Genomic DNA, 57,671 nt, shown 5'->3' on the forward strand with positions numbered 1-57,671 from the left:
CAGCGCGTTGTCGGGTACGTCGATGTCGCCCAGGTCAGGCCCAGTGTCCATCCCGCCCGCGTTCAGCGTGTACACCTGCCGAGCGGTGAGGTCGACGAACACCGCGTCCGACCCGACCGCGGTCAGCGCGCCCTTGTGTCCCTTGGGAGCCGTTGCGGGACAGGACATCCGGTCCGCGGTCATCGGCAGCCGGCACAGCTCGCCGTCGCCGACCTGATGCACCCACAGCGTCCCGTCCGACGTCACAACCGGATCGCCGAGCGGGCCGCCCGGGAACACGATCGTCTCCTTGTCGCCGAACCGCACCACCCGCCCGCTCTGCTGGTACACGGCGAACGCCGCACCGGCCGCCTCGAGCCCGATCGGCTGCTCGTTCGTCGCCGGCGGCTGCACCGGGTCCAGGACCGTCAGGTCGGACTTGCCGAACTGGTCGATCCGCGATCGGGACAGTACGTACCCCTGCTTGTCGGTCTGGACGACCTGCGCACCCGGCGTCGCGGTCTTCAGCTCGGTGTCCGCGTCCACCTTGCCGGTCGCGCCGTCCAGGTGGAAGATCCGTCCGACCACGCTGTTGTAGACCCAGTGACCGGACTGCGTGAACTTCACGCCGCTGTCCGGGGAGCCGGCGCCGGTCAGCACGACCACGCTCATCAACCCGACGCAACCGGCCACCACCGCTGCCAGCGTGGCCTCGGAGCGGCCACGCCTGCGGAGCAGTTCGGTGAGCCGCCTGGGGCGGAAGGGGATCGGCCTCACGCGCTCAGACTAGGCGATCGAGGTCCAGAACCGGTCCACAGTCCGTCCAGCGTCAACCGCTGCAGGTCGCACCGCGGATGGCCCTCGGCTCACTCTCGAACTTGTCCACGCCGTCGGTGCCCTGCACAAGGAAGCAGTACTTCAGTCCGCTGCTGACCTGCACGGTCAGCGTCGTCTGCTTGCCCCGGAGCGTTGTCTGCGGCTGTTTGGCACCCTGCTCCGCCACGATCACGGCGTACGTCAGCTCCCGCGGGTACGACCAGGTCAGGACGACCGAAGTGCCCTTGTCCACAGGCGGATTCAGCTTGATCGTGGCCTGTTTCGCGGGCGTCGGCGTCGGCGTACTGACAGCAGGCGGTGGCGCGGCCACCCGATCGGCCGGGTCGTCGCCGCCCGGCCGGAACACCACCGGTACGACGGCCACCAGCGCGACCGCCGCGCCCGCACCGATCAGCAGCGGTTTCCGGGATTTTCCGGGCGCACCAGATGTGGCCGGCTTCTGCTGTGCGGGCGCCTTCTTCTTCGGCGCCTCGACGACGGCCAGCGGAACGCTCCGACCCGCAGCCAGTTCGTCGCGGAAATCGTCGAAATCCAGCTCGTCCTCCGGCTCCGCTCCCGCCCCGGCCAGCAACGCCTCGAACTCGCCGACCACGGTCGCCGCCTCCGGACGGGCGTCCGGATCCTTCGCCATCATCCGCTGCAGCAGCGCCGATAACGCCGGCGGCACATCCCGGCCGGTCACCTCCGCGGGCGGTTCCCGCAGAACACGCAGTACGACGCCGTCCGGGGACTCACCCGGCCGCGCCGGAAACGGTGGCCGTCCGGTCAGAGCCAGATACAGTACGGCGCCCAGCCCGTAGACGTCGGCCGCCTCGGACAGCTCGCCTTCCCGCAGTACCTCGGGAGCCGTGTACGCCGCATCGCCCATCAGGTCACGCGGAAACCGCAGCCGCAGCGCCAGCCCGAAGTCCGAGAGCGCCGGCTGCCCGCTGGATCGCTCGAGCACGTTCGCCGGCGTCACCCCGCCGTGGACCAGTCCGGCATCGTGCGCCTCGGCCAACACGGAGCTGAGGATCTGCCCGAGGACGATGACGTCCCCGATCGGCAGGGCACCGTTCGCGACGAGGTCCGGCAAGACCTGCGGGCAGAACTCCATCCGCAGCCCGGTCCGTCCGTCGGGCAGGTCGTCCAGCGACTCCACCCGGACGATCGACGGCGCCGACCGCAACCCGGCCAGCTTCGCCTGCTCGACCTCGATCGCGTTGTAGGTCCGCCGATCGAGCGGCTGTGGGTACACCTTCAACGCGACCGTCCGCCCGCCGGGAGGCGCCAGCAGGTACACCGTGGCCACCGGCCCGGTGGCACGCGGCACCAGCGCATCGGGTGAGATCTCAGCCATCAGGGTCATCTTGTCATCCCGCAACGTCCAGGTACGCGCATCCGCGTGCCACCAGGAACCTCAGGTCGCCGAGGATCTCGGCGAGGGCGGCGTCCGGATCGGGCCGGCCGGACGGCTCCGCGGTGACCGTCGCGCGGACCTCGCAGCTGTGCCACAACGTCGGCGCCACCGAACCCCATTGCCACAACTCGTAGCAGTCCGGGTCCAGGATCGCGGCGGTCCCGAGACCGGGAATCCCCACCGCATGCCCTTCCAGTCGGTCCGGTGCGTTGCCGAGGCCAACGAACATGATGTCCAGCCGGTGCCGTTGCGCGAACAGCCGTCCTTCGTCAACAACCGCAATCAGTCCCGCGTCGGCCAGGCGCTCGACGTACGCCGCCGGCTCCGTGATCCCGGCCCGCTGCGCATGGACGACCACATCGTCGACGGTCCACGCGCCCTTGCCGACCTCCGGCACTCCGTGGGCCAGCACCCAGACCGCGAACGCGTCCGCATCGAGCCGGTGCTGACTCCATCCGACCCGGACGACCTGCTCCTGCTCGCGAACGCCGTTGTAATGCCCGATCGGGAAAACCGGCGCGGTCATCGGAGCCTCCGACGGTCGAAGTACGCCGCGCGCACGCAGAGCAGACCGTGGATCTGCCCGAGTACGCCGGTCAGCACGTTCCGCGGATCGGTCTCCTCCGGCGCCGTCACCCCTGCCTGCACAGCGACCTTGGCCGCATCGTGGCAGCCGCTCCACAGCTCCGGTGCGAGCTGCGCCCACATCAGAACGTCGTACACGGCGACCGAGACCTGCGCGACCGGCTGGTTCAGGAGCCCGACGGTCTGCATCCACGGCTGATCCGGATCCGCCCCGAGTCCCTGCAGCAACGGGAAAAGCTGATGGGCCGAGGCGAACTCGACCGCATCGTCCGCTTCCGGATCGACCGCCACCAGGAGCCCGTCGCGAAGGAACCGCTCGACCACCTGCTCTGCCTTCAGCCCGAGGTTGACGGCACGCTCGGTCAGCGAAGACCGCGTCGGCCGGTCCTGGTCGTCGACGCCGTGCGCCAGCAGCCAGACCGCGAACTCGTGGTCCGGCAACTCGGCGACCTCGACGCCCACCCGGACCTGCTGCCGTCGCTCGTCCGCCCCCGAATACACCACTCCCACGTCATGTCCCACCGGGATCAGCAGCTCTCGATCAGTCGTCACGGTGCCTCCACATCCGCCGGTACGAACAGCACGCTAAGGCGGCCCGACGTACGGCGGTTGTGGACGGCAGGAACCTGTCGCGCCCGCGCCCGACCGCCTGATCGCCAAGACAGTTGGGTACATGAACATCACAGGTCTGGTCCGGGTGACAGTCGTGGCTCCCCAGCGGCGCCTCGACCTGGCCTTACCCGAACAAGCAGCAATAGCCGAGGTCCTTCCCGGTCTCCTGACCAAGTCCGGTGAACACCTCGCCGACCAGGGCGCTCCGGACGGCGGGTGGGTCCTGCGTCGCAGCGACGGCATGGAGCTGAACCTCGGCCGGACGCTCGGTTCGCACCGGATCCGGGACGGCGAGATCCTGCATCTGGTGTCGCGCGGTCTCGACTGGCCGGAGCTGGAGTACGACGACCTGGTCGACGCGGTCGCGTCCGGCGCAGGCAAACTCGGCGTACCGTGGACCGCCCGTCACACCCGGATCGCCGGCCTGACCGGCGCCGCGCTCGCCCTGCTGGTGGTGATGGCCGTGGTGCTCCGGCGCGGCGCGCCCTGGGCCGACGCCGCCAGCTGGTTGCTTCTCACCTCGGCGTTGCTGGTCGCCGCCGGGGTCGCGCTGGCCCGCGTGGTCGGAGACTCCGGCGCAGGCGCGCTGCTCGGCGGTCTCGCACTCCCGTTCGCGGCGATCGGAGGCGGCCTGTTGTTCGCGGGTACGTCGACGTGGCCCGCGATCGGCGCACCCCAGATGCTGTCGGCCGGTACGGCGTTGATGCTCGCCGGAGTCGCCTGCTACCTGGGGATCGTGGACAGCGGCTCGTTGTTCGCGGCGGCCATGAGCACCGGCCTGCTCGGCCTCATCGCTGGCTGGATCGGTACGGCGGATTCACTCGACGGACCCGACGTCGCCGCAATCGTCGGCGCCGCGACGTTCGCGTTCTCGCCGCTGCTCGGTCCGCTCGCGCTCCGGCTCGGCCGGCTCCCGATGCCGATCCTGCCGCGCACGACCGCCGACCTGGTCCGCGACGATCCACAGCCACCACGACGGCACGTGTACGGCGCGGTCGTCCGCGCCGACGGGTTGCTCACCGGCATGCTGACCGGCGTCGCGATCGCGGTCTCGGTGTGCCTGGTGCTGCTGACCACGGACCGCAGTACGCCGGCCACCGTGCTGACCGGACTGCTCACGCTCGGATGCTTGCTGCGGGCAAGGATCTACCCGGTGGTGAAGCACCGCCTGATGCTGCTCACCACGGCGTTGACGGGGATCGCCTGCCTGGTACTCGGTCCGCTGAGCGCCTCGGCCGCAGACCCGGCCGCGCTGATCGTCCCGCTGATGGTCATGCTGGCCGCGATCACGATCTTCTGCGGCCTCCGGTACAGCGCCAAGCTCCCGAGCCCATACCTGAGCAGGTACGCCGAGATCCTCGAAGTACTCGTCACGCTGGCGCTGATCCCGCTCGCCTGCTCGGTGCTCGGTCTGTACGCCGTGGTCCGGGGCTGGGGAGGCTGAGATGGCGACGAGGAAGGACCAACTGCAGTCGCACCAGTTCTCGGTGCAGCGGATGGTGTCAGCGCTCGTCACCCGGGAGACCGACCCGGAGCAGCCGCCGTTCAAACGAGCCACGTCCGCGGCGTTCGGCGGAGTCGCGATCATGATCGTCGCGCTGGCCGCCGTCGGCGTGTACGGGATGGTCGTCCCGGGAGGCAACAAGGCCTGGAGCAAGGGCGACAGCGTCATCGTCGAGAAGGAGACCGGCACCCGGTACGTGTACATCGACGGACACCTGCACCCGGTCGCCAACTACGTCTCCGCACTGCTTGCACTAGGCAAGAAAGGCGAGACGCGGCGGGTGTCGCAACGGTCGCTGACCGGGATACCGCGGGGTCCTCGGATCGGGATTCCGGATGCGCCGGACGCGTTGCCGCCGGCAAACAAACTGCTGACCGGTGGGTGGACGTTGTGCTCGCAGCCGGCCCGCGACCAGGCCGGAACGCGGACCAATGAGTCGGTGCTGATGATCGGGCAGCGGCCGGACGCCGGTACGGCGATGACCGAGGACGCGATGCCCGTCCGGGTGATCGAGACCGGTGACGAGTACCTCCTCAGCGAGGGCTACCGGCATCGGATCGCCAAGAGTGACGTCGCCACAGTCGCGGTCGCGCTGCATTCGCAGCCGGTCACGCAGGTAGGTGCAGCGTTCGTGGCGGCGCTTCCCGACGGTCAGCCGATCGCCCCGCTGCGGCCGGCAGGTATCGGTACGCCGACGACCGTCGTACCGGGTCGGCCGAAGACGTTGGTGGGGCAGCTCTTCGTCGTGCAGACGTCGGCGGGCAGGCAGTACTACCTGGCAACGCAGAAGGCGTTGCTGCCGATCAGTGACGTGCAGTACGACATCCAGCGCGCGTACGCTCCGCTCAAGGCGGCGTACGGCGGTAAGTCGCCGACGGCGATCGAGCTCAACCTGATGGCAGTCAGCGAGGCCGAACTGCCCGCGGTCAGCACCGAGGAAGGTGCGGTGCCGCGCACTTGGCCGCGCTTCGTCGGTCCACGAGACGGCATCGGCACGGTCTGCGCCGCGTTCACCCCGGGCCAGTCGCTCCCCACGATCTTGATCGACCCGGCGATGCCGCTGCCGGATGCGATGACCGCGACCACCAAACGCACCCGGCGCGACACGGTTCTCGCCGACCGGATCCTGATCGCTCCCGGTACGGCGGCGGTTGTCGAGGCGCGCCCCTCGGAACAGGCTCCGGCCGGCACGATCTCCGTCGTCACGGACATGGGACGCGCCTACCCGCTGTCCGACCCGAAGCTCGTCGAGACCCTCGGCTACGGCGGCGCACAACCGGTCCCGATCCCAGCCTCCCTAGTGGCCCGCATTCCCCAGGGCCCCGGCCTCGATCCCACCGCAGCCATCCAACCCGTTCCCTGACCTACCTGCGATCTCCGGAAACTTTTCGTCACCAGGTGACGTTTTTGTTCCGGAAAGGCGCGGTGCGGCCCCGGGTACAGCTCGAAAGCCCGGCTCGAGATCGGATATCTCGGGCCGGGCTTTCGTTCGTGATCGGTGCTCAGTTGGACGGGCGGCGTTCCTGGTGCGGGGCCGCCTTGGCGTCGGTTGCCTCCACCTTCCAGAGGTCCTCGTCGAGGAACTGGAGTGTGTTGGCGGCCTCGGTCTTCTCCTTACGCCTTCGGGTGTTCACCGGTACGGCGGGAAACGCGCCAGGCAGATCCTTGCCCTCCCGGCCACGCAGCCCGGCCGGGACGCCTGGGGTGTCGCCCTGCTGCCGGTCCCGCCGGCGGTTCGCCCGCCCGGCGAGCACGCCGTTGCCGGGCTTCCCGGCCCGGTTGCTGCCGGCACCTGCCGCGCCGGCCATCGGCGGCATCATCGGCGGCATGCCGCCGCCACCCTGGCCGCTCGCAGCGCCGGTGCCACCGGCGAGCCCGGCGGGGGCGGCCGGCGCCCGCCCGCCGGACAGCGGACCCTGCGACGACGCGGTCTCGGCGACCGCACCCGGCCTGGAGCCAACACCCTTCTGGTGCCCGCCCCCGACACCGCCGGCACCCGGCAGACCGCCGCCACCGACCCCACCGCCGGGAACCTTGCCGACACCACCACCGGCACCGGCAGCGCCCCCGGTGAACCCGCCCGGCACCGCACCGACCGGCAGCGTGTTGATCGGGGATGTGACCGGAGCGTTGGCCACCGGCACGTTCGGCAGCATCGGCTCCCTCGGGAACAACGCCGTCGATCCCGCAGGCATCCCGGCCAACCCGGTACCACCGCCCGGCACCTCCGGAATCGATCCCGCACCGGTGCCACCCGCCTCACCGGCACCGTCCATCCCGCCCGCGCCCGCGCCGGCGTCCTGCGCCCCGCCGCCTTGGTCGGCCGGTCCCGCCTGTTGGCCGCCGGGATCGGCGGCTGCCGGGTCGGCACCCGTGGGTCCGCCCGGTGAGCCCGGCGCGGACGGGGTGTTGCCCGGGGTGTTCGCGCTGGGACTGCCGTTCCTGCTGCCGGGACCGTCCCACTTCAACCTCTGCGCGTTGGAAGTCAGGGTCGCGCCTGTGCTGCTGTACTGCCCCGCGAGCGCGGTCATCGCGTCGCCGGCCGCCTGCAACGGGATCCTCGCCTGGTTCGCCCAGGCCGCCTCGTTGAAGTCCCCGGGCGCCACCATGGTCTTCGCGGCGTTGTACTCGCGCACAACCTTGTTGAGTGCCTCCGTTTGCGTCGCAACGGTCGTCGCTGTCGTCCTGATCTGCCCCGCCAACTCGTTGAGCAGACCCTGCGCCGGAGTCATGGCGCCGTACGACGTCGAGAGCGATGCCTCGGTGGTTGCCCGGTTCTGCTTGAAGATCTCCGAGTCCTCACTGTGCCAGTCCTGCAGCAGGGTCTCGGTGACCGAGTGGAGCTCCAGATGCGCGGTGTTGACGGCATCCGCGGACGAGTTCCACATCATTCCCGCCGTCTCCAGCGGGCCGCTGAGTTCCGCGTCCGTCTGCATCATCACGGAGAGCGTGGTCATCAGGTCGACGCAGGCCTGGACCGTCTGCGCACCGCCGATCTTGCCGGTCACTTCGCTGATGGACGAAGCGCCGAGGGCATCCTTTGCCATCAGTGGCCTCCTGCCGGGGCGGGGTTGGGACGTGGATGGTCGAGCTGGTAGACGATCGCGTGCCCGGGGTCGAAGTCCTTGTTCGGCGTGACGTTGCCGTCCTGCGGCTTCAGCAGCTTGTTCAGACGCTGGGTGGTCACGTCGGCGTTCCGATCGAGGGCGCCGCCGATCTCGGTGATCGCGGACTGGTAGCCCTGCAGGCCGTCCGCGGTGTTCGACATGTACTGGACCAGCTTGTCGCGAGCAGCGCGCTCGACCTTCATGAAGGCCGTGCTCTCGGCCGTTCCACCGCCGGCGGCCGGGGATGCCGAGTTCTGTCCGGCCTCCCGCATCTTCGTCGAGAAGTCGTCGGTCACGTCGGCCAGGCCGCCGCTAGCCGTGTGGAACGCCTCGGTTCTGGCGTCTAGGTCCGCCATCAGTCCTCCTTGGTCGGTGGGTGGGTCAGTTGGATCAGTTGGTTGGTGCCTTGGCGGGTGACCAGCCAGCCGCGGCCGGGTGGCATCGGCTGGGCTCGGAGACCGCCGAGGAGGGGACCCTCCTCGCGGCTGCCGGACATCAGCAGGCCTGGTGAGCCCACGTCGCGCATCCGGGCCAGGACGGGCTCGAACAGCCCGCGCATGGCGCCGCCGGTCCGGCGGGCCACGTAGATCCGCAGACCGAGGTCAGCGGCTTGGGGGATGAACGGCACCAGCGGCATCAGCGGATGGTTCTCCGCGGAGGCCACCAGGTCGTAGTCGTCGATCAGGACGAACAGCTCGGGCCCTTCCCACCAGCTGCGGTCACGCAACTGCTGGGCGGTGACCTCGGGACCGGGCAGCCGTTCCTGCAGCACGTTGGCCAAGCCGTTGACGAGCTGGGCTGTGACCGCGTGATTCGTGCCGTACCCCAGCAGGTGGTCACTCTCGACGTCACCCAGCAGACTGCGCCGGTGGTCGACGACCAGAAGCCGTGCCTGCTCAGGGGTATAGGTCTCCCGGATCCGGTGCGCCATCGTGCGCAGGAAGCCCGACTTTCCGGAGCCGGTGTCGCCGAGGAGGATGAACGTCGGGTCGGCGTTCGGGTCGAGCAGCACCGCCTCCAGGCTGCGCTCCGCGACGCCGACAGCCAGTCCGTGTTCGCGGGAGCTGGCGCCGTCGTTGGTCGCGTACGGCACGTCACCGGGCAGCAGCTTGATCTCCGGCGCCGGCTTGCCCGGCCAAGCTTCCTTGACGGCGGCGACGAGTTCGCGCAGCCCGACGGCGAACCGATCCGCGCTGTCGGTGAGTCGTGGTGCCGCGGTCAGGAAGTGGTGCCGGCTCGTCGTGACACCGCGCCCGGGTGCATGCTCCGGGACCAGTGCTGCCGCTCGACGGTCGACCAGCGAGTCGATCGGGTCGCCCAGTCGCAGTTCGAGTTTCGTGCCGCACAGGTCACGGACGTTGGTTCGTACGTCGAACCAGCGCGCGGCGCTGATGATCAGGTGCACGCCGTACGCGAGACCGCGGGTGGCCAGGTCGCCGATCGCCTGCTCGAGATCCTCGAAGTCGTTGCGGATCGTCCCCCATCCGTCGATCACCAGGAAAACGTCGCCGTACGCATAGTCGGCGGCCTCGCCCCGCCGGCGCCGTTCGCGGTACGTCGCCATGCTGTCGATACCGTCCTGCGCGAAGCGTTTCTCTCGCTCGGCGACGATGCCGAGCAGTTCGATGACGGTCCGGCGTACGGCGTTGGTGTCCTGACGGCCCGCGGTGGTTCCGACGTGCGGCAGATCGCGCAGGCTGGACAGCATTCCGCCGCCGAAGTCGAGGCAGTAGAACTGCACTTCCTCGGGGGTGTGCGTCAGGGCGAGACCGGCGACGATGCCGGCCAGCGCGGTGCTCTTCCCGGTGTGCGGCGCACCCGCGACGGCGACGTGGCCGGCTCCGCCCGACAGGTCCAGCAGCAACGGGTCGCGGCGCTGGTCGAGCGGCCGGTCGACGACGCCGGCGACCGTCTGCAGCCGGCCCGGGACGAACGAGCTGCCGGGGATCGCGGTGAGCTGCGAAAGCAACTCGCCGAGCGCCGGCGGCTTGTCCAGCGGGGGCAGCCAGATCTGGCGAGCCGGGGTGCCGCGGCCTTCCAGGCGTTCGACGAGGATCTCGAGCAGCGTCTCGCCGCCGGACTCGTCGAAGACGCCGTCCGGGTCGTCGTCCTCCTCGACTTCCTCGGTCACCGCCGGGGCGACGTACCGGCTGGAGTAGTCGAGCAGTTCGACCGTGTTGTCCTGCAACGGCAGGCTGTCCGCGGTGGGCCGCCGGTGGATGCCGGACACGTACGCCGAGCGGAACCGGTCCATCTGTTCGGTGCCGACTTTCAGGAAGCCATGTCCCGGGGCACGCGGGAGCTTGAACGCGTCGCTGACGCCCAGCACTGTCCGGCTGTCGACCTCGGAGAAGGTCCGCAGACCGATCCGGAACGACAGATGTGTCTCCAGCCCCCGCAGTCGGCCTTCCTCCAGCCGCTGGCTCGCCAGCAGCAGGTGTACGCCGAGCGACCTGCCGACGCGCCCGATCTGCACGAACATGTCGATGAAGTCGGGACGGGCGGTCAGCAACTCGGAGAACTCGTCGCAGATCACCAGCAGGGTCGGAACCTCCTCGAGCGGTGCTCCGGCCGTGCGCGCCTTCTCGTAGTCGCGCAAGGACGCGAAGTTGCCGGCGGCCCGGAGCAGTTCCTGCCGGCGGAGCAGCTCACCGTTGATCGCGTCGGTCATCCGGTCGACCAGATGGAGTTCCTCGGCCAGGTTGGTGATCACCGCGCTGGTGTGCGGCAGCGCGTCGAGCCGGGTGAACGTCGCGCCGCCCTTGAAGTCGACGAGCGCGAAGTTCAGCGACCGCGGCGGGTGCGTGATGGCCAGCGCCAGTACCAGGGTCCGCAGCAGTTCGCTCTTGCCCGAACCGGTCGCACCGATCAGCAGCCCGTGTGGTCCCATACCCTCCTGGGCAGATTCCTTCAGGTCGAGTTCGATCGGCTGCCCATCGGCCCGCAGACCGAAGCGGACCCGGAGCCGCTCCCGCATCGGCCGGGGCAGCCAGGTGTCGTCGGGATCGAAGTCGAACGGATCACCCAGATCGAGCAGTTCGGCCAGACCGAGATCGGCGCTCAACGGCTGATCGCCCTGCGCGCCCGCGGTCAGCCGCAGCGGAGCCAGCTGCCGGGCAAGTCCTTCCACAGCAGCGATGTCGAGGCTGTCGGCCTGCCCGAGATGCTCCTCGCCTTCCATGGTCTCGGCCGTAATGGCGCCGTCGGTGGCGAGATCGAGGCTGATCGCGGTCGAGTCGATCGCTCGCGGTGGCGGCACGGTCAGGTCGAGTACCGTCACGCCTTCGAGTCCCGGGCCGACGAGCAGATGATCGGATCCGTCCACGTCGCCACCGGCTACGACAAGCACCAGGTGCGGGCCGTTGACCCGTCCGGCGACGTCCGGATCGAACCGCGGGCGATTGCTCACGACGTCGTCCAGCATCGCCTCGATCGCAGTGATCGATGCTGCGATCAGCCGGACCGGTCCGAGAGCGTCGCTGCGTTCCGGGTGCAGCGTGTGGGGAAGCCACTTGGCCCAGTCCCAGTTCTCGAGATCCTCCGGCGCGGCACAGATCGCGATCCGCAGGTTGTCCGGGGCCTGCAGCGTCACCAGTTGCGCGATCATCGCGCGGACCATCGCCCGGGACCGTTCCCGGTCACCCGGCAGGTAGATCCGGCTGAAACCCGTGATCGCGATGGCGAGCGGCAACCCCGGCACCGTGGAGTACGTCGCCACGAATCGTCGCAATGCCAGCGCCGACAGCGGTTCGAGGCGCTCGAGTGGCTGGGTGTCCGGTGGGACCACTGTGGTGGCGGGATTCTGCGAACCGACGCCGATCCGGGTCGCGCCGAAGTCGGCGTCGTCCTGACGGCGTTCCCACAGCCGGTAACTGCCGGCCAGCACCCAGAGCGACTCGGGGTGCGGATGCAGGTAGCCAAGGGCTTCCCGCTGCTGCTCGATCGACCTGCTGAGGCGCATCCGCTGCTGGGCCAGGTGCCGCAGATAGGTCCGCCGGGCCTGGCTCATCTCGGCCTTGCCGCCACCGGAACGGGCGAAGACCGCCATCACGACCATGCCCAGCATCGCCAGGCCGAAGAGTCCGAAGATCACGTAGCGCAGACTGCTGCTGATGCTCCCCGAGAACATCAGCATCATCGCGCCCATCATCGCGACCATTGGCAACACCATCAACATCTGCATCCATTGCCGGCCGCCCGGCTCCGGAACCTCAGGCGGTGCCTCGAGCAACAGTTCGCCGCTCGGGAGCTCCGGGGCGAGCCGCCGCATCGGACGCCGGACCAACATGGTCGCCATCGTCGAACCCCTTCCGTGAGGCCTGTCCCTGAGGATCCTCACGCGCCCGGACCGGTCCGTGGACGCCGATGGCAGGAACGTGCCGCCCGGACCGCCTGCTGCCGTCGGCTCCTTAGCTTGTGAGCGGAAGCACCAGACGAGAGAGGAGACAGTCATGGCCGGAGCCTTCATTCAGGGACTCACACCGGAGATGGCCCACCACGCCAACCAGACCGCGGCATTCGCCGAGGCGCTGGGGGACAACGTCCGCCGGTCGCAGGCGAACACCATGGATCTGGGCGGGTCGTTCCGCGGTGAGGCGTACCAGTCCAACGTGCAGGGGCACGAGAACTGGACCCAGGCCGCACAGCTCAAGGGCCAGAACCAGGCCGGCATCCAGTCCGACGGAACGATGCAGATCGCGAACATCTACGAACAGCTGAGCGCGAACGGCATGCAGTCGTTCGGCACGATCGGCATGCCCACGGCCTGATCGGACACCGACAGACAAGGAGTTACTGATGGCTGAGATCTTTCAGCAGTTCGGCGGCATGATGGACGCTGCACAGGTCTACCGGAACCTTGGTGAGGAGCGGATCACCGCCGCTCAGGACCAGCTGAGCTCTGTCAACGCACTCTCCTCGGGTGCGTGGTGCAGCGCGGATCACGACGACTACTTCGTCAACGCCCAGCTTCTCACCAACCAGGCGGACGCTCACGGTATGGACGCCAAGCATCGAGCCACCGTGATGGACTCGGTCGTGTCCGACGGTCAGTCCACGCTGGCTACCTGCCGCGGCATCGCGGCCAGCCTGTCGGTCTGACGGTCGCTGCGACAGTATCCAGCGGATGAGCCCCAGCCGGGTCCCCCCGGCTGGGGTTCACCTGTTTCGGCTCAGGCGTCGCGGTTGGGACGGGCGAACAGGAACTCCGGCGGCAGGTCCGCCTGCTCGCGCCGGGCGCTGTGGGCGATCGCCGATCGGCCGACAGCCCAACGACGACGGTGACCAGCGGTCATCAACCACGCCAGCAGCACAACGATCGCCATCGCGCCGCCGGCCAGTACGGCGGTGCTCCGCGCGACTACTCCGCGCGACTGCCACCAGGCCGCGAGCGCCAGTTCGTGCTCGTCGGGTGGCGGAACGTGTGCCGCCGGCAACTTCTTCGCCGCGCCGACGGCGAGCCCTTCGGTGACGGCTCGGTACGGGTCGACGATGCCGGCGCCGTACTCCAGGCTGCCTGTACCGCCGCGGGCCGGGTCGGCGGTAGCCAGCAATCGTTGGGCGACCTGCGCGGCGGTCAGCTTGGGCCACGCGGCCCGCACCAGAGCCGCCGTACCGGCGACGAACGGCGCGGCAAAACTCGTGCCGTCCTCGTAGGCGTGTCCGGCGACGCGGGTCGGTGCCAGAACCGAGCCGCCCGGCGCGACCAGGTCGACGTACGGACCGACCTGGGATGCGCTGACCCGTGCCCCGGAGTTGTCGATCGCGCCGACACCGATGACCCCCGGATAGGACGCCGGGTAGGACGGGAGCGGCCCGTCGTCCGAGCTTTGCCCGTTGCCGACCGCCGCGACCACGACGACATCGTGGGCGACCGCGTAAGCGATCGCCTTCCGGACCGGTGGCTGGTCGCGGAAACCGGCCACCGAAAGGTTGATCACCCGGGCCTTCGCGTCGACGGCGTACTTGATGCCGTTGGCAAGGATCTTCGGATCGATCTCCTCGGTGTTGCCGTTGGTGTCCGTCTCCCGCTCGCTGATCCGCACCGGCAGGATCCTGGCCCCCGGCGCAACGCCCTCGAACCCGATCCCGGGCCGGCCGTCGGCGGCGATGATGCCCGCGACCCCGGTCCCGTGCGAGATGCAGTCGTAGTTGCCGGGCAGCTTGCCCGGCACGTAGAAGTCGTGCCCGGGCAGAACCTTGCCAGGGCGGCGCAGTTGCGGATGGTCCGCGTCGACACCCGAGTCGATCACGGCGACCGTGACCCCGCTGCCTGTGCTGAACGGCCACGCACGCTGTGGCATCAGCAACTGTTGCGCCCACGGCAGTGCCTTCTGCACGGGATGGGCCGGCTCGGCATTGCGGCAGGCGCCCTTCGGAGGCACGGCGTACGCCGGTATTGCGGCTGCAGCCGGCCCGAGGGCCAGCGCACCGGCCACCGCGGCGGCCCCGAGTCGGATCTTCGCGTGGGATCTCACCCTCCGAGCCTCGGAGGTCTCCGGCGGGCGTAGTCCCGGATGGCCGGAAGAGGTCAACCGCCGAAGAGCGGCGCTTTCCGGCCACAGACTCTCGTTTCGTCCCCAGATCGAGGAGGCACCATGAGTTCCTTCGGCGCTGAGACCGGCAGCGCGCAGGGCAGGATCAGTCAGCTCGAGGAGCTGAACCGCGAGACCCGCCGGATCCGCACCACGATGGACGGCGCGACCGGCACCGCCGAGTCTCCCGACGGTCTGGTCGAGGCCACCGTCGGTGTGTACGGCGAGTTGGTCGGACTCGTCCTCGACGCCCGGGTCTACCGGACGCCGGACGCGGAGGTGCTGGCCGAGCAGATCCGGACAGTGATCAACGACGCGCACTCGAAGGCCCAGGACGCCGTCCGCGAGAAGCTGACGGACCTGTTCGCGGCGAACCTCGACGGCCCGGAGGACTTCGCGTTCGAGCCGTTCCTGCGGATGGCCGGCCGATCGACCGAGAACGGAGCCCGCTGATGGCCGGCGACCAGATCAGCCTGCACAGCGCCGGCGGAGATCTCAGCATGTTCCCGTCCGAGACGAATGCGGCGGCGCATGCCATCGGCGACGCCGGCCGCATCATCGGGGACACCTGGAAGGCGATCGGCCCCGCCCTGGCGGCCGACGAGGCCCTGGTCGGAACCGGGCTGGACGATCTCAGCGCCACGTTCCGGAACGACTACAACGCCAGGAAACCGCAATTGGAGAAGCTCGCGGCGGATGCCGAGGAGAACTTCACCAAGATGGGCACGAACGCGAACGAGATCGTGGCCAAGTACGTCGAGCTCCAGCGCGAGCAGGCCGACCGGTTGCGCAGGGTGTAAGTGATCCCCCCGCCCTCCGGTCCGCTGTGGGACTGGCTGCAGAAACTCGTCGACAGCACCCAGATCTTCCCCAACGTCGACGAGGACGCTGCCGACCGGATGGGCGCCAACTGGAAGACGGTCGAGAAGGCGATGGCCGACACCATCGCCGCGGCGCAGGCGGGGAACAACCGGATGCCGGCCGTCTGGGGAGACCAGAACGGACAGCTCTACCACGAGAACCTCCAGCAGGTGCTCGGCAACGAGGGGTACCAGGAGACGGTCCGCTCCTTCGACGAGATGTCGGTGCTGTGCACAACCTTCGCCACGAACGTGCGGCAGACCAAGGATCAGATCTACTCCGAGCTGATCATGAACGCGTTCTTCTTCGCCGCGACGTTCCTGCTACCGCCCGGGATCGGCGACCTGTTCCGCTGGCGACTGGCCGCTGTCCTGATCGAGCGCTTCTCCGGGCTGATCCGGGCGGCGGCGGATCTCACCCACACGGCCGCCGTCGGACTCAGCGCGCGGGCCCTGTCGCTGGTCGGCCACACCGCCTGGGAAGGCGTCGAGGAGGTCCTGACCGAACTCGTCGCACAGCAGCTCGACATCTGGAAGGGCGCGCGGAAAGGCATCGACTGGCAGCAGGTCGGCATCTCCGCTGTGGCGGGCGTCCTCGGTTCGCCGATGAGCATGGGTCTGAACGCGGCCGGGAAGGTCGGGCGGAGGATCGCCGGGCTTCCGGACGCGGGGCGGGTCGGGAGCCGGGTTCCGTATGTCTTGCAGGGCAGCGGCAATGCTTTTGTCACGAACGCGATCACATCGCCGCTTTCCAGCGAGCTGGCGAACTACTACGTCACGGGGAAAGCGCCGGACTTCGGCAAGGCGCTGTCCGACGGCTGGTTCCAGTCCGGGCTACTTGGGGCCAGCCGGGTGCACTCGGTCCACGCCGGCGACGCGCTGGGCCAGAACTTCTTCAACGGCGTACGCGACGCCCGCGGTATGGCGCCGTACGTCGACTCCACGCACGGCGGCGGGCCACCACATACCCCGACACCGGAGGCTGGGCCGAACCCGGGCAACAACACCACGCAGTCGCAGGCATCCGCGTCAAACACCCCCGGCGCAGCTCCGGCCGCCGGTGCCAGCTCGTCGGTTGCCGGCGGACATGCGGCGGCTTCGGGCGGTGCAACTGGTGGCTCCGGCTCGACAAGCAGCAGCGGACACCCCGCGTCGTCGCAGGACGTGCACGTCGACCGGCATACACAGTCCAACAAGACAGCAGCGCCGGACCAACAACACGACGAACAGCAACAGAACACCCAACAACAAGGCGGCGGGCAGCAGGACACCCAGCAGCAGGAGACCCAGCAACAGAACGCGCAGCAACAGGACGTCCAGCCTGGTGCGGGAGACTCAGGTCGTTTGTCGGGGGAGGGTCAGCACGCGCTGCATGGCGAGCAGCCTGGAGCGGCTCCTGCTGACGTGAACGGCGTGCAGGATGCGAGTGGATCGGCACTCCCGGTGGCGAGCGGACCGGTTGCGCCTGGGGCGACTCAGGTGACTGGTGCAGGATCGCAGCTCGCCAGTCAGGCGCCGACACATGCCATCGTCGGACAGCAGAGCAGCGTCCCGACCGCTCCACCCAACAACATCCAAGCAGGCCAGAAGGCGAATCCGGTCGAGACCGTCGACGAGCACGCGGAAACCGCCGTACCAGTTGCTCAGAGCAACAGTGCTGACATCACGCTGGCAGCCCAGCAGAACGACGTACCCGAGACTGCAGTTACCGCCACCGCGACCGGGGCAACCGCCGCGGCGACCGTGGATCTGGAGTCGAGCGTGGTGACGTCTGGGGGCGCGGCGCTGGCCGGGGAGGCGCAGGTTCAGGCGGCTGTGGTGACGGCGGAGGAGACCCAACAGTCGAACGACGCCCCGAAGCCGCTTCCGGCGCACACCACGTCGGAGGGACCGGGCCCTTCGGGGCAGTCGAACGACCCCGGCACGAACACCAGCGACACCGGGGACGCCGGCAACTCCGCCACCACCGAGACTGCTGAGGATCCCGGTGAGGTGCTTGCTCAGGTCGGTGACAACGTTGTGAGTCGAACGGCTGGGCCCGATGGGAAGCCTGCTGAGGTGCGGATCCAGTTCCGCGGGGCCAACCAGCACGGTACGCCGAGGGCGAAGCGGACCCACCCCTTCTCCTGGGTCGCCGGCAACGTACGGCACCGCGACATCGTGCCGCACGGAACGCAGTTCCAGATGTGGGCCTTCCACCTCATGCAGCAACAGCTCGCCGCGCTGGCCCGCGCCGGCCACAGTTTCGATCTGGTGTTCCGCGCCGTACAGAACCCCGAGACCGGAATCACCGAACTGCACGCCGAGATCACCCTGGTCGGTGCCGACGGCAACGTCGTACACGTTGCCCAGACGAACCTGGCCGAGGCAGCCGAGACCGTACGGCGCGGCGCCTTCGACCCCGGACATCCACCCGCGCCGCGGACCGCACCGGGAGACCTGGAGGTCGGCGAGTCCGCCACCTTCCGCCCGCGGGTGATCGACGTTCGTACGGCGACACCGCACGAGCAGCGGGTGGCCGAGGAGGTGGACCCGGCTGATCGTCCGCTCGTGCTGACGCGTGCTGTCAGTCCGCCGTTTGGTCCGCATGGCCCGGTTCGCATCAGTCCGACGGAGGGGCAGTCGGCGGAGCAGGCGGCGCTGGAGGCGTTCGTCGCGGCGCTCAATGAGCTTGGACCCGACGGCGCGTCGACACCTGCGGCGTTGGCGCTGCGGGCGCGCTACTACCAGACTCCCGACCGCGCGAAGGCGACCGGCGAGTTCACCGGAACGGTGAAACGGCGGTCCGAGCAGGACACCTTCGAGGCCACCACAGACGACGGGACCGTCGTGAAGGTCCAGGTTCCGGGGCTCAAGTATCTTGCTGAGAGCAACGAGTTCGGGGAGCTCGAGGTGGTGCCCGCGGTCCGGAAGGCCGGCCCGCCGACCGACGTACGGCTCGACGATCCGGTCCTCGGCCGGACCCCTGCACATCGCCGGGCGTACCAGGGCGAAGTCGACCTGTGGAACGCGAGCAAGGAGGCGCCGCCGCGGACCAAGCGGCCCAAGCAGCCGAGGAACGCGCCGGTCGACATCGACGAGACGCTGCAGGACGAGCTCCCGACACCACAGGACGCGGGTTGGAGGATGGGCGAGAGCTTCGCCGATCTGCTGCTCAGTTGGCTCGGTGCGCGGAACCCTGGCGTCGAAGAGGTGCACCGGGTGTTCGCCGACGAGTACGCCGGGTCGGGCCGGTTCGACAAGATCTTCGTCCGGCTCGAACGTGGTACCGGACGGATCCTCGGCTTCGCGGTCGGTGAGGCGAAGAGCGTCAACGGCGGGCTCGGGTTCCGGCGGGGCGCGAACGACCTGTCGTACCAGCAGGGACACCGGGAGTACATCCGCAGCATCCTCGTGGAGATGATTCGTCGCGGCGGGCCGACCGCGGTCCTCGACAACGAGCAGCGCGTCACGCCGGCGACGCCGCGGGAGCTCGGGCAGGGTCCGACCGCCGCGCCGGCCCAGCCGCGGACCGACGTACCGCTGGACAACGAGACCCAGTTGGCCGAGGAGATGCTGGCGGCGCTGGACGCCGGCGAAGTCGAGTTCTTCATGGTGAAACCGCTGCTGGAGAACGGGCGTACGGCGATCGGGATCACCATCACCGAGTTCGACCTCACGCCGGCGGGCGCCGCACCCGCAGCCGTCGACCACGAGGTGCACGACGACGATCATGTGCACCCGCCGCGGGGTGCGGCGCGGACCAATCAGGATGTGGCCGAGAACGGTGGTGGGCTGGAGCGTACGGCGGAGACGGTCGAGGAGGTCGCGGCGGCCGCCGGCGTGGACCTGACCGGGATCGACGTCGTGATCGTCACCGATCCGGCCGAGTACGCGGACCTCGATCGGGACAACGTGGGTGCGAGTGCGATGGAGCTGCCGGGCGGTGCGGTCCAGATCCGTCTGGGGCCGGCCAGCTTCGCCGATCGCGAGACCCTGGCCGCGACCCTCGCCCACGAGAAGACCCACGCCGACCAGTTCCGGGCGGGCCGGCCGGTCGACGAGAACAGCAGAGCCGAACTCGAACGCGAGGCGTACGCGAGCGAAGCGGCAGCAGTGGAAAGGATACGAGCAGATGATCGCGATCAGGTTCACGATCGAGGCGACGGTCGACCTGCCGAGCCGACCCGGCATCATGACGCCGGGCGAGCTCGGGAGCGGGGTGGTCCGGGCCGGCACGGTCCTCCGGATCGAGGGCACGGACCACAAGGTGACGGTACTGGGTGTGGAACTCCGCTGTACCGCCGCATCGGAGGCCAGCAGGATCCGGCTGATGATGGATCGCAAGGACGCCCAGATGCTCCGGCCGGGGACGGTTCTCGTCAGCCCGACCTGACTCCGACCCGGCCCGGCACGCCGAAGCCCGCACTCTCACAAACAACCCCGCGGGGGGAGCGGTTCCTGCCGGGGTGGTTGCTGGTGGGGAACGCGGCGGGGCAGGCGATCATGTCGCCCGTCGTACAGCAGGCCGCGAAGATCCAGGAGATCGTCCAACTGGCCGCCAACCGCTACCAGGTGACGACGAGCAACGGGCGGACCTTCGTCCTGCAGGTGCGGATCGGCCCGCTCGGGCCTACCACGGTGGCCCGGTACGTCGCCGTACCGAACACAACTGCCGCAGAGGTGACCCTGTCGGATCGGCTGGCCCTCGACGAGGTGCCGCAGGTACTGGCGCGCGTGCTCGCCGAGACCGCCGCCGCAACGACCGATCCGACTCCTGCCCAGCTGGCAGACGCCGAGGAGACCCCGGTACTCCGCCCCGACAGCGACCCGGCCCTCGACCCGCTGCTGAAGGCCGAGGACCACGGCGCGCTGGCCGAGGCCCGTGCGCTGGCCGCCGAGCACGAAGCGGTCGCCTCGGCGCCTCGAAGGCGCCGCATCAAGGGCCTGATGGCCGCCCTGATCGCGTCGATGAGCCTCGGCAACGAGCAGCCGAACGCGGAGCTCCGGCACACCCTCCTCGCCCGGGACGACAGCGCCATGGCCCAGCGGTTCGCGGACCGCCGATCGCCCAAGGACGACCGGGTGTCCGTGAGCGCGTACGTCGTGAAGTCGATCCGCGGATCGGTGCTCTCCGCCGTACTGATCGGGGCTTCGGGGTACGTCGCATCCGGCAGCATCATCACCGGCGTGGCGCTCTCGGTGCCGACGATCGTCAACTCGCTCGTCGGCGCGCTGACCGAACGCTGGCTCGACGGCCGCAAGGAGACCGGCAGACAACCGGCGTACGACGCCGACCGCGCCGTTCGGGATCGTCAGTATCCGGGGATGCAGGGCATGCTCGACGGCGGCCCGGAGCAAGCCCCGGACCCGAACCAGAGGTTGCCGCGAGCAACCAAGCGGCGAAACTACCTGGTGCGGCACGCCGTACCGCTGCTCGCCGCGACCGGGACCGCAGGCGCGCTGACCGCTGTCGGCATCCCCGCGATGTCCGCGGTCATGGTCATCGGGATGTCCGCCGTGGCGAAATCGATCGCCGAGCGGCTGGTCGACATCAAGAAGTTCGACTTCCGCCTCGGCCGCGTGGACGCGACCATCCGGACCCAGCTCGCCGACCCCGCGTCCCTGCAGAACCAGCTGGTCGCACTGCTCGAGGACTACCGCTCGCAGCTCGCGGGTACGATGCCGAACGCGCTCCAGCAGGGCGTACCTGATACCTATGCATCACCCGGTACGCCGGGATTCGGCGTCCAGGCTGCCGCCCAGGCGATCGAGAACGTGACGGCCGCAGCCCGGCGGCTGCTCAGCCATCTCGCCGCGACGCAGAACCAGACGAATCCTGTTCAGGACAACGATCCTACGGAGTTCGCCAGGCATTTCGACCTGTTCGCGGAAGGGCTGATCAACGCGATCGGCCCGGCCGTCACCGGCCTGTTGCTGGGCGCCGTCGGCGACAAGATCTTCGTCAACCTCGAGGAGCGGGCGAGCGACGCCCAGAAGTCTTGGGACCAGACCGAGCGCGACGCGGTCCGAGGCCAGGCTTTGATCGACGTACTCACGGATCAGCTTCAGCAGGTCGACACCGCGATCCGGGAGCTGCAGCAGCTCGTCGCCGAGCATCGGCCGGGCGTCGACCTCGCCGACCGTACGGCGGATCGGGCGAACTTCCCCGTGGCGCCGGCTCGTCCGGAGGGCGCGCGGCCGCCCGGGCAGTCGAAGTACTGGGTGTATTTCCAGCAGGTCGCGTTCGCGGCGATCGGGGCCGCGGGCGGTGTCCTCGCTCTCGACCAGATCTTCGACCTCGACAACGTGAGCGTGATCGTCACGCTGGCGGGTGCGGTCGGCGGCGTGACCGGTACGCCGGTTGCGCGCATGCTGTTCCGTCGCGCCGAGCTCGAGCGGAAGGACGCGAACGCGGCCGACCTCGCGAAGCAGGCCGTCGACCAGCGCGAACTCACTCGGCAGGCGGCGATCGGGAAGTACCTGTTGGCGCAGCTCCTCGACCAGATTCAGCAGCTGCGCGACCAGTTCGTCAAGGCCGGGCAGGCGGTCGCGGAGGTGCGACCGGGCGACCCTGAGTACACCGATCGGATCCGGGCGGCAGCGGAGCGCGCGTACCTGGACAACCTGACGCCAGGTCGGACGGCCGAGGAACAGGACGCCCAGGCGGAGCGGATCGCGGCCCTTGCCCGGATCGAGCGCCTGGCGGCGGCGCTGGACTGGGCCGAGTCGACAACCGGTGCCGCGGCTGTTGACCACGCCGGAGTGGAGGCTGCTCGGGCGCGGCTTGCGCACGCGATCACCTTGTACGAAGGGATTGCGGACGAGGACGGTTCGAGCAAGACGTTCCCCGACCTGCGGCGGATGTCGCCGGACCGTGGGCGCCGCGTCACCGGCGGTCCGACCGACCAGGTCCGCGCCGGCGCCGGGCGAGCGCTCGGGCGGATGCTGGGCGAGCCCGCCGGTAAACCGCTGCTCGAACAACGGCTGGTCGCGCTGGAGGAGATCGTCCGGGCCGCCGACGCGGTGGACGCGCACACTGCGGCTGGTACGCCGGAGTCGCTCGCGTACGTCCAGCAACAACTGACCGACCACATCGCGGCGTACGACGAACTCCTCCGCCAAGCCAACCTCCCCGGCAACTTCCCACGCCCCGCGATCAGCCCAACCGGACCACCCGACACAGGTCCGTCCACCCCGCCGACCGCTCCGCGGCATCCCCTGACAACTCCACCCGACGCCGGTCCTGCGGTCCCGCAGGATCCTCCGACGACCCCGCGCGGACCGGTGGTTCTCGAGCGGGTTGGCGACAGCGTTCAGATCCCGGTCACGGAGACCGGCCTGGCGCAGTCGTTGCCCGGCGACCTGATCTCCGACCCGCAGGCCTCGGCCGCGCTGGAGGCTCGCTGGGCCGAGCTTGTGCGAGCCGGGTACCAGGTCGAGGTCACCGTGACGAAGGTTGCAGGCCGCCATGCGGTGGTTGATGCGTTGGAGTTGACGGTGGAGGTGACGGACCCGCACAGCACCGTGCCGACCGAGGCGCGGGACGTGTACGGGCCGGCCGACGTACGCGCGCTCGTCGACCAGATGATCACCGACCAGCAGTCCGCCGGCGGCCGTCACCGCCAAGCCGAGGATGGGTATCTCACGCCGGCCGCGTTCGATCCGGCCGGCGGTCCGGTCGCGGGCGAGGTCAGGCCGAACGACTCGACGAACCGCGCCAGTTGGAGTTTCGGTACGCCGGGCCTCGCCGACGAGGTCGTACTGGAGCTGCACGAAATCCTCCTGCCGGAGCGCCTCCCGAACCCCGGAGGGAAGTCCGAGGCGCTACCGCGGATCCCGCTCGACTGGGCGTTCGCACGCGATCGGGCCCGCGGGCTGATTCCGCCTGGGGTACAGATCTCGCGGCTTGAGTTCGCTGCGGTGGAGCAACGCGTTCAGCAGCTCATCGCGGACGGGCATGTTGTGAGCGTTCGGCTGCGGGTCCTGAGCGGTCGGCTGGTGGTCGATACTCACGTGCGAGAGGCGACTTCCGGGCGCAGCGCCGTACACGAGGATCTGTCGCTAGCCGAGCTGGTCGTTGCCCTGGACAGCCAGGTGTTGGTGATGCCGGTCGGGGTGGCTGAGGTCGCCGTACACGCAGCCGTCGCGAACCTGGACGCCGTCCACCTGCAGGACGGCAGCGTCCGCGTCACCACGACCGACGCGCGTCAGGCGGTGATCCCCGTAGAGGTGCTCGAGCGCATCACCGCCGACCTCGCGCAATCGAGTGCGACCCAGTCCGTCCTCGACGCCGAAGCAGTACGCCGGGTCGCGGAGCACCTCGGCGTGCCTGCGACCGCGCCCGCTGCGAAATCCCCCGCCGACATCCTGCGCGCCGCGGCCCACCGCGTCGCCGCCGCCGAAATCACCCGCCGAGCCCAGGAACTCGCCGGCGGACAGGACGTCGAAACGCCACACCAGCAGGAAGCCGGCGCCCAAGCCGATGGAGCGCCGGGTGGTTGGGCGGAGGGTGCGCGGGGGCGGCGGGGGTTTGCGCCTCGGGTTCGGGGGACTGGGTTTGTTGCGGATGGGCGGGAGGCGCATGAGGGGGCGTTGACTGTTGACCGGGTTCTGGCGGCTGTTGGCGGTGTGCTTGGGTCTGATCTTGGTGGGTCGAGTGTTGGGGATCCTGCTGTGGTGGGGCAGCTGGTTGTGGTTGCGGGAACTGATGGGACGCGGCACTTCCGGGTGACGGTCGGGTCGGTGCGGCGAGGGAAGGTTGCGTCGACCGAGGTGCGTGCGGGGACCGCGCAGGATCCGCATGTTGTCACGTTTGCGGCGGGGGTCGCCGACAGCCAGCTGGCTCGGGTTTGGGTGCACGAGCTGAGCCATACGCTTCAGGAACTGCGAGCGCCCGAAGGTGGACCGCTGCGTCGACTGTGGTCCCGCCTCACCGGCGCCGGGCCGAATGCCTGTGTCGATGCGCAGTTCAATGAGTTCCGCTATCTCCAACGGCAGTGGGCAATGGGCGATCGGCCGGAGCTTCGTCAGGACATCGAAGGCCTCGTGAACGCAATCCGCAAACGCGGCCACGTCCCGCCGACCCTTCCCTGGAACACACCGCTCCCACTGGACCCGCGCGCCGAACTCAAGGCCGCGATCACCCGTCAGCTCACCGGTCTCGACGAGACGATCGCCTCGCTCAACGCCTTGATCGCCAGCAAGCAAGCGGCCGCGAAGGAAGCGATCGAAGCGGCTCGCCAGGCCGCCGAAGAGCGCGATCAAGTTGCCAAGGACAACGGCGCAGTCGCGCGCCGTCGTGCAGCCGAGGCCGAGGTACGCAAGCAGACCGAACTTGCCGACTGGCATGACAACATCGCGATCAACTACGAGCAGGCACTCGCGAAGCTGACAACCGCGCGCGCCGGCTACGCGCAACTCCTGCAGAACGTCGGAGCTGCCGCGCCCGATCGTCTCGTCGCCGAAGCGCACAAGTTCGCTGCCGAAGTCGCGGCGTACCAGACGGTTCTGGAGAACCTCGCTCCGCCGGCCGCCGCGTTGCCGAGCATGCAGCCGACCGGCCGGCTCCCGCACCTGGCCGCGCTCAAGGACCGCATCAACACGATCTTGGCTGCTAATAGCATCGATCAGACGTTCACGGCCGACAAGCTGCAGCAACTGCTCAGCGCGGAGTTCGGCCGCATCCTGACCGACGACGGCGTCGTAGTGCGGGTCGGCACCAAGCATTCCGCCGACCTGCGCATCAAACTTAGCGTCGACGAACTGGTCGAGGTCCGCGATCCGTTGGTCAAGGCCTCGGAGATCATCAACGGGGTCTTCCCGCAGGGCGGCCGACGGCTCGCCACGGCTGCGACCTCGCGCTTCGACTCGGCGTTCACAGTGCCGATGAAGGCGCTCCTGCAACTCCTCGGCACGGTCACGCACCAACCGTGGCTCGGTGACCTCACGCTGAAGGGCGAGGTCGGCACCGGGCGCACCCGCACCGTCACCGGGAACGCCGCGGAGTTCTCGCAGACCGGCGCGGTCGAGGATAACCGCGGTGAGTCCGTTCTCTACACAGGCAAGGCGTCCTGGCAACTGGACGTTCGCACCGGTCGGACCTGGTCCGCCGCGGTGACAGTTGCTGAGGGCAACGCGAAGGATGCGAGCGAGCTTCGTGCCTGGGTGTCGCACGCGTACACCCTCGAAGCTTCCCAGAACAGCTACCGCCGCCTCGACTTCGCAAACGGTCGGCTGCCTGCGCACCTGCTGACCTCGGTCACCGGTCTGGCGCAGCTCACCGACGACGTGATCGAAGCGAACGAGGACCGCCTCGCCAAACTCGGCATCGACCGTACGCAGGTCGAGGAACAGCTGCACGCCGTCCTGACCACCGACCTCCCGAGCCGGTTGGCGGAATCCACCGACCATCCCGTACTGCGGCCGCTGACGGTCGACGGAAAGCCGGTCGGGCACGTCGAAGTCACGACCCGGATCCGCTACGAGAAGGTCGAGCTGGTCGGCGCGCAGAGCACCACCCACTGGCAGGAGTCGGTCCGGATCGGATTCAGCACCACCAGTACGCAGCAGTCCTTCGGCGCCTCGGCGTCCGCGTCCCTCAAGGCCGGGTACGACGGCGCCGCGGTGCACGACATCGAACCGGACGGCACCGATGTCGGCCCGACTGTGAGTGGCGGTCGTACGGCGACGCGGTCGGAGGCCCTGTCCGGAGGCGGTACGTCGATCCACGTCGGCGTACACCGTTTCACCGGACCGACCCAGGCCTACCGCATGGTGCTGGAGCACGTCGTGAAGGTGGCCCTGGACGGCATGGTGGCAACCACGCCCGGGGACAGCACGGTCGTGGCGCGGGTGCGGGTCAAGGACGCGTACCGGTTCGGGCTGCCGGTTGATCGCAAGGCGGTGCACAACGGCGGGCGGACCATCGACGGTGAGCTCGACCCGAATGCCGTGGTACCGGGTCGCAAGCTGGAACTGCCTGCGTGGGCCAAGGACGCCGCCGGCCGGCTCAGCGCGGCCGGGCCGTGGAACGTGCAGGGCGTCACCGGTGGGAAGGCAGCGTTCGAGGCGATCATGACGCGGCTGGCCGGTCGCGGTTTCGTACCGCCGCTGGACAGGAACGGAAACCCCGACCTCAGCAAGCTCTCGACCGATCCGATCGAGCGGCACGCACAGCTGCTCAACCTCGAGGAGCTCCGCGAACAACTGTCGACGCAACGTCTGGAGGCCGGATACGACATCGCCGCCCGGGACGGGATCCTGATCACGCTCACCCGTGCGCGGACGACGCAGGCGACGGAAAACGTTGTACTTCGGGTCAGGATCGAGCCGCATGCCTCGAAACCAGTTGGTGTGACCAACGACGAGGCCGTCGTACTGCTCAACATCGGATCGGAAACCGCCGGCCGGTCGGCGTCCCGGTCGAAGGCCTGGCCGTGGCGGGCCGATCCGCTGGCGATGAGTTCGACGACCAGGCTCGACGGGAGGGCATCGCTCTCGTACGGACGGCAGGCGCTGGGCCGCGTCCTGGCCTGGTTCACCGGCGGTACGGTCAACCAGGCCACGCTGATCGAGAGCACCTCGCCGGTCGCGGTGTTCGAGGTACAGCACACGTTTTCCGTCGCCGAGGGCGAGGAGACGTTCTACACCAGTGCACCGGATGAGACCGCGCACATCCTGATCGACAGTGACCTCCTGCCGTACGAGGACGCGCTGCCGTCGACCCCGCCAACGGGCCCCGTGCGACGCTGCGTTCTCCAGCGGATGACCTTGCTCGCGCTCGGCACAGCGGACTTCACCGCCACGTTGCCCAAGGCAATCAGGGACGAGGCGACCGCGCTTCAGCAGCTCGGTGTGTTCCTCAATCCGCGGAACCTGCTCGCCCACCCGGAATGGATCGGCGGCGGCTACCGCACCACCCTTCTGGTGCCCGGCATCGGCGGGATCTCGAGCCGGATCGCAGTCTCACTCACCGGCCGCCTGCAGAACTCGCAGCTGGTTGCCATCACCGAAGGCGTCAGTGGCGACATCAACCTGGCGCTCGGCAGCCACGGCTCAGGGATCGGACGCTCGTACGGCGGCAGCACGCAGGCCTCCGCTGGTGCCTCCGAGAACTCGGCCGGCGGTGGGTTCAACGCGTCGCTCGGAAGCAGCGCCTCGATCTCCCGGACGGATCAGGAAATCTGGGGCGTCGAGCGGCTGACGATCGAGACCGGACGCCACTACGTCTTCACCGCCGACGCCGAGGTATCGCTTGCGGTAGGCAACCAGCAGCCAACCGAGTCGACGGTCGACACCGTGTTTCAGCTGGCCGAGCGGGAAGCGCTCCGGTTCTACGCGCAGAACGAACTCGCACTGCCGCTGCAGCAGGTCGCCGACGCCGTAGAACGTTTTCTGAACGGACACCTGAAGCTCGACCGCCGCGCGGCGACCGGCCTAGTACGTCGCTACCGCGCGGAACTCACCGCAGCCCACCGGAGCGGAACGCCCGTACCAGCCCTGTCCGCCGAGCACACCATGCAGGCGCTCGCCGCCAAGTTGCGTCCGAGCCCACGACCGCTGTCGGAAACACCCGAGCAGCGGCTGGACGAGATCCTGCGTGATCAGCCCCCGCCCCGGATCGATCTGCCGGAGCACTACAAGGAGCACCTCGGGTTCAGCCTGATCGAGAGCATGGAACTCGACGGGAACCACGAGCTACTGGCGGAGGTGGACGACGTACTCCGCAATGAACTCGGTGTCGATCCGGCGGAGGATCCGGCGTTGGCGCAGGCGCTGTTCGTGGATCTTGCCGGGAAGCGTTGGTGGGGGCGGTTGGAGGACATGCTGGGACGCACCGGGTTCGCGCGGACCTATGCGGTGGGGCGTCCGGGGCAGCTGTCGGCGGAGCAGGTGACGTTGCGGATCCGGGCCGAGTTCGCGGACGAGGCGCAGGAGTTGGGCGAGACGAAGGATGTGGTTGGGATCGTGCAGCGGTACCTGTACGGCGATCGGAGCCGGTCGTGGAGTAGCGGGCGGTCGACCGGGCTCGGGGCGGATGGGTCGGTTGATCCGACGCGGTCGGGGTCGGCGAGCACGGATCGGAGCGAGGGTACGTCGACGAGCGCCGACGATCAGGTGACGCGGCTGGAACGTATCGCGGGGTTCGACGCGATGACGCGGGTTGGGCGGCGGCTGCGGTTGCGGATCGAGGTCGAGCACGACGCGGCGGCACCGACACGGACTCCACTTGGGCAGCGGTTGTCGCCGCGGGCGTCGGTGACGCGGAAGGCGCGGGTACTGACTGGGAGGTCTGTGCAGCTGATTCCGACTGCTGCAGTAGGGCGGAAGGTGCCGTCGGTGCCTGTTGTGCCGGGGGAGGTGGAGTTGCCGTCGACGTACCACGTCGAGGGGGTGGGGGCGGTTGATGGGCGGGCGGATTTGTTCGACGTGGTGGTCGACAAGCTGGCGGACAAGGAGCTGCTCGGGGTTGACGGCGTACGGGCGCATCTGACGGAGCTCGAGAACAAGTTGTCGGGTTCGGCGCGGAACGCGGCGTTCAGTCGGATGGCGTCGGAGGAGGGGTTCACCCTTGCTCCGTTGGAGGTTCCGGGCTCGAAGCAGGACGCGGTCGAGGTGACGATTCGTGCGCGGGTGTCGGCTGTCGAGGTCGTGTCCGCGCCGTTCGCCGGGGAGTTGGGGGAGGTCAATCGGCATCAGGTGACGGCGTCTACCACCACGACCACGGGCCGGATGTTGCCGGTTGCGGGGTCCGGGACGTACGGCGCTGTGTCTGCGAGCATCGGCGACCAGGTGTCGGACGCCACGACCGACGTCCGCGGTGCCCGCACCGAACGCAGCCACTTCGAGAAAGGCAACCTCATCACGGTCCGCGCCCGGATCACCTACGACCTCACCATCACCCGCATCCACCACACCCCAACCGGCACCGCCCGCCAACGCTCCATCACCCACCACCCGTCAGCCGCCCCCGGCCACGCCTACCTGACCCTCCACGAACCCGACCACCATTCCCTCACTCCACCACCGCCACCCACTCCGCCGACCCCACCAACCCCACCCACTCCGCCGACCCCACCCACTCCGCCGACCCCACCCGCTGCGCCGACCCCACCCGCCCGGCCGTCGCCGAGCCCGCGGTCGACAGCGGTGGCCCCACCCGACCCGCGTACACCACCGGTGCCGTCGGCCCCGCGGACTCCGGCGGTGTCGACCGCTCCATCGAACCCGCTCACTGCGCCGGTGGTTGGGGATGGTGGGGTGGGGGTGGTTTCGTCTCGGTGGCGGCCCCTTCGTGGTGGGGCTGTGGAACAGGGGAGAGTGGAGTGATGTTGCCGGTAGCAAGGACTCGTGATGAGGCTCGGCTGTACCTCGACCTGACGCCCTGCGCGTGCGGGGAGGTGGATGCGGCCTGGCAGCACGCGACCGGCCTGCTCGACGGCGAACTCGTGAGTGTGTACGACGGAACCTGCCCACAGTGCGACGCCGAGCGCGAGTACACCTTCGCCCTCCCCGAGCGCGAAACCGCAGCCGACTACCCGAACTTCGGCGGCGCCGAGCCGTCCCAGCTGATCGACCCAGGCCGCTGGATGGCGCTGGCCGATCAACTAGCCGGCAACCTTCCCGCCGACGACCCCGAAACACTCACCCAAGCGCTACAGTTCGCCGCCGCCGCAGTCGCCGAGGTCGTCAAGTTCATCCCCCCGACCGCAACCGCCGTACCAGCCGACGCCTTCTGGACACCCGAAGGCCAAGCCATCTTCAACGCGGAGCCATCCCGCTTCCACCGCGCCCGCCTCGAGATCACCCGCCAGACCTACCTCACCATCTGACCCACCCGCCGAGTCGTGGAATGTGGTCGTGAAAACCAGCCACAATCCACGACTCGGCGGCCGGGTCGCGGACCAATCGCCACGACTCGGCGAATCAGGACCGGCGGGTCAGGGCAAGGCGGGTCAGGGGTGGTGGGTGAGGAATGCGAACTGGGCTGTTTTGGTGGTGCCGTCCGGTTGGGTGATTTTGGCTTCGGGGCCGAGGGTGAAGCCGCTGCGTCGGAAGCGCTCGATCGCCCGGGTGTTGCGTACGTCGGGTTCGACGACGATCCGTGGATGTCCGAGGTGATCGAAAACGAAGCGGGTCAACGCGCCGACCAGGTGACCCGTGAATCCGCTGCGGGCCTCCCCGGGTGCGATCAGCAGATGTACGCCGAGATCCCCGGCCGCGACGTCGTACGCCGCGCCCGCGGGATCCGCCTGCGGGTCGTACGTCTGCAGCAGCGCGACCGGTACGTCGTCCAGCCGTACGACGTACACGTGATGCGTCGGCACCGAGTCCAGGAACCGGTACGTCGCCGCGATCTCGTCCCGCGACAACGCGCCCATGCCCCAAAATGCGGCCCGTTCCGCCGTCACCCACTCGTAGATCAGGTCGAGGTCGCGCGCCGGATCCGCCTCCTCGATCCGCACGGTCCCGAACCCGTCGACAGTCACCGAGTATGTGCGATCCTCCCGGACCACCGCACCGTCCGCAGGCACGAGCGATCCGCGCAGCCAGAACGGCAACTGGTCGTGGTGGTGCGGATCCCCGAGTACGCCGGACGCGCCGAGCGGCACCACCCACTTGCTGTCCGAGCTGTCGGCGAGGTCCCACGCGTAGCGGGCGGCGGACGCGCGAATGCAGACGTCCGTGAGCCCAGGGAGGCTCGACGTCGACATCACGCAGTGGTGGTCCCCGGAGAGGCTGAGGTCGTAGGGCTCCTCGTTCGCCGCGAACACCGGGCCGCGCAACGCGTGCAGCGGTGTCAGTTGGTGCGTCTCGCCCCACGGCGGGCGCGGGCTGTTCGCGGCGACCTCTTCGAGCGCCTCGCGGGCCAGCCATTGGACGTTGACGTTGGGGATCAGGTCGGTGGCGAGGAGGTTCTCGAGCGCGTACGAGACGTGGGTCAGCGGGTCCATCCACGGGGTGAAGATCGCGGCGACGTCGGCGTTCTCGAGCATCGTGAAGTGGTCGGTGAGGCGGGAGACGAGCGCTGTGCGGATCGCGGCGTACGACGAGGCCGTCGTACTCGTGGCGTCCATGTGGCGGTCCCACGCGAGCAGTTCGGTGCGCAGGGCAACTGCTTGGGTGGAGAGGTCTTCGAGGTCGGTGAGCAGGTCGAGGACGGAGCCGGCCGAGCCGAGGTACGTGTCGCGATGGATGGTCGGCATGTCGTCGAGGGTCCAGTCGTCGCGTGCGTCGAGCAGTTCGCGGATGCGGTCGGCGCGGTACGGTGCGGCGAACTCGACTCCCAGCGGGGTCGCCAATCCGCGCGCGTTGGCCATCACCGCCGGGCCGTCCACGTCCGCCCGCGGCATTTCGTGCCACCCGTCCCACGCGAACCCAGCCTCCCAGGCCGGTACGACGCGCAACCTGTTCTCCGGCGCCCGCCGAGGCACGACACCGGCCGTCCGATGGAGCAACCCACCCGCGGTATCAGCCGCCAGTACGACGTTCACCGGCTCAACCCACTCGTCAAACGCCGAGTCGACATCACCGACGGTCGTTGCCCGAAGCAAACGAGCCATCACCTGAAACCCGAGCCGACCCGTGACTCGGGGTGGGTAGCGGAGAGAAGTCGCCCATTCCACCCCAGGCCCACGCGAGCCGCCCGCGCTACCTGCGCTGTGCATGATCACCGGGCCGCGTTCGGTTTCGATCACCTCGATCTCGACGGGATCGGCTCCGGCGACATCCACCACCTCGGTGTGGAGCGACGCCGGCTCCCAACCACCCGGGCCCAGCGCTTCCACCCCCGACCCAGTCCGCCGGAGCTGCTCGGCGTACAAGTCCTGGTAGTCGGCCATCGCATTGGTGATGGACCACGCGACGCTCCCCGTGTGCCCGAAGTGCGCAAGCCCCGGAATGCCCGGAACCGCCAGCCCCAGTACGTCGTACTCCGGGCAAGTCAGCCGGATCTGCTGATACACGCCAGGGCTCTCGACATACCGATGCGGATCGCCCGCAACAATCGCCTGACCGCTGGCGGTGTGCGAACCGGGGATCAACCACCCATTACTCCCCGCGCCGTGCGGCCCCTCCGACGTGAACAACTCCAACGACGCGTCCCCGAGGTGCCGCGCAACATGAGTGCGCCAGAGCTTCGAAGGGAACCCGGCGAACAGAATGTGCACCGCCAACCAGATCCCCAGCGGCGCCCACGGCTCCCACTCCTGCAGCGTCAGCCCGGTCTCGGCGAACTCCGGCGCGCGCAACGCACCACCCGGCATCGCGTGGTTGACACCCTCGACGTACGCCGTGACCCACTCCCGCGTCTCGTCGTCGAGCGCCTCGAAGCACCGCTGCGCCGTGTCCGCCAACCGCGCCTGCCGCGCGAACACGTCCCACGCGACGGCTTCCGCCCCGAGGAACGCCGCGCTCGTCCCGAGGTACCGCCGGCGCTCCAGCTCGAGCTGCCAGGCCCGGTCGCGCGCCGCGTTCACGCCTTGCAGATACACCAACGCGAGCGGATCCCCGGCCTGCAGGTGCGGTACGCCGTACGTGTCCCGGAACACCCTCGCGTTCACAAACAGTCCCCACTTCAGTTAGGTTAGGCTGCACTAACTTACTTGGCAGGCATTCGCCGCCACAACCGCAATTCTCGCTGGAGGTCCATCGTGAGGCATGGCTGGGAAGGCGCTGTGCTCAAGCTGCTCCGGGCGAAGGACTTCACCTTCACCGTGACCGGTGCCGAACAGGTCACCGAGCGCTACCGCCGGGTGCACTTCACCGACGGCGGGCTGTTGCGGACGCTCGGCGTCCACCCGACGATGTGGGTGCGGCTCTGGTTCGAGAACGCCGGCAAGCCGCACCAGCGCGCGTACACGCTGGTCGATCCGGATCTCGATGCCGGCACGTTCAGCCTGGAGTTCGCGCTGCACGACGGCTGTGCGAGCGACTGGTCCCGCAAGGCCGAGCGCGGCGACACGATCGAGGCGACGGTGCAGGGGACCGGGTTCGACGTACCGGATCCGCTGCCGCCGCGGATGCTCGTGGTCGGTGACCCGGCGTCGCTGCCCGCGATCAACTCGCTGCTTGCGGTCGCTCCGAAGCTGCCGGCCACGATCTGGTTCGAGACCACCCACGAGGCCGACCGCGAGCTCCCGTTCCGGATCGAGGAGCACCACGACCTGCGGACCGTTCCGCGGCCGCAACTGGTCGAGCAGGTGAAGGCGGATCTCCAAGAGCTCGTCACCGCGGACACCTATGTGTGGATCGCGTGCGACACCACGACCACCCGCCAACTCACGTCGTACGTCCTCAAGGATCTCGCCGTCCCGAAGCATCGGGTGAAATCCCTCGGCTACTGGAAGGCCGCGTAATCTGGCGCTCGTGATCACGCCGCTCGACCTGACCGACCGCGCACTCGCCGAGCGGCTGCTGACGATCCAGTATGCCGCGTACGCCGTGGAGGCCGAGCTGATCGGCTTCGACGGCATCCCGCCGCTCCAGGAGGATCTCGACGGACTGATGTCCTCGACCGAACTCTGGCTCGGCCGGTACGAGGGAACGCTACTCGTCGGCGCGGTCGCGTACGAGCTGCCTGACGAGCGCACTGTCGAGATCTCCCGCCTGATCGTCGACCCCGCGCACGCCCGTCGTGGGCACGGCCGAGCCCTGCTCGACCACCTGGACCGGATCGAACCGCGACCGGTCAGCCTGGTCTCCACGGGCTCGGCCAACCTCCCGGCTGTCAACCTCTACAAGTCCCGCGGCTACACCCCGGCCGGCGAGGTAGAAGTTGCCCCAGGCATCTACATTAAGCATTTCCGTCGCGCGTCCTGACCTGCTCGAAAGCGTAGTAGACCGCGAGCAGGAAGACGAGGAGCAACGTCACCTGGGCGGAGATGAACGACACCCCGATGCAGGCTCCGTAGATCACGGTGCCGAACGAGTACCTGATCAGGGACTTCCGCATCTGGGCTTTGTCCATCTCGTGCTCGACCAGGTGCTTGCGCAGCACGTGCCACCAGATCGCGCTGAACGCGATCGCGGCCAGGGTCAGGTTGGCGCTGTAGACGGCCGCGGCGACGTTGGCGTTGATCGTGTGGTCTTCCAGATGTTCCGCGAACATGCTGGTCGGGAACGGCAGCAACGTGACCCACAGCAGCAGCGCCAGGTTGAGGAACATCAGTCCGCGGTCCGCGCGCTGGATCTGGCGGAACATCGAGTGGTGGTTGATCCACATGATGCCGAGGATCGCGAAGCTGGTCAGGTACGCCGCGAACTGCGGCCACTCGTGCAGCAGCGCCGGCCACAACCGCTCACCCTCCTCGAGCTCGGGGCTGCGCAGTTCGAGGACGAGGAGGGTGATCGCGATCGCGAAAACGCCGTCACTGAAAGCTTCGAGACGATTCGTCTCGGCAAGGTCAGACTGTGTACTCACGGGGACACAGTCTGAGCCAGCCTGATCAATCCGTCGACAGAGAAAGCGCTGTCCAGCTGATCGCCGGTAGCGTAATCGTCAGCCGCCCGTCGACCAGCCGTGCGTCGGCCGGTTGTGGGGTAATGCGGTCCGGATGGGCGGAGGTGTTCGTCGCCAGCCCGTCCGCGTCGTGCACGATCACAGCCTCGTCGACGGTCGACACTCCGCTCCGGCTGACGTCGACCGTGACCTCGATCGGACCGTCCGTCGAGCGGTTCACGGCGAACAAAGCGATCCGGCCCTCGTCGTACGTCGCCACCGCGTCGACCGCGGGCACCTCGCCGTACTTCGCCGTGCTGACGAGTGGCGAGTCGGTCTCGACGCGGAGCACCTGGCCGGAGGCGAGGCGGGACGTGATGGCGAACGGGTGGAACGTCGGCTGCCGCCACGCTGCGCCGCCGGGCTCGGTCATGATCGGCGCGATCACGTTCGCGAGCTGCGCGAGGCAGGCCACGCCGACCCGGTCGCTGTGCCGCAGCAGCGAGATCAGAAGGTTGCCGACCACAACCGCATCGGTGACGTTGTACTCGTCCTCGATCCGTCGCGGCGCCACCTCCCACTGGTCGCCCGGTCCGTCGGTGCGGCGGGAGCGTTCGCCGTACCAGACGTTCCATTCGTCGAACGAGATGCCGATCTTCTTGCTGCTCTTGAGTTCCGCGCCGACGTGGTCGGCGGTCGCCACCACGGACTCGATGAAGTGGTCCATGTCCACCGCGGACGCCAGGAACGAGGCGGTGTCGCCGTCGTCGTTGCCGTAGTACGCGTGGCAGGAGATGTACTCGACGAACTCGTACGTCTCCCGCAGCACGTCCCGCTCCCAGGTCCCGAACAGCGGCATCTTCGACGACGACGAGCCGCACGCGACCAGTTGCAGGTCCCGATCGATCATCCGCATCGCCCGCGCGGTCTCCGCCGCGAGCCGCCCGTACTCCGTCGGCGTCTTGTGCCCGACCTGCCACGGACCGTCCATCTCGTTGCCGAGACACCACAACTTGATCCCGTACGGCGACGCGCCGTGCTGCTCGCGCAGATCGGACAACGTCGTACCGCCCGGATGGTTCGTGTACTCGAGCAGATCGAGCGCCTCCTGGACACCGCGGGTCCCGAGGTTGATCGCCATCATCGGCTCGACGCCGGCCTTCGCGCACCAGCGGCTGAACTCGTCCAGCCCGAACTCGTTCGTCTCGACGCTGTGCCAGGCGAGGTCGAGACGCCGCGGCCGATCGGCGCGCGGGCCGACGCCGTCCTCCCAGCGATAGCCGGAAACGAAGTTTCCGCCGGGATACCGGACCACGGAAACACCCAGCTCACGGGTCAGTTCGAGGACGTCCTTGCGGAAACCGTCCTCGTCGGCGGTCGCGTGGCCGGGCTCGTAGATACCGGTGTAGACACACCGGCCCATGTGCTCGACGAACGTCCCGAAGGTCCGGCGGTTCACGGGCGCGATCGTGAACGCGGGGTCGACGGTCAAAGAGGCAGAGGGCACCAGGTTGCTCCTGTCATAGTTGTCTAGCCCTTGATGCCGGCGTCGCCCACACCGCGGACGACGTGGCGCTGGAACAGGGCGTAGACGATCAGCAAGGGAAGGCCGCCCAGGACCGCGGAGGCCATGATCTGGGCGTAGCGCAGGCCGTACGAGCCCTGCACGTTGGCGAGGCCGACCGGGATCGTCATCATCGACGGGTCGGTGGTCACGATGAAGGGCCAGAGGAAGTTGTTCCAGGCCCCGATGAACGTGAAGATGCCGACGGCAACGAGGATCGGTCGCGACATCGGGACCATCACGCTCCAGACGATCCGCCAGCGGGACGCGCCGTCGACCCGGGCGGCGTCCTCGTAGTCGCGGGAGATACCGTCGAAGAACTTCTTCAGTACGAACACCATCACCGGCGCGACCACCTGCGGCAGCACCATGCCCCAGTACGTGTCGACCAGTCCGAGTCCGGTCATCTCCTGGAACAACGGCACGATCAGCACCTGCGGCGGTACCAGGATGCCCGCGATGATCAGGCCGAACAGCACCCGCCGGCCCGGGAACTTCGTCCGGGAGAAGCCAAATGCGGCCAGCACGGAGACGAACAGCGTCAGGGCGGTGACGAGGACCGACACCACGCTGCTGTTCAGGAACCAGCGGATCAGATCGCCTTGGTCGATGACGCTCCGGTAGGCGTCGGTGGTCGGTGCGTTGGGCAACCAAGTGATCGGGGAGCGGGTCGTCTCCGGCTCGGGCTTGAGCGAGGTGTCCAGGGCCCACAGCAACGGAACGAGCCAGACGACGGCGAGGATCACCGCGCCGACGGTGGTGGCGACCTTCGGGAAGGTCCAGGAGGTCCTCATTCGACGGCCTCCTTCCGGCCGGAGAACAGTGTGAACTGGGCGACCGCGACGATCACGATGATCGCGAAGAACAGGTACGAGATCGCGGACGCGTAGCCGATCCGGTAGCTGGTGAAGCCGGTCTCGTAGATGTACTGGATGATCGGCCGGGTCGCGTGGTTCGGGCCGCCGTTGGTCATCAGGTAGATCTGGTCGAAGATCTTCAGCGACGCCACCAGTTGCAGTACGACGATCAGTCCGGTGGTGCGGGTCAGCAACGGCAGCGTGATCCGGAACAGTTGCTGCCGGCCGTTCGCCCCGTCGATAGCGGCCGCCTCGTACACCTGGGCCGGAATCCCTTGCAGGGCAGCCAGATAGAGCAGGAAGTTGAACCCGACCGTCCACCAGACGGTCGTGATCACCACCGCGAGCATCGCCCGGTTCTCGGCGTTCAGCCAGTCGATCTCGGCGAATCCGCCGGCCGTCAGCAGGCCGTTCACCAGGCCGAATCCGGGCTGGTAGATCCACACCCAGATCAGCGTCACGACGGTGGCCGGCAGGACGAACGGAGCGAAGTACGAGAACCGCAGCAGCCAGCCGAGCAGGCCCTTACGGTTGGCGAGCAGCGCCATCAACAGGGCGATGATCACCAGTGGCGGCGTGCTCATCGCGGTGAAGACAAAGGTGTTCTTGAGCGACGACCACACGGCCGGGTCGCCGAACAGGTCCTGCCAGTTCTGCAGGCCGAGGAACTCGTGCTTGACTCCGGCCAGGCTCGTGTTGAAGAAGCTGTTCCACAGGCCGGAAACGATCGGCCACACCATGAACAGCACGAACAGCACCAGGAACGGCGCCACGAAGAACAGTCCGCCCCAGCGCTCTTTCCAGTCCGATCTCTCCATGAGTCTTCTCCTGTCAGACCGGGGACGGGGTGTCGAGGAGCTTCTGGGTCGCGGCCTTGAACTGCGCGAGCGCCGCCTTCGGAGAGGTCTGCCCGGTCGCGATCCCGCTGAAGGCCGCTGCGGACTCGTTCTCCAGTTGCGCTCCCGAACCGCTGAACCACGCATCCGGGTCGTAGAACACGTCCGGAGCGACGCTGCGGTACTCCGCCTGCGGCTTGAGGTCCAGGTACTCCTGGCTCTTCACCACCGGCTGGTACGCCGGGATGTGGCCGCCGGCCGCCCACTCGACGCTGTGCTTCAGCATCCAGGCGATGTACTCGATCGTCGCCTTCGTGTCGTCGGCGTTCCGGTGCGCCTGGTGCGGCAGCACGAAGGTGTGCGAGTCCCCCTGGAACTTCGGTACGTCGTACACGACCGGGAACGGCGCCATACTGAACGGCATCTTCGCGGTCTGGTACGTCGTGACCTCCCACTCGCCGTTGAAGCTCATACCCGCGTCACCGTTGCTGAACATGGCGACCAGCGCCGCGTAGTTCGCGGACCGGGGTGTGAGTCCTTCACTGGCGAGCTTCGCGATCAGGTCCAGGGCCTCGAGCGCCTTGGCGTCGTCGAGCACCAGCCGCGTGCTGTCCTCGTTGAAGAACTCGCCCTCGAGTTGGCCGTAGAGCGTGTACCACAGCCGCCACGGGCTGGTGGTGTCGACCGAGACGGCGTACTTGCCGGTGACGTCCTTGACCGCCCGGAGCATGTCGAGGAACGCGGTCACGCCCTTGACCGGCTTGATCTTCCCGTCCGGGCCGAGCAGTCCGGCCTTCTTGCAGATCTCGGTGTTGTAGTAGAGAACGAACGGGTGCTGGTCGAGCGGGACGGCGTACAGCTTGTCGTCGACGACGCAGCGGTCCCAGGTCGCCGGCAGGAAGTCGGACTGCTGTACGCCGGCTGCGTTCAGCAGGTCCACCGGGATCGGGTCGAGCATCGTGGTCGGGCTGAAACCCTTCAGTCGCGACAGGTGCAGGGTCGCGACCTCGGGCGCCCGGCCGCCGGCGGCGGACATCGCGAGCTTGGTGTAGAACGGCGGGCCCCAGGCCAGGGTGTGCGCCTCGAACGCGACGTCCGGGTGCTCGGCGACGTACTGCTGGTGGATCTGCAGGAGGCGGGCGCCGTCGCCGCCGCCGAACAGGTTCCATTCGCGGACCTTGGGCTTGGAGCTGAGCGCGCCGCAACCGGTGAGGGCGAGGGCGCCGAGCAAGCCACCAAGTACTGCTCGACGCCCCGGGCGGAAGGAGGCGGGGTCAGGGGGCATCTGTCCTCCAGGCGGAGTGGAGTACGGATTTACATCGGTGTACTACATCGGTGTAGAAGATCGCATGGGCTGTCGGAAGCCGTCAAGACCTCAGTACGGCGTCAGTTGAGGCCGAGCGTGGATTCGCGGGCGTGCAGCTCGTAGCGGGCGGCGATCTCCTCGTGGTCGGAGTCGTCGCCGGCCATCCGCCGTACCAGCAGGTCGACGGCCTTCTTCGCGATCTCCGTCCGGCCCGGGTCGACCGTGGTCAGGCTCGGGGTGCTGTAGCTGGCCTCGTCGATGTTGTCGAAGCCCGCCACCGCAACATCGTCCGGCACCCGAATGCCGCGCTGCGCGAGGACCCGCAGCGCGCCCAGTGCGAGCGTGTCGTTCAGCCCCAGCAGGGCGTCGAATTCCAGGCCGGACGCGAGCAGACGCTCGGTGGCCTCCGCTCCGGTCGAGCGGTGCCAGCGGCCGGCCGGAAACGCCAGCTCCTCCGGTACCGGGAGGCCGTGCGCGGCGAGGGTCTCGGCGTACGCGCCGTACCGGATGGCCGCGGTGCCGACCTTCTCGCCGGGATGGACGCCGAGGACCGCGATCCGCCGGCGTCCGAGGGCCAACAGGTGCTCGACCGCAGCCTTGGTACCGGCGACGTTGTCGATCATCACGTGGTCGACCGGGCTGTGGAAGATGCGCTCGCCGAGCAGCACCATCGGCGTGTTCGACTTCAGGTGGTCGATGTCCTCCTGGCCGAGGCCGAGCGGGCTGTAGAGCAGGCCGTCCACGAGGTGGCCGCGGGGCCGGGCGAGCACGGTCAGCTCGCGGTCGCGGTCCGCGCCGGTCTGCTCGATCATCACGGTCAGGCCGTGCTCGTCGGCGGCCATGATGACCTGGTCGGCGAGCTCACCGAAGTACGGCAGGCTGAGCTCGGGGACGGCCAGCCCGATGACACCGGTCCGGCCGGACTTGAGGTTCCGGGCGGACAGGTTCATCCGGTAGCCGAGGGCATCGATCGCCGCGAGCACCTTGGTCCGGGTCTCCTCGCGGATGTACGGGTACCCGTTCATCACGTTCGAGACCGTCTTCGGGGACACGCCGGCCTTGCGCGCGACATCGCGCATCGTCACCGCCATCGCGTCATCCCCCTCATGAGCAGCCACGGTAATGCACGGCGCCGGCGTACGGGACTGGTTAGTTAGTAACTACGCGAACCGAAACAGCCGCCAAGGACTACCAGACCTCCAGGCAACTGGTGGTCGACGGTGTCGTCGGACCGGTCACCTGGAGGTCTCTTCAAGCGGGAAAATAGCGGGTCAGCGGTCGGAGAGGGCGCGGCGGCGTTGGGTGATGTCGGCGAGGGACTGCGGTTGCCAGGCGACGTCGGCGCGGTACAGGTCGGTGCCGGGCGGGACGATCTCGTCGATCCGGTCGAGGGTCTTGTCGTCGAGGGTCAGGTCGGCGGCCTTGAGCAGGCCCTCGAGTTGCTCCATCGTGCGCGGACCGGTGATCACGGACGTGACCGCCGGATGCGAGGTAACGAACGCCAGCGCCAGCTCGGGCAGCGTCGTACCGATGCCTTCGGCAACTTCGACGAACTGCTCGACGGCGTCGTACTTCACGGCGTTCGCGGGCAGCGCCGGGTCGAACCGTTCGGGTGCGAGTGCGGCGCGACCCGACGTCATGTTGATCGGCTGGTTCTTGCGGATCTTCCCGGACAGGAAGCCGAACGCGAGCGGGCTGTAGGTCAGCACGCCCATCCCCAGTCGCCGAGTGGTCGGCAGCACCGACCGCTCGATGCCGCGGGCCATCATCGAGTACGTCGGTTGCATCGTCCGGAAACGCCCGTACCCGCGCCGTTCCGAGACATGGTACGCCTCGACGATGTCCTCCGCCGGGAACGCCGAGCACCCGAACGCGCGGATCTTGCCCGCGCTGACCAGGTCACTCAGCGCCCACAGCGTCTCCTCGATATCGGTGGTGTGGTCCGGCCGGTGGATCTGATAAAGGTCGATCCAGTCCGTGTCGAGCCGGCGCAGGCTGTCCTCGACCGCGCGGGTGATCCAGCGCCGCGAGTTCCCGCTCCGGTTCCGGCCCTCGGTGAACGGGAAATGCACCTTGGTCGCCAGTACGACGTCGTCGCGGCGGCCCTTCAGCGCCTTGCCGACGATCGTCTCGGACTCGCCCGCGGAGTACATGTCCGCGGTGTCGACGAAGTTGATCCCCTGGTCCAGCGCGGCGTGGACGATCCGGACACAGTCGTCGTGATCCGGGTTCCCGACCGCGCCGAACATCATGGCCCCGAGACAGTGCGTACTGACCTCGATCCCGGTCCCACCCAGCGTGCGATAACGCATGATTCCCAGCTCCTTTGAGTTCGCTGCCCCGCACGCTAGGAGCTAGAGCGCTCTCTAGGTCAAGCGCCACTTTGAGCCCCCACCAACCAGAATCCAGTGCGCGAAACGGTTGGTGGGTGCTCAAGGACGGGTCCGTAGGGTGGGGGAGTGGAGATTGCGGAGCTTTGGGATGCGCGGGCGGGCTGGTTGAACACTGCGTCGTACGGGCTGCCGCCGCGGCCGGCGTGGGAGGCGTTGCAGAAAGCGCTTTCGGACTGGCGGGTCGGCGCGACGAGCTGGGAGCCGTGGGACGAGTCGACGACGCGGAGCCGGGAGTCGTTCGCTCGGCTGGTCGGGGCGGAGGCGGCGGACGTGTTCGTCGGCAGTACGGTGTCCGCGGCGCTGGCACCGATCGCGGCCGCGTTGCCGGACGGTGCGAAGGTGCTGACCGACGACGTCGAGTTCACGTCGAACGTGTTCCCGTGGCAGGTGCACGCGGACCGTGGCATCGAGGTCCTCGCCGTACCGGGTGACGAGGTGGTCGCCGCGATCACACCGGGGATCGACCTGGTCGCGGTGAGTGCGGTGCAGTCGTCGACCGGCGTCGTCCTCGACCTGTCCGCGGTAGTTGCCGCCAGCAAGCAGATCGGCGCGCTCGTGGTGATCGACGCGACTCAGGCGGTGGGCTGGCATCCGATCACGGTCGACGGTGTCGATGCGTTGATCGCCCACAGTTACAAGTGGTTGATGTCGCCGCGCGGCGCGACACTCGGGTACCTGTCGCCGCGGTTGCAGGAGCGTTGCCGGCCGTCGGCAGCGGGCTGGTACGCCGCACGCGACATCCACGGTTCGTACTACGGGCCGGAGATGGAGCTCGCTCCGGGCGCGCGGAGGTTCGACCAGTCGCCGGCGTGGTTCAGTTTCGTCGGCGCGGCGCCGACGCTCGAGCTGATCGAGGAGATCGGCGTCGACACGATCAACCGGCACAACCTCGAGCTCGCGAACGAGTTCCGCGCGGGGCTCGGGCTCGCGCCGTCGAACAGTGCGATCGTCAGTACGAGCCTGCCCGGAGCGCAGGAGGCGTTCGCATCGGCCGGCATCCGCGCCGCCGTACGGGACGGCAAGCTACGCGCGTCCTTCCACATCTACTCGACACATGACGACGTACAGCAGGCCTTGTCTGCTCTGAAGCCATTGATCTAGATCGGGGTTAAGGTGCCGCTATGGGTGGACTGAGCATCGGGCAGGTCGCGGAGCGGACCGGGCTGAGCGTGCACGCGCTGCGGTTCTACGAGCGTGAGGGACTGCTCGCGGACACGGTACGGCGGGAGTCGAACGGGCGGCGCGTCTACACCGAGGACGACGTCGACTGGCTGAACATGTGCATCAAGTTCCGCTCGTCCGGGATGCCGCTCGACACCATCCGCAAGTACACGGAACTGGTCCGGCAGGGACCCGGCAACGAGGCGGAGCGGCTCGCGCTGCTGCGGAGCCATCAGGACTCCGTCAGCGCGCAGATCGAGGAACTCAACGAGTGCCTGAACGTGATCACCTGGAAGGTCACGTCCTACCAGGAAGCCCTCGACGCGGGCCAGGCCGACTGCCTGTGGGTCGCGGCCCCGTCCACACAGGCAGCCAGCGAGGCGTCCTGATCACTTGAGCGCCGACTCCATGGCAGCGAGCGTGGAACGCATGTTCGCCGCCAGTTGGTCGAGTCGGCCCTGAATGACCTCTGCCGCCCGGTCCGGGTGCTGTACGACGCCCTTCCGCATCCCGCTGTCGCCTGGGCCGTGGGTGAATGACTGACGCACGAGAGTCTCGGCGCCGCGGTCCTCCAGCTCGTACTCCCAGTGCGCGAACGGGACCGCCTCGTCGCCGTACACGTCCCAGCCGAACTGCTTCGGCTCCTCGAGCACGGTGACCGTGCAGGTCACGTACGTCTCCAGCCCGTTCGGGAAGCGGTTCCGCGCCTCGAAGCGGGCGCCCCCCTCGAGCCAGGCGCCGTGGATGCACTCCGGGCTCCACTCGCCGTACCGCTCGATCGCGGTGATACCGGCCCAGACCTCGCGGACCGGCAGCTTGATCAGTACCTCGACACCGGTGGTCGCACCGGTCACTCCGTAGTCGCTCATGCCCGGTACGTCGTACGCACCCCAGCGGCCTCGACATTTACCCGTTTGGGCCGACGTCCTCGCGGACGACTAGCAGTTCGCCGGTCGGCGTGAACAGCCCGGCCGCGTGCAGGCCGCCGGTGCGGTCGAAGACCTGCTGCCTGACGCGGAGCGCGTCGGGAAGTGTCGCAAGTACGTCGTACCTGATGGTGACGTCGTCCGCGGCCGGGGAGTAGCGGGTCTTGGCACGGAGCCTTGCCGTCAACTCGCAACTCGAGCGGCTCCTCAACCGCGATCGAGTCGGGCCTTTGGCGACACCCGGTCGGCGTGACCCGCACAACCGGCCGCCGCGCAATCAGTCTCCCCACGCCCAACCTCCTCCGGGCAGCTTGGTCACGGCCTGCACTCGAGGGGATATCCGATGGTGTTGTGGGTTCTCTGTTGGTACACCAGGGGAGAACCCACAACACGGGCGGATATCCCCTCTTGTGCGGGCGCCCTGCGGATGCGGGTGGGTCAGGTGGGCCATGGGGTGGCTGCTGGGTTGAGGGGGAGGAGGCGGGCGGCGATGGCTTCGGCGGGGCCGGGGGTTACTACGGCCAGGGCGTCGGCGGTGGCGGGGCCGCGGAGCATGGCGGCGCCGCCGTGACCGACTGGTACGGCGCCTTGTGCGGTGAGGCGGACCGGGACTAGTCGGGTGCTCGTCGGGTGGCAGGGGATGCCGCCCGGGACTGCGATGTTGGTGAGCTCGGGGAGTGGGAGGCCGCGCATGCGGGTGATGGCCGCGACGCCTAGCGTCAGGAACGCTACGAGGGCGGCGAACGGGTTGCCTGGGAGGCCGAGGACCAGGCGTCCGTCGGGTAGTTGTGCGAGCGCTTGCGGGTGCCCGGGGCGGCAGGCAACTCCGTCGACGATCAGCTCGGCGCCGAGCGTCTTGAGGGCCGGACGGAGGTGATCGGCTGGGCCCGAGGCGGAGGAGCCGGAGACGAGGATGAGGTCCGCCTGGGTCTCTCGCAGCGCGCTGACCAACTGGTCCAACGTGTCCGGCAGATGCCGCACCGAGGCGGCTGGTGTGGCACCGGCTGGTGTGGCGCCGGCTCGGGTGATGAGGCCGGGGAGCATGGGGCCGATCGCGTCGCGGACTCGGCCGGGGGTCGAAGGGCCGTGGCGGACCAGTTCGTCGCCGGTGATGAGGGCCGCGACGGTGGGTGGGGCGATGACCGTGAGGCGGTTGAGGCCTACGGTCGCGGCCAGTCCGAGTACCGCTGGGTCAATGACCACTCCAGCCGGCAGCAGTTGATCGCCAGGCCGGCACTCCTCACCAGCACGGCGAATATGCCGACCATCCTCACCCGGCCCCTCAAGCCGCCCGCCCACCGCGACCGCGTCTTCTGAGCGGATGACGGAGGTCGTTCCGGCTGGTACTGCTGCGCCGGTGACGATGCCGGTTGCTTGGCCGTCTGCCAACTCACCGGGGTTCGGGGTTCCGGCCTTCACATGTCCGATGACGCGCCACGGTCCGGTGCCGCGTACGGCGTACCCGTCCATCGCCGCCCGATCCACCGGCGGCACCGCAACCGGCGACACCAACGGCGTCGCCAGCACGCACCCGTCCGCCTCGTCCAACGCGCGCCGTACCACCGCCCCCGGTCGCGCCACGGCATGCGCCAACACCCGAGCCTCGTCCCAGGTCACCACATCCCGCCGCGCCCTCGCGGCACGGCCTTCAGCAGCTGTACGCCCAGGCCCGTCCTCCACAGGCCCACCCTCCCCGACCCGCCCCCACTTGTCGAACCGATCCCGCTTGTCGAGCGGGTCCCATGCTCCGGGTGGCGGACCGGCGTCAGGCAGTGGACCCGCGTCGGGCGGCGGATTGGTTGGGTCGGGTTGGGTCATGTGGTGGCCTGGAGTTGCTGGGCGGCCAGGGCTGCGGCGGGGTCGAGGTCGGTGGCGCCGGAGGCGACGTGGGCGATCAGGGCCCGCTTCATCCGGGGATCCCAGACGGTCTTCATGTGGTTGGCGATCGCGGTGGCGGCGTCCGCGGGTGGACGATGCACGAACTGCGCGGCGATCTCGTTCGCCAATCGCACGTACGGCGGTACGCCGCCACTCATCGATTGCCCCCAGCAACAACCGCCTCACGCGCTCCCTCACCGGCGACCGGCGCTGGGATCAAATCCACCTGGACTGCGGTGACCTTGTATTCGGGGCAGTTGGTGGCCCAGTCGGAGTTCTCTGTGGTGACGACGTTCGCGCCGCTCACCGGATGGTGGAACGTGGTGTAGCAGACCCCCACCGGCATCCGGTCCGAGATCGTCGCGCGGAGTTCGGTCCGTCCGACCCGGCTCGACAACGCGACCGTGTCGCCGTCCGTGATGCCGCGTACCTCGGCGTCGTGCGGATGGATTTCCAGCACGTCCTCGGCATGCCACGCGACGTTCGCCGTACGCCGGGTCTGCGCGCCCACGTTGTACTGCGACAGGATCCGCCCGGTCGTCAGGATCAACGGGAACTTCCGCGTCGACCGCTCCGACGTCGGCACGTACACGGTCTCCATGAACCGCCCCTTGCCGCGGGTGAACTCGTCCTCGTGCATGATCGGCGTACCCGACGGATGCTCGAGATTGCACGGCCACTGGATCGACCCGAGCTCGTCGAGCTTCTGAAACGATACGCCGGCGAACGTCGGCGTCGTCATCGCGATCTCGTCCATGATCTGCGCCGACGAGTCGTAGTGCATCGGGTACCCCATCGCCTGCGCGATCTCGCAGATGATCTCCCACTCCTGCTTCCCGGTCCGCGGCGCCATGATCGGCCGCACCCGGTTGATCCGCCGTTCCGCGTTGGTGAACGTTCCGTCCTTCTCCAGGAACGATGTCCCCGGCAACAACACGTGCGCGAACTTAGCCGTCTCGTTGACGAACAGGTCCTGTACGACGAGCAACTCGAGCGCACCCAGTGCGGCGAATACGTGCTGCGTGTTCGGATCGGACTGCGCGATGTCCTCGCCCTGCACGAACAGTGCCTTGAACGACCCTTCGATGGCCGCGTCGAACATGTTCGGGATCCGCAGCCCGGGCTCGTCGAGGATCGGCGTACCCCACAACTTCTCGTAGATGTCGCGGACGTCCTCGTTCGACACGTGCCGGTACCCGGGCAGCTCGTGCGGGAACGAACCCATGTCGCACGACCCCTGCACGTTGTTCTGCCCGCGCATCGGGTTCACTCCGACGCCCGCCCGGCCGATGTTGCCGGTCGCCATCGCGAGGTTCGCCATCCCCATCACCATGGTCGAGCCCTGGCTGTGCTCGGTGACGCCGAGACCGTAGTAGATCGCGGCGTTCCCGCCGGTCGCGTACAGCCGGGCCGCTTCCCGGATCTTCTCCGCCGGTACGCCGGAAACTTCGGAAACCGTTTCCGGGCTGTGTTCCGGCCCAGCGATGAACTCCTCCCAGGCCGCGAAGTCCTCGCACCGGGCGGCGACGAACTCCCGGTCCACCAGGCCTTCCGTCACCACCACATGCGCCAGCGCGTTGATGATCGCGACGTTCGTCCCGGGCGCGAGTTCCAGGTGGTACGCCGCCTCGATGTGCGGTGACCGGACCAGGTCGATCCGCCGCGGGTCGATCACGATCAGCTGCGCGCCCTGCCGGATCCGCTGCTTCATCCGGGAGCCGAACACCGGGTGCGCGTCGGTCGGGTTGGATCCGATCACCAGGATCACGTCGGACTCGTCGACGGAACGGAAATCCTGCGTTCCGGCGGATTCCCCGAAGGTCTGTTTCAGCCCGTACCCGGTCGGCGAGTGGCAGACCCGCGCGCAGGTGTCGACGTTGTTGTTTCCGAAAACTGCGCGGACCATTTTCTGGACCGCGTACACCTCCTCGTTCGTGGTCCGCGACGAGGTGATCGCGCCGATCGAGCCCTGCCCGTGCGCCGCCTGGATCTCCCGGAGCCGCCGCGCCGTGAACGAGATCGCGTCCTCCCAGGAAACTTTCCGCCACGGTTCCGAAAGCGTGTTCCGCACCATCGGCTCCAGCACCCGGTCCGGGTGCGACGCGTACCCGAACGCGAACCGGCCCTTCACACACGAGTGCCCCTCGTTCGCGCCGCCGTTCTTGTACGGCACCATCCGGACAAGCTCGTCGCCCCGGAGCTCGGCCTTGAACGAGCACCCGACACCGCAGTACGCGCAGGTCGTCAGCACGGTCCGCGTCGGCATCCCGAGCTCGACCACCGACTTCTCCTGCAACGTCGCCGTCGGACAGGCCTGCACGCACGCGCCGCAGGACACGCAGTCCGACTCGAAGAACGACACCCCGGCACCGGCCGCGACCTTGGAATCGAACCCACGCCCCTCGATCGTCAGCGCCAGCGTTCCCTGTACTTCGTCACACGCGCGCACGCACCGCGAGCACGCGATGCACTTGGACGCCTCGAAGTCGAAGTACGGGTTGGAGGAATCGGTCGGCAGGTCCATGTGGTTCGCGCCGGCCTCCACGCCGGAGCCGTACCGGACCTCGCGCAACCCGGTGACGCCGGCCATGTCCTGCAGTTCGCAGTCACCGTTGGCCGAGCAGGTCAGGCAGTCGAGCGGATGGTCGGAGATGTACAGCTCCATCACGCCGCGGCGCAGCTTTCCGAGCCGTTCGTTCTGCGTCCGGACGACCATGCCGTCCCGGCACGGCGTCGTACACGAGGCCGGCGTGCCCTTCACGCCGTCGATCTCGACCACGCACAGGCGGCACGACCCGAACGCCTCCAGGTTGTCGGTCGCGCACAGCTTCGGTACGTCGACGCCCGCCTCCTTCGCCGCGCGCATCACGGACGTCCCCGGCGGAACCTGCACGGTCACGCCGTCGATGGTCAACGAGGTCGTGGCCTCACCGGCGCGGGCCGGCGTACCGAAGTCAGGCTCTTTCAACAGACTCATGCGTGGAAGTCCTCTCCGAAATGGCGGACGGCACTGCGTACAGGCATCGGGGTGAGGCCGCCCATCGCGCAGAGCGAGCCGTCGGTCATCAGTTCGCACAGGTCCTCGAGCACGACCAGATTCTTTGCGCGGTCGGTGCCGGACACGATTCGGTCGATAGTCTCGACGCCGCGGACGGCGCCGACCCGGCACGGCGTGCACTTGCCGCACGATTCGGCCGCACAGAACTCGAACGCGAACCGTGCCATCGCCGCCATGTCCACGGTCTCGTCGAACACCACGATCCCGCCGTGCCCGACCATCGCCCCGGCCGCCGCGAACGCCTCGTAATCCATCGGCAGATCGAACTGCTCGACCGGGAGATAAGCGCCGAGCGGACCGCCGACCTGAACGGCCCGCACCGGCCGCCCGGACGACGTACCGCCGCCGAAATCGTTCACCAGTTCGCCGAGCGTGATCCCGAACGCGGTCTCGACGATCCCGCCGCGGGCGACGTTCCCGCCGAGCTGGAAAACGCTGGTGCCGAGCGATCGGCCGGTCCCGTACGCCGCATACTCTGCGGCTCCGTGCGCGAGAATCGTCGGAACCGTTGCCAACGACAACACGTTGTTGACGACGGTCGGACGCCCGAAAAGCCCTTCCAGGGCAGGGATCGGGGGTTTCGCGCGAACCATGCCGCGTTTTCCTTCGAGGCTTTCGAGCATCGAGGTCTCTTCGCCGCAGATGTACGCACCCGCGCCGACCCGGACGTGCAGGTCGAAGCCGAACCCTGAGCCGAGAATGTCCGGCCCCAACCAGCCTTCGTCACGCGCTCGCACGATCGCGTCCTTGAGGGTCGCGACCGCGTCCGGGTACTCCGAGCGCAGATAGACGTAGCCCTCCGCCGCACCGACGGCGTACGCCGCGATCGTCATGCCCTCGATCAGGGTGAACGGGTCGCCCTCGATCAGCATCCGGTCCGCGTACGTGCCGGTGTCGCCCTCGTCCGCGTTGCAGCAGACGAACTTGAGGCCCGCCGCTGCGTTCGATGCTGCCCCCACCCCACCGCCCCGGTCAGCCTCGAGCACGGTCCGCCACTTGATCCCGGTCGGGAATCCGGCCCCACCGCGTCCCCGCAGCCCTGAGTCCACGACGGTCTCGACCACGTCGGCCGGCTCCATCGCTAGCGCTGCTAGCAAACCGCGCGTCCCGCCGTGCGCCACGTAGTCCGCGGTCGACAGCGGATCAACCACCCCCACCCGCCGAAACGTCAACCGCTGCTGCCGCTTCATCCACGGCAACTCCTCCACCAACCCGAGGCTGTCGCCCTCACCCTGGAACATCCCGGCCGCGATCAGCCCGTCGACGTCCTCAGGCGCGACCGGCCCGTATCCCACCCGTCCCGCAGCCGTCTCCACCTCCACCAACGGCTCCAACCACAACATCCCGCGAGACCCGGTCCGAACGATCTCCACCTCACCGGAAGCAACTGCAGCGTGCGCAGAGATCCGCTCCGCAACCTCATCCGCCCCGACAGAGCAAGCTGCCGAGTCGCGCGGTACGAACACCCGGGTGACGGACGCGCCCGAGGACGGGACGCCGATGGAGGCCGACGGAGCGGGGGCGCCGGCCGTGACCTCGGACGGGCGGGAGGGAGCGGGTGCGCCGGCCGTGACCTCGGACGAGCGCGAGGGAGCGGGTGCGTCGGCCGTGGCCTCGGATGAGCGCGAAGGAGCAGGTGGGCCGGCCGTGACCTCGGATGAGCGGGAGGGAGCGGGCGGGTCCGCCGGGCCGGGAGAGGGTGCGCCGTCGGCGGATGGCTGCGGTGTCATCGCGTCTCTCCCAGTAGGGCGTTCAGACGGGTGGGGGTGACTCGGCCGTGGAGTTTGCCGGCGACCTGGACCGCCGGGCCCAGTGCGCAGTTGCCGAAGCAGTAGATCTCTTCCAGGGTGACGCGGCCGTCGTACGTCGTCTCGCCGAACTCGCAGCCGATCGTGCGTTTCGCGTGCTCGGCAAGTTCGACCGCGCCGACCGAGCGGCAGGCCTCCGCCTGGCAGATCGCGACGGTGGTGCGCCCGGCCGCCGTACGCCGGAAGTCCTTGTAGAACGTGACGACGCCGTGCACCTCGGCGACCGCGAGGTTCAGTACGTCGGCGATCACCGCGACATCGGGCTGGTCGACGTACCCGAACTCCTCCTGCACCGCGTGCAGGATCGGTATCAGCGCGCCGCGGAGACTGCGCAGTTCCTCCGCGATCTCCCGCACTCGCTGGGCACGCCCGGGGACCGGGACGGGGGCGGCGGCCACGACCTCACTCGTCATGTATACAACATTCCGTCGCCAATGCATCACGGTCAAAGCAATGCTGCCTATCACCTGATAGGCAGCGCCTATCAATCGCCCGAGCGGGACTTGGTCCCTGCACTGGTGTCCTTGAACAGGAAATAGCAGCTCTTAGGTCCGGTGTGTGGGTGGCCGTCGCCTCAGCCGGGGACCCGGGACAGGTTGTGGGGGCCGCGGACTTGGCATTTCCTGTCTCCAGTCACCAGTTCCTGTCCGCAGTCACCACCGTCGCCGCCAACCGACACATCCTGTCCAAAAGCACGCCCTGCACCTTCACCGCACCACACCGAGGGCCGTTGAGGGCGGTGGGTGGTTCTCCAGGAAGGCCCAGTAGCGGTCGCCGTACGACCAGTGCCACCACTCGGTCGGGTAGTTCACGGTTCTCGATCGCGGGGATGCTGGTGATCCGGTCGTCGCTCAATAACACAGTCATCCGCGCGCCACCGCGGTACGGATCAGGGTGTCGACGACCTCGGCGTACGACATCCCGGCCGCGGCCCACATCCGCGGGAACTGCGACGCCGGCGTGAATCCGGGGAACGTGTTGATCTCGTTGACGACCGGCTCACCGTCGCGCGGTACGAAGAAGTCCACTCGGGCCAGCCCTTCGCAGCCGAGTACCTCGAACACGTCGATCGCTGTACGCCGCAGTCGCACCGCCAGTTCGGGATCGATCCGTGCTGGTACGACGAATCGCGTGGCGCTGCTGTCGTACTTCGCGGTCGCGTCGAAGAACGGCTGCCCCGGATCCGGATGGATCTCCAGCGCCGGCGCGGTCTCCACCCGCCCGTCCGGGAACTGCAGCACCGCGAGGTCGATCTCGCGACCCACCATCTCGCGCTCCACCAGGACCCGCGGGCCTAATGCGGTCGCCTCTGCGATCGCGGCCAGCAGTGTCGGCAGGTCCGTCGCGCGGGTCACGCCGAGACTCGAGCCGCCGTTCGCGGGCTTCACGAACAGCGGGAAGTCCACGCCGGCCACCTTCAGCATCTGCAGCGCCGCTTCGGTGTCGGTCAGCTCGGCGCCGCGCAGCGTGACGCCTGGCGTCACCGGGATCCCGTGGGCCTTCAGGACTGCCTTAGTGAGGTGCTTGTCCAGCCCGACCGCGCTGGCCGCGATCCCGCTGCCGATGTACGGGATGTGCAGCTGTTCGAGGAAGCCCTGCAGGCGGCCGTCCTCGCCGTGCAACGCCGGGAGCGTGACATCGCACGCCTGCAGTAGCTCGATAGCCTCGTGCTGTCCGTCCACCCAGTTGCCCTCGGCATCGATCACCAGCGGGATCGCCATGTGGCCGAGCAGTTCGACCGCCTTCAGGATGCCCTTGCCGCTGGCCAGCGACACGTCGCGCTCTGGACTCGCCCCACCCATCACCACCGCGACCTTCATTCGTAGCTCCCGCGCACGCGGGAGCCGATGCCGCAGTAGATGTCGTCCGGGATCGTGCCGGCCCACCCGGCCCAGTCGGCCACGGTAGGTTCGCCGTGGGATCCGTCGCCGAAGATCGTCGCGCCGGCCTTGACGGCTGCCCGAGCCACCGGTGCGGTGCCGTGCCCGAAGGCGTCGGCCTTGACCATGGCCAGAACCTGCTGCGGAACACGTTTTCTGAAGTTTCCGACGTTGTCGCGGACGGCCGACAGGTCGACGACGGCCTCCGACGGGCCGGTGATCCCACATACTGCCGGGCGGTGGCGGGACTGAACCAGGGTCATACCCGTCATTGTTGTTTCTGGCAACGATCAGGATCATCGGAGTGCGGACGGATGTCTGCCTACGACCCTGGTATGACGGACCTCCTCCACAAGCATGAGCGATACTGGCGGGGTGCAAGCCACCGATCATCTGCAGGCGTCGTTGCAGGCCGCGATCGCGCTGGCCAACACCTTCGGATCCACCGAGCGACAGGGACGCCCGGCAGCTCCGCCGGACGCCGCGGCCGTCGACGCCGTACTGCGGCTGACGACCAACCGCCCGCCGGCCGTAGATCCCGCCGACTACGTCGCCGGCGGGAAAACGTTGTACGACGCCCTCGGCCGCCTCCCCGACGTCGATCGGGCCGTCGAAGTGGTGAACGCGTTGCTCAGGGAGACCAAGGCCGCGCCGCAGTTGACCCGCGACGGCGGCGCGCCCTGGCACCTGCGTTTCGGCAGTCCCGACGACGCGGCCGGTTGGTTGGCCGAGTTCGCCACCGCCGTCGCGATGCTGCTCGGGAGCGACGAGGCGGAGCGGCTCCACCGGTGCGAGGCCGAGCGCTGCGACGACCTGTTCCTGGACTCGACCCGGAACGGAAACCAGCGTTTCTGCTCAACCGCCTGTCAGAACCGCGCCAAGGTCGCCGCTCACCGGGCGCGGGTCCGCAACGCCTGACGCCGTCACCATCGTGGCCTCCGACGACCAGCCGATCTTGCGGTAAAGGTGCAACCCGTCGGTCGTGGCCATCAACAGTCCGGTCCGGGCGCCACGTTCGACCGCTCGCGCGGCCAGTGCACCCATCACCACGCTGCCGAGCCCCCGTCGCCGGTACGCCGGATCGGTCTGGATGTCGTGCATGACAGCGTCGTCGCCGACGATCGCCACCATGCCATGCGCCGCGATAGTGCCGTCCACAAGGACTTTCACGTACTCCAGTGGCCCGTCGGTCTCGATCTCGGCCGTCGCGCGCGGGTGCGAGAGCAGGTCGATCGACATCAGCGTCTTTTGCTCTTCGAACGGCAGCGTCCCGGCCGCGGCGAGCAGGCGGGCGATCTCGTCGCCGTGCTGCGTGGTGACGGTCAGCCAGGTGTTCGCGGGCAGGTCGCGGGCGAGCCGGTCCACGGTCGTCGGGTCGTCGGTGCGGGTGAACAGTTCGCGGTCGCGTCCGGGAAGTCGGAGTACGGCGGCGTACGCGTCGTCGTACTCGATCACCGGCGCCAGGCCGCGGCACAACCGCCAGCCTTCCAGCCATCGCCTCATCATGACGGTAGTGTAACTGTCTATGGAGAAATAGCCAGTTACTCAGTTCCGAGAACGAAGGTCTGGATCGCGACCACGGCGGCACCGCGGGCCCATTCGCCGAAGTCGGCAGGCTGCAGGACCATCGTCAGCTCGGCGGCGGACGGGTGCCGATTGGCGTGGAGGCCGGCCAGCAGCTCGTCGTGCGCGACCTCGGCCAGCCGGACGCCTTCGCCACCGAGGACGACCAGCTCGGGCATGGTGAAGTTCGCCGACGCCGCGATCAGCTTGCCGAGCGCGCGACCGGCTCGGCCGACGATCTCGCGCGCCGCGGGATCGCCTTTCGCCGCGAGATCGAGCGCTTCGTCGTACCCGACCTCCCGGCCGAGCGCCGCGCCGACCTGGCTCGTGACTGCGCCGACGGTGAGCAGGCTGAGCGCACAGCCGCGGTGACCGCGGTCGCACCGGGGCCCGTCGTGGAGTAGCGGGTGGTGGCCGACCAGGCCGAGCGTGATGTCCGGACTGTCGACCACCCGGTTGTGGAGGACGAGCCCGTAGCCGACACCGGCGCCGATCGTGAGCAGGACGAAGCGGTCCGAGTTCCGCCCGGCGCCGAACCAGTGGGTGGCTTCGACGAGGGAGGTCAGGTCGTTCGCGATCACGATCGGGACGCTGGTGCGCGCGGCGAGGAGCTCGCCGAACGGTACGTCGACCCAGTTCAGGTACTGCGCCAGGCGGACCTCGGTACGATCCGCGACGCGGCCGCCGAGCGAGACGCCCAGGCCGCTGAGCGGCGTACCGTCCGGAACCTGGATTGCCAACTGGTCGGTGAGCTCGAGCACCAGGTCGGCGACGGCGGACGGTGTGGCGTCGGTGATCGGGCGCTCGACGCTCGCGAGGACGTCCGCGCGCAGCGTCGTGAGTACGCCGATCGCGGAGTCGCCGGTGAGTTTGATGCCGACGAAGTGGTGGGCGTGGGCATCCAGATCCAGCGGTTGCGAGGGCCGGCCGACGCGGGCGTCCGTGGGGCCGCCCTCGACCTCGACCAGCAGCCCGGACTCGACCATCGGCTTCGTCAACCGGGTCAGGCTGCCGGGCGACAGGCCGACGCGGCGGGACAACTCGGCGCGCGACAACGGCCCGTCCAGCAGGATCTCCAACGCCACCTGCCGCGAGGGCCCCGCCAACGGCCGCCACTCACCCATTGCGTCAGACTAGCTTGGGCTGGAGAGGGTCTTTGGGACGCCGGGATGTGACCCGGTCCGCGGTACTGGCCGCACAAATCCCGGCGTCGGGCTCATCCCGCAGTATGCAGCCGTTTGCAATGGGTGGCGCCGGGACAACGGTGTCAGATTCTCTTCAGTGCGGAAGTCTGCGCGTATCGATGAGTTGCTGAGCGACGTCGCGCAGTTTGGTGTTGGTGTCCTGCGAGTACCGCTTGAGGATCGCGAACGCCCGCTCGCCGTCCACATCGAACCGTTCCATCAGGATGCCCATCGCCTGACCGACCAGCTTCCGCGCGTCGACGGCCTCCGCCATCGTCTCCTCGTGCCGCGCGGACGCCACCGCCACGGACGCATGCCGCGCGAGGATATGCGCGATCGCCTCGTCGTCGGTGGTGAACGCCTCCGGCTCCGAGCTGTACAGCCCGAGCACGCCGACCGTACGGCGCGGCCCGTCACCGGTCGCCAGCGGTACGTCGAGAACGCTGCGGATCCCGAGCGCGGCGACCTTCGTACTCCACTCGGGCCAGCGGTCGTCGGAGGTCGTGTCGCTGATCAGGACCGTGTTGCGTTCGCGCAGCGCGACGATCAGCGGGCCACTCTCCGCGGTGATCTGCAGCTCGTAGATATCGGTGACGACCTGATCCGTCACCGCGGCGATCTCCGCCTGCGAACCACGCGTGTACAGCGCCACGCCGGCGTACGTGCAGTTCACAGCCTGCAAGGCGAACTGCACCACCGCATCGATCGTCTCCTCGACACCCGGCGCGTCATGCAACTCGATCGCCAGCCGGGCAAACGTATCCGCCGAATGGGCAAGCTCAGGCTCAGTCACTGGAAACTCCAGGGCATGGTCACGCAGTAGGGCACGATAATGATGCAGCCCAAACCTCCCGCAGTGTTAGCCGCCCACGAAACCGGCCCCCCTTCACCGAGCACCCACCAGATGAGGCCTCCACACCAGGCAGACTCACAGCACTTAGAGTTACCGATGAACTACTTCTCGTAGATCCGTTTCGAGCCTGAGCTGGGGGCTGAGGTGTCCGAACTTCGAGGCCGCCGCGACCGTGGGGACGACGCCGACGCCGACGACACAGCGCGTACGGATGAGCGGGCGGCCGGAGCTGACTCGGCTGCCGAGTCGCCGGGGCCGTCCGATCCTCGCGAGAAGCTCAACCGACACCTCGACGAGCTGTACTGGCCGGGCTACTCGGCCCAGCCCTCGGTAGACGAACGCGACACGCCCTCGGCAAGCGCCGACACACAACACGAGGCCCACGACGCCGACCCGCAGCAGGAGGACCCGTTCGCGTCGTACTCACCGGACCTTCAAGCCCACTTCCGCCACGACGACACCCTGGCACGCCTCCAGTACGAATCCCCGAACCCCGAGACCACCGCCAGCAACCCACAACCCCACGCTGCCGATGATCACGAAGCCCCTGCGCCCTGGCAGGCCAGCGAACAGGCAGACCAACCGAACCCTGCCCAGCACCAACAAGCCCACACTCCAGACCACACCACCGACCCCGCCGACCCGGGCGAATCCGGCGAAGGATCGGGCGATGAGCCGGGTAGCCAGCCGGGTGATTCGGTCGGGGATGGTGCCTCCGGCAGTGGGATCGGCGCTGAAACTGCGCAGGCGGACGATCCGACAACGACGGTCGTAGCTCGAACTGAGGATGTTGCCGACGCAGATACAGGCACCAACCCCAGCGACGCCGACAGATCCGAACCAGCCGAATCCCGGTACGCCGAACTCGTCGCCGAACGCGACAAGGACTGGGACCCCGCCGAAGCGGCCCTCCCACCCGGCGCATTGCCGGAGTCCACGAAGACCCTCACCCAAGAAGTGGTCGACGCTCTGCACCCCGACGTAAGACGGGTCCTGGAGTACCAAGGCGCAGCCGAATACATCACCGCAAACAAGGACGAACGCCCGTGGCTGGAGCCGGCGTCCGATGCTTCGCCCCAGGTCCAACGCATCCTCACCGCCGTAGACCAAGGCACCGGGCACGCCCACATCCGCCACGGCCCGATGGGCAACGACCAGCTCTACGCCGACCGAGTAGCCCGCCTAGAAGACCCAGCCCAAACCGACCCCGACAAACGCGCCAAGAGCATCGACGGCCTCGACGAAACCAAACAGCACTACTGCGCCAAGGAATCAACCAGGATCCACGACCCAGAAGCCTTCGTCGCAGCCTTCGCCGCCGCCGTCAAACACCCCGATGTCCACCAGGTACTCAATGGGCCGTGGACGAGCGGCGGCGCACCCAATCAGGTTCCGATTCCGATCACAGATCTGCTCGGGCCCGATGGGCATGAGTCGTGCTCGGGCTACCGCCTCGTCGGAGACTGGTCCGAAGTGAAGAAGGCGCGGAAGGAATGGGTCAAGGCTCGGGCTGAAGGTCGGGACTTGACCGACCTCCCGGAACCTCAAGCTGAGCGGATTCCCACGTT

General features: G+C 68.6%; 42 protein-coding genes and 1 pseudogene (2 of these 43 running past the window's edge). 15 read left to right on the forward strand and 28 right to left on the reverse strand.

Going from position 1 to position 57,671, the window contains the following annotated elements:
- The 4 genes in view from ACWF0M_RS13770 to ACWF0M_RS13785 are tightly spaced (at most 52 nt apart) and all read right to left on the reverse strand, a layout consistent with a single transcriptional unit that may run on beyond the window.
- Window positions 1–756 carry the start of a fibronectin type III domain-containing protein gene (locus tag ACWF0M_RS13770; RefSeq protein WP_452235981.1) on the reverse strand. 1,542 nt of this gene lie to the left of the window's left edge, so only the first 756 of its 2,298 coding nucleotides appear in the window; it begins with the start codon at window positions 754–756; the stop codon falls past the left edge of the window.
- Between the two features lie 52 nt (window positions 757–808).
- Window positions 809–2,155 carry a serine/threonine protein kinase gene (locus tag ACWF0M_RS13775; RefSeq protein ID WP_452235982.1) on the reverse strand — a complete coding sequence of 449 codons (1,347 nt, stop codon included), beginning with the start codon at window positions 2,153–2,155 and terminating at the stop codon, window positions 809–811.
- A 13-nt stretch (window positions 2,156–2,168) separates the two neighbouring features.
- Window positions 2,169–2,741 carry a hypothetical protein gene (locus ACWF0M_RS13780; protein ID WP_452235983.1) on the reverse strand — a complete coding sequence of 191 codons (573 nt, stop codon included), beginning with the start codon at window positions 2,739–2,741 and terminating at the stop codon, window positions 2,169–2,171.
- Window positions 2,738–3,352: a hypothetical protein gene (locus tag ACWF0M_RS13785; RefSeq protein WP_452235984.1), complete on the reverse strand. Its 615-nt coding sequence runs from the start codon at window positions 3,350–3,352 to the stop codon at window positions 2,738–2,740. Before ACWF0M_RS13785 ends, ACWF0M_RS13780 begins: the two co-directional genes overlap by 4 nt.
- Window positions 3,353–3,473: 121 nt before the next feature.
- On the opposite strand from ACWF0M_RS13785, the gene eccD reads away from it, so the two are divergent.
- Window positions 3,474–4,856 carry a type VII secretion integral membrane protein EccD gene (eccD, locus tag ACWF0M_RS13790; protein ID WP_452235985.1) on the forward strand — a complete coding sequence of 461 codons (1,383 nt, stop codon included), beginning with the start codon at window positions 3,474–3,476 and terminating at the stop codon, window positions 4,854–4,856.
- A gap of 1 nt (window position 4,857) precedes the next feature.
- Window positions 4,858–6,279 carry a type VII secretion protein EccB gene (gene eccB, locus ACWF0M_RS13795; protein WP_452235986.1) on the forward strand — a complete coding sequence of 474 codons (1,422 nt, stop codon included), beginning with the start codon at window positions 4,858–4,860 and terminating at the stop codon, window positions 6,277–6,279.
- A gap of 139 nt (window positions 6,280–6,418) precedes the next feature.
- Here eccB and ACWF0M_RS13800 read toward each other — a convergent pair whose 3' ends face one another.
- The 3 genes from ACWF0M_RS13800 to eccCa are packed head-to-tail and all read right to left on the reverse strand — an operon-like array spanning window position 6,419 to window position 12,320.
- Complete coding sequence (locus ACWF0M_RS13800) at window positions 6,419–7,963, reverse strand: hypothetical protein (protein WP_452235987.1); 1,545 nt, start codon at window positions 7,961–7,963, stop codon at window positions 6,419–6,421.
- The gene (locus ACWF0M_RS13805) at window positions 7,963–8,379 is read right to left on the reverse strand and encodes a hypothetical protein (protein WP_452235988.1); all 417 of its coding nucleotides are present in this window, start codon (window positions 8,377–8,379) and stop codon (window positions 7,963–7,965) included. Before ACWF0M_RS13805 ends, ACWF0M_RS13800 begins: the two co-directional genes overlap by 1 nt.
- The gene (eccCa, locus tag ACWF0M_RS13810) at window positions 8,379–12,320 is read right to left on the reverse strand and encodes a type VII secretion protein EccCa (RefSeq protein ID WP_452235989.1); all 3,942 of its coding nucleotides are present in this window, start codon (window positions 12,318–12,320) and stop codon (window positions 8,379–8,381) included. Before eccCa ends, ACWF0M_RS13805 begins: the two co-directional genes overlap by 1 nt.
- Before the next feature lie 154 nt (window positions 12,321–12,474).
- Between eccCa and ACWF0M_RS13815 the strand changes: the two genes are divergently transcribed.
- Both ACWF0M_RS13815 and ACWF0M_RS13820 read left to right on the forward strand, forming a co-directional pair.
- A complete protein-coding gene (locus ACWF0M_RS13815; RefSeq protein ID WP_452235990.1) occupies window positions 12,475–12,792 on the forward strand; it encodes a hypothetical protein in 318 nt (105 codons plus the stop codon).
- A gap of 28 nt (window positions 12,793–12,820) precedes the next feature.
- Entirely contained in the window at window positions 12,821–13,123 is a 303-nt protein-coding gene (locus ACWF0M_RS13820; protein WP_452235991.1) for a hypothetical protein, read from the forward strand.
- A 71-nt stretch (window positions 13,124–13,194) separates the two neighbouring features.
- On the opposite strand, the gene mycP is transcribed toward ACWF0M_RS13820, so the two are convergent.
- A complete protein-coding gene (mycP, locus tag ACWF0M_RS13825; RefSeq protein ID WP_452235992.1) occupies window positions 13,195–14,499 on the reverse strand; it encodes a type VII secretion-associated serine protease mycosin in 1,305 nt (434 codons plus the stop codon).
- A 120-nt stretch (window positions 14,500–14,619) separates the two neighbouring features.
- Here mycP and ACWF0M_RS13830 point away from each other — a divergent pair, with 120 nt between their 5' ends.
- From ACWF0M_RS13830 to ACWF0M_RS13845, 4 genes are read left to right on the forward strand one after another with little or no spacing between them, the layout of a single operon-like run.
- Window positions 14,620–15,009 carry a YbaB/EbfC family nucleoid-associated protein gene (locus ACWF0M_RS13830; RefSeq protein WP_452235993.1) on the forward strand — a complete coding sequence of 130 codons (390 nt, stop codon included), beginning with the start codon at window positions 14,620–14,622 and terminating at the stop codon, window positions 15,007–15,009.
- Window positions 15,009–15,356, forward strand: a complete 348-nt coding sequence (locus tag ACWF0M_RS13835) for a hypothetical protein (RefSeq protein WP_452235994.1) — start codon at window positions 15,009–15,011, stop codon at window positions 15,354–15,356. Before ACWF0M_RS13830 ends, ACWF0M_RS13835 begins: the two co-directional genes overlap by 1 nt.
- Window positions 15,357–29,726 carry a WXG100-like domain-containing protein gene (locus ACWF0M_RS13840; RefSeq protein ID WP_452235995.1) on the forward strand — a complete coding sequence of 4,790 codons (14,370 nt, stop codon included), beginning with the start codon at window positions 15,357–15,359 and terminating at the stop codon, window positions 29,724–29,726.
- Window positions 29,726–30,229 carry a hypothetical protein gene (locus ACWF0M_RS13845; protein WP_452235996.1) on the forward strand — a complete coding sequence of 168 codons (504 nt, stop codon included), beginning with the start codon at window positions 29,726–29,728 and terminating at the stop codon, window positions 30,227–30,229. The genes ACWF0M_RS13840 and ACWF0M_RS13845 overlap by 1 nt, the downstream gene beginning before the upstream one ends.
- Window positions 30,230–30,352: 123 nt before the next feature.
- Here the strand turns inward: ACWF0M_RS13845 and ACWF0M_RS13850 are convergent, their stop codons facing one another.
- On the reverse strand, window positions 30,353–32,959 hold the full coding sequence (locus ACWF0M_RS13850) for a GNAT family N-acetyltransferase (protein ID WP_452235997.1): 2,607 nt from the start codon (window positions 32,957–32,959) through the stop codon (window positions 30,353–30,355).
- A gap of 90 nt (window positions 32,960–33,049) precedes the next feature.
- Between ACWF0M_RS13850 and ACWF0M_RS13855 the strand changes: the two genes are divergently transcribed.
- Window positions 33,050–33,754: a siderophore-interacting protein gene (locus ACWF0M_RS13855; protein ID WP_452235998.1), complete on the forward strand. Its 705-nt coding sequence runs from the start codon at window positions 33,050–33,052 to the stop codon at window positions 33,752–33,754.
- 10 nt (window positions 33,755–33,764) lie between these two features.
- Window positions 33,765–34,217, forward strand: coding sequence for a GNAT family N-acetyltransferase (locus ACWF0M_RS13860; protein ID WP_452235999.1), 453 nt, complete (start codon window positions 33,765–33,767; stop codon window positions 34,215–34,217).
- Here ACWF0M_RS13860 and ACWF0M_RS13865 read toward each other — a convergent pair.
- From ACWF0M_RS13865 to ACWF0M_RS13890, 6 genes are all read right to left on the reverse strand, one after another.
- Complete coding sequence (locus ACWF0M_RS13865; protein ID WP_452236000.1) at window positions 34,192–34,818, reverse strand: TMEM175 family protein; 627 nt, start codon at window positions 34,816–34,818, stop codon at window positions 34,192–34,194. The genes ACWF0M_RS13860 and ACWF0M_RS13865 overlap by 26 nt on opposite strands.
- A gap of 25 nt (window positions 34,819–34,843) precedes the next feature.
- Window positions 34,844–36,343 carry an arabinosylfuranosidase ArfA gene (gene arfA, locus ACWF0M_RS13870; RefSeq protein WP_452236001.1) on the reverse strand — a complete coding sequence of 500 codons (1,500 nt, stop codon included), beginning with the start codon at window positions 36,341–36,343 and terminating at the stop codon, window positions 34,844–34,846.
- A gap of 23 nt (window positions 36,344–36,366) precedes the next feature.
- Entirely contained in the window at window positions 36,367–37,194 is an 828-nt protein-coding gene (locus ACWF0M_RS13875; RefSeq protein ID WP_452236002.1) for a carbohydrate ABC transporter permease, read from the reverse strand.
- Window positions 37,191–38,075: a carbohydrate ABC transporter permease gene (locus tag ACWF0M_RS13880; protein WP_452236003.1), complete on the reverse strand. Its 885-nt coding sequence runs from the start codon at window positions 38,073–38,075 to the stop codon at window positions 37,191–37,193. Before ACWF0M_RS13880 ends, ACWF0M_RS13875 begins: the two co-directional genes overlap by 4 nt.
- Before the next feature lie 13 nt (window positions 38,076–38,088).
- Window positions 38,089–39,378 carry an extracellular solute-binding protein gene (locus tag ACWF0M_RS13885; RefSeq protein WP_452236004.1) on the reverse strand — a complete coding sequence of 430 codons (1,290 nt, stop codon included), beginning with the start codon at window positions 39,376–39,378 and terminating at the stop codon, window positions 38,089–38,091.
- A 101-nt stretch (window positions 39,379–39,479) separates the two neighbouring features.
- Complete coding sequence (locus tag ACWF0M_RS13890) at window positions 39,480–40,490, reverse strand: LacI family DNA-binding transcriptional regulator (protein ID WP_452236005.1); 1,011 nt, start codon at window positions 40,488–40,490, stop codon at window positions 39,480–39,482.
- An 86-nt stretch (window positions 40,491–40,576) separates the two neighbouring features.
- Between ACWF0M_RS13890 and ACWF0M_RS13895 the strand changes: the two are divergent.
- Window positions 40,577–40,666 (forward strand): annotated as a pseudogene (locus ACWF0M_RS13895) (peptidoglycan-binding domain-containing protein); the annotation flags it as partial.
- Between the two features lie 4 nt (window positions 40,667–40,670).
- Here the strand turns inward: ACWF0M_RS13895 and ACWF0M_RS13900 are convergent.
- Complete coding sequence (locus ACWF0M_RS13900) at window positions 40,671–41,711, reverse strand: aldo/keto reductase (protein WP_452236006.1); 1,041 nt, start codon at window positions 41,709–41,711, stop codon at window positions 40,671–40,673.
- Between the two features lie 147 nt (window positions 41,712–41,858).
- Between ACWF0M_RS13900 and ACWF0M_RS13905 the strand changes: the two genes are divergently transcribed.
- Together ACWF0M_RS13905 and ACWF0M_RS13910 are read left to right on the forward strand one after the other, a co-directional pair.
- Entirely contained in the window at window positions 41,859–42,893 is a 1,035-nt protein-coding gene (locus ACWF0M_RS13905) for an aminotransferase class V-fold PLP-dependent enzyme (protein WP_452236007.1), read from the forward strand.
- Window positions 42,894–42,913: 20 nt separating this feature from the next.
- On the forward strand, window positions 42,914–43,342 hold the full coding sequence (locus ACWF0M_RS13910) for a MerR family transcriptional regulator (RefSeq protein WP_452236008.1): 429 nt from the start codon (window positions 42,914–42,916) through the stop codon (window positions 43,340–43,342).
- On the opposite strand, the gene ACWF0M_RS13915 is transcribed toward ACWF0M_RS13910, so the two are convergent.
- The 9 genes from ACWF0M_RS13915 to ACWF0M_RS13955 all read right to left on the reverse strand — a co-directional run bounded on the left by ACWF0M_RS13915 (window position 43,343) and on the right by ACWF0M_RS13955 (window position 52,766).
- Entirely contained in the window at window positions 43,343–43,822 is a 480-nt protein-coding gene (locus ACWF0M_RS13915; RefSeq protein ID WP_452236009.1) for an SRPBCC family protein, read from the reverse strand.
- A 37-nt stretch (window positions 43,823–43,859) separates the two neighbouring features.
- Window positions 43,860–44,156, reverse strand: a complete 297-nt coding sequence (locus ACWF0M_RS13920) for a formate dehydrogenase accessory sulfurtransferase FdhD (RefSeq protein ID WP_452236010.1) — start codon at window positions 44,154–44,156, stop codon at window positions 43,860–43,862.
- A gap of 161 nt (window positions 44,157–44,317) precedes the next feature.
- Entirely contained in the window at window positions 44,318–45,559 is a 1,242-nt protein-coding gene (locus ACWF0M_RS13925; protein WP_452236011.1) for a molybdopterin molybdotransferase MoeA, read from the reverse strand.
- Window positions 45,560–45,693: 134 nt separating this feature from the next.
- Window positions 45,694–45,915, reverse strand: coding sequence for a formate dehydrogenase subunit delta (locus ACWF0M_RS13930; RefSeq protein ID WP_452236012.1), 222 nt, complete (start codon window positions 45,913–45,915; stop codon window positions 45,694–45,696).
- Entirely contained in the window at window positions 45,912–48,734 is a 2,823-nt protein-coding gene (gene fdhF, locus ACWF0M_RS13935; protein ID WP_452236013.1) for a formate dehydrogenase subunit alpha, read from the reverse strand. The genes ACWF0M_RS13930 and fdhF overlap by 4 nt, the downstream gene beginning before the upstream one ends.
- On the reverse strand, window positions 48,731–50,137 hold the full coding sequence (locus ACWF0M_RS13940; RefSeq protein WP_452236014.1) for an NADH-ubiquinone oxidoreductase-F iron-sulfur binding region domain-containing protein: 1,407 nt from the start codon (window positions 50,135–50,137) through the stop codon (window positions 48,731–48,733). Before ACWF0M_RS13940 ends, fdhF begins: the two co-directional genes overlap by 4 nt.
- A gap of 404 nt (window positions 50,138–50,541) precedes the next feature.
- Window positions 50,542–51,036, reverse strand: a complete 495-nt coding sequence (locus tag ACWF0M_RS13945) for an NAD(P)H-dependent oxidoreductase subunit E (RefSeq protein WP_452236015.1) — start codon at window positions 51,034–51,036, stop codon at window positions 50,542–50,544.
- Window positions 51,037–51,486: 450 nt separating this feature from the next.
- Window positions 51,487–52,443, reverse strand: coding sequence for a D-alanine--D-alanine ligase family protein (locus tag ACWF0M_RS13950; RefSeq protein WP_452236016.1), 957 nt, complete (start codon window positions 52,441–52,443; stop codon window positions 51,487–51,489).
- Window positions 52,440–52,766 (reverse strand): alanine racemase, encoded by a 327-nt coding sequence (locus ACWF0M_RS13955; RefSeq protein WP_452236017.1) that lies wholly within the window; start codon window positions 52,764–52,766, stop codon window positions 52,440–52,442. The genes ACWF0M_RS13950 and ACWF0M_RS13955 overlap by 4 nt, the downstream gene beginning before the upstream one ends.
- A gap of 94 nt (window positions 52,767–52,860) precedes the next feature.
- On the opposite strand from ACWF0M_RS13955, the gene ACWF0M_RS13960 reads away from it, so the two are divergent.
- On the forward strand, window positions 52,861–53,421 hold the full coding sequence (locus tag ACWF0M_RS13960) for a CGNR zinc finger domain-containing protein (RefSeq protein WP_452236018.1): 561 nt from the start codon (window positions 52,861–52,863) through the stop codon (window positions 53,419–53,421).
- Here ACWF0M_RS13960 and ACWF0M_RS13965 read toward each other — a convergent pair.
- The 3 genes from ACWF0M_RS13965 to ACWF0M_RS13975 all read right to left on the reverse strand — a co-directional run bounded on the left by ACWF0M_RS13965 (window position 53,359) and on the right by ACWF0M_RS13975 (window position 56,043).
- On the reverse strand, window positions 53,359–54,009 hold the full coding sequence (locus ACWF0M_RS13965) for a GNAT family N-acetyltransferase (RefSeq protein WP_452236019.1): 651 nt from the start codon (window positions 54,007–54,009) through the stop codon (window positions 53,359–53,361). The two genes, ACWF0M_RS13960 and ACWF0M_RS13965, sit on opposite strands and share 63 nt — an antisense overlap.
- 35 nt (window positions 54,010–54,044) lie before the next feature.
- On the reverse strand, window positions 54,045–55,190 hold the full coding sequence (locus ACWF0M_RS13970) for an ROK family transcriptional regulator (RefSeq protein WP_452236020.1): 1,146 nt from the start codon (window positions 55,188–55,190) through the stop codon (window positions 54,045–54,047).
- 154 nt (window positions 55,191–55,344) lie between these two features.
- Complete coding sequence (locus ACWF0M_RS13975) at window positions 55,345–56,043, reverse strand: GAF and ANTAR domain-containing protein (RefSeq protein WP_452236021.1); 699 nt, start codon at window positions 56,041–56,043, stop codon at window positions 55,345–55,347.
- Window positions 56,044–56,247: 204 nt separating this feature from the next.
- On the opposite strand from ACWF0M_RS13975, the gene ACWF0M_RS13980 reads away from it, so the two are divergent.
- Window positions 56,248–57,671 carry the 5' portion of a hypothetical protein gene (locus ACWF0M_RS13980; protein ID WP_452236022.1) on the forward strand. 109 nt of this gene lie beyond the right edge of the window, so the window shows 1,424 of its 1,533 coding nt (coding positions 1–1,424); it begins with the start codon at window positions 56,248–56,250; its stop codon lies beyond the right edge, outside the window.

The sequence above is a fragment of the Kribbella sp. NPDC055110 genome (assembly GCF_053607525.1).

What these genes read in the sequence shown, in the direction of transcription:
- ACWF0M_RS13845 (WP_452235996.1), top strand. Translation starts at nt 29,726, where the DNA reads ATGTTGCCGGTAGCAAGGACTCGTGATGAGGCTCGGCTGTACCTCGAC.
- ACWF0M_RS13885 (WP_452236004.1), bottom strand. Translation starts at nt 39,378, where the DNA reads ATGCCCCCTGACCCCGCCTCCTTCCGCCCGGGGCGTCGAGCAGTACTT.
- ACWF0M_RS13930 (WP_452236012.1), bottom strand. Translation starts at nt 45,915, where the DNA reads ATGAGTGGCGGCGTACCGCCGTACGTGCGATTGGCGAACGAGATCGCC.
- ACWF0M_RS13880 (WP_452236003.1), bottom strand. Translation starts at nt 38,075, where the DNA reads ATGGAGAGATCGGACTGGAAAGAGCGCTGGGGCGGACTGTTCTTCGTG.
- ACWF0M_RS13960 (WP_452236018.1), top strand. Translation starts at nt 52,861, where the DNA reads ATGAGCGATACTGGCGGGGTGCAAGCCACCGATCATCTGCAGGCGTCG.
- ACWF0M_RS13815 (WP_452235990.1), top strand. Translation starts at nt 12,475, where the DNA reads ATGGCCGGAGCCTTCATTCAGGGACTCACACCGGAGATGGCCCACCAC.
- ACWF0M_RS13915 (WP_452236009.1), bottom strand. Translation starts at nt 43,822, where the DNA reads ATGAGCGACTACGGAGTGACCGGTGCGACCACCGGTGTCGAGGTACTG.
- eccCa (WP_452235989.1), bottom strand. Translation starts at nt 12,320, where the DNA reads ATGGCGACCATGTTGGTCCGGCGTCCGATGCGGCGGCTCGCCCCGGAG.
- ACWF0M_RS13890 (WP_452236005.1), bottom strand. Translation starts at nt 40,490, where the DNA reads ATGGCGGTGACGATGCGCGATGTCGCGCGCAAGGCCGGCGTGTCCCCG.
- ACWF0M_RS13970 (WP_452236020.1), bottom strand. Translation starts at nt 55,190, where the DNA reads ATGGGTGAGTGGCGGCCGTTGGCGGGGCCCTCGCGGCAGGTGGCGTTG.
- ACWF0M_RS13805 (WP_452235988.1), bottom strand. Translation starts at nt 8,379, where the DNA reads ATGGCGGACCTAGACGCCAGAACCGAGGCGTTCCACACGGCTAGCGGC.
- ACWF0M_RS13835 (WP_452235994.1), top strand. Translation starts at nt 15,009, where the DNA reads ATGGCCGGCGACCAGATCAGCCTGCACAGCGCCGGCGGAGATCTCAGC.
- ACWF0M_RS13830 (WP_452235993.1), top strand. Translation starts at nt 14,620, where the DNA reads ATGAGTTCCTTCGGCGCTGAGACCGGCAGCGCGCAGGGCAGGATCAGT.
- ACWF0M_RS13900 (WP_452236006.1), bottom strand. Translation starts at nt 41,711, where the DNA reads ATGCGTTATCGCACGCTGGGTGGGACCGGGATCGAGGTCAGTACGCAC.
- ACWF0M_RS13955 (WP_452236017.1), bottom strand. Translation starts at nt 52,766, where the DNA reads ATGACCCTGGTTCAGTCCCGCCACCGCCCGGCAGTATGTGGGATCACC.
- ACWF0M_RS13945 (WP_452236015.1), bottom strand. Translation starts at nt 51,036, where the DNA reads ATGACGAGTGAGGTCGTGGCCGCCGCCCCCGTCCCGGTCCCCGGGCGT.
- ACWF0M_RS13800 (WP_452235987.1), bottom strand. Translation starts at nt 7,963, where the DNA reads ATGGCAAAGGATGCCCTCGGCGCTTCGTCCATCAGCGAAGTGACCGGC.
- ACWF0M_RS13965 (WP_452236019.1), bottom strand. Translation starts at nt 54,009, where the DNA reads ATGATGAGGCGATGGCTGGAAGGCTGGCGGTTGTGCCGCGGCCTGGCG.
- eccD (WP_452235985.1), top strand. Translation starts at nt 3,474, where the DNA reads ATGAACATCACAGGTCTGGTCCGGGTGACAGTCGTGGCTCCCCAGCGG.
- eccB (WP_452235986.1), top strand. Translation starts at nt 4,858, where the DNA reads ATGGCGACGAGGAAGGACCAACTGCAGTCGCACCAGTTCTCGGTGCAG.
- ACWF0M_RS13910 (WP_452236008.1), top strand. Translation starts at nt 42,914, where the DNA reads ATGGGTGGACTGAGCATCGGGCAGGTCGCGGAGCGGACCGGGCTGAGC.
- fdhF (WP_452236013.1), bottom strand. Translation starts at nt 48,734, where the DNA reads ATGAGTCTGTTGAAAGAGCCTGACTTCGGTACGCCGGCCCGCGCCGGT.
- ACWF0M_RS13820 (WP_452235991.1), top strand. Translation starts at nt 12,821, where the DNA reads ATGGCTGAGATCTTTCAGCAGTTCGGCGGCATGATGGACGCTGCACAG.
- ACWF0M_RS13875 (WP_452236002.1), bottom strand. Translation starts at nt 37,194, where the DNA reads ATGAGGACCTCCTGGACCTTCCCGAAGGTCGCCACCACCGTCGGCGCG.
- ACWF0M_RS13950 (WP_452236016.1), bottom strand. Translation starts at nt 52,443, where the DNA reads ATGAAGGTCGCGGTGGTGATGGGTGGGGCGAGTCCAGAGCGCGACGTG.
- ACWF0M_RS13775 (WP_452235982.1), bottom strand. Translation starts at nt 2,155, where the DNA reads ATGGCTGAGATCTCACCCGATGCGCTGGTGCCGCGTGCCACCGGGCCG.
- ACWF0M_RS13780 (WP_452235983.1), bottom strand. Translation starts at nt 2,741, where the DNA reads ATGACCGCGCCGGTTTTCCCGATCGGGCATTACAACGGCGTTCGCGAG.